Source organism: Verrucosispora sioxanthis, assembly GCF_010560025.1.
Lineage (GTDB): Bacteria > Actinomycetota > Actinomycetes > Mycobacteriales > Micromonosporaceae > Micromonospora > Micromonospora palythoicola.
Window position 1 is genome coordinate 399,305 of sequence record NZ_SAIY01000004.1, and the last position, 57,671, is coordinate 456,975.

Genomic DNA, 57,671 nt, shown 5'->3' on the forward strand with positions numbered 1-57,671 from the left:
GGCTCGTTCGGCGCCGGAAAGAACGTCTCCGGGTCGACACTCTGACAGGTGCCCCTGGTACGCCAGGCTTCGTCCTGTCGCCGCTCACGCAACGCCCGCAACAGTCGCGGATCACGTCGCGCGGCGGCCACCTCGTGCGGACGGGGCATACGCGCCCGTGTCATCCACCCACCTCCCCCGTGGGACCAGCAACATCGATGGAGATCGTTCACCCGACGTGAACGACACCCACCACCGGCGCTGTGTTGTATCGCATTTGCGCACACGGGGACAAGACTTCGCCGGGAAGTTGGCAGAAGGTTCGAGTCACCTTTCACCCACAATCGCAGCAAATCACTCGCGACAATGTGCCGGGGCGCGATCAGAAGAGCGTCGGTTCCGCCGGCTCACCCGGACGGGTCAGCGGCACCCGGGCGGTCAGTCCGGGACCGTCGTTGCGTACATCGCCCACGGCCCGCCCCACCGGCCGCACCTCCAACCGGGTCAGCCAGTCCAGTGGCGGCGGTGCGAGCAGCTCGGCCCGGTCCGCGCCGTCGTCCAGCCAGGTCGCCCAGCGCTCGGGCGGCAGCAGCAACGGCATCCGGTCGTGCACCTCGGCCAGTTCGCCGAGGGCCGTGGTGGTCAGCACGCTGAACGTCAGCAGCGTCGCGTCCGGGCGGTCCCAGACCGACCAGATGCCGGCGAAGGCGAGCACCGAGCCGTCGCGTGGGGTCATGTAGTACGGCTGCTTCGCACCGTCGGCCAGCCGCACCCACTCGTACCAGCCGTCGGCGGGTACCAGACACCGGCGGCGGGCGAAGGACGGCGCGTACGCCCGGCTGGTGGCGACGGTCTCGGCACGCGCGTTGATCATGCGGGCCGCGCCGGCGGGCGACCGGGACCACTGTGGTACCAGACCCCAGCGGCCCCGCGAGAGCGCCCGGTGCCCCGCGGCACCGATGCGGACCAGCGGCACCGGATCGGTCGGCGCGACGTTGTGATCGGCGACCAGCCCGCCCGCGGTCTCGTCGACCGCCTCGAACAGGCCGCTCAGGTCACCGGCGCCGCGGGTCGTGGCGTACCTACCGCACATGCCGCTCACGCTAGCGCGCGGTCCGCCGGGCGGCTGTCCCGCTCACCGGGAGTGGCGGTGACCCTAGCGCCACCGGGACCCCGGCACGGCAGAATGTAACCGTGGGGAATGTGACCGCGACCCGGCCGCTACAGCCGTGGACCGCACCGACCGCCAGTGACCCGGTGTCGGCGTCGCTGCGCCTGCCCGGTTCCAAGTCGATGACCAACCGCGCCCTGGTGCTCAGCGCGCTGGCCACCGGACCCTCGACCCTGTCCCGGCCGCTGCGGGCCCGGGACACCGAACTGATGGCCGCCGCGCTGCGGGCGATGGGAGCGCACGTCTCGATCGCCGACGACGAGCGCTGGCTGGTCCGGCCGCACCGGCTGTTCGGCCCGGCCCACGTCGACGTGGGGCTGGCCGGCACGATCATGCGCTTCGTGCCGCCGGTGGCGGGGCTGGCCGACGGGCAGGTCACCCTCGACGGTGACCCGCACGCCCGCACCCGCCCGCTCGGCCCGCTGATCGAGGCCCTGCGCTCGCTCGGCGTACGCGTCGACACTCCCCCCTCGGGGAGCCTGCCGCTCGTGGTGCTGGGCGCCGGCCGGGTGACCGGCGGCGAGGTCGTGATCGACGCCTCCGCCTCCAGCCAACTGGTCTCCGGGCTGCTGCTCGCCGCTCCCCGCTTCGACCGTGGGCTGGTGGTCCGGCACGTCGGCCCGCCGGTGCCCTCCGCACCGCACCTGCGGATGACCGTGCAGATGCTGCGCGCCGCCGGCGCCGCGGTCGACGACAGCACCCCCGACGTCTGGGCGGTCGAGCCCGGGCCGTTGACCGGGCGTAGCTGGGAGATCGAGCCGGACCTGTCCGGCGCGGTGCCGTTCTTCGCCGCCGCCATGGTCACCGGCGGCGAGGTGACCCTGCGCGGCTGGCCGGCGCGGGGCAGCGCCCAGCCGGTCGAGCGGCTGCGCGCACTGCTGCAGCAGATGGGGGCGACGGTCGCCCTGACCACCGAGGGGCTCGCGGTACGCGGCACCGGCCCGGTGAAGGGGTTGCGCGCCAACCTGTCCGACGTCAGCGAACTGACCCCGGCGCTCACCGCGCTGGCCATGCTCGCCGACTCGCCGTCGGTCTTCACCGGCGTCAGCCACATCCGTGGCCACGAGACGGACCGGTTGGCCGCCCTGGCGCGGGAGTTCACCGGGCTCGGCGCGGACATCACCGAGTCGGCGGACGGGCTGGAGATCCGACCCCGACCGCTGCACGGCGGCGTGTTCCGCACCTACCATGATCACCGGATGGCGCACGCGGCGGCGGTGACCGGGCTGGTCGTGCCGGGCGTCGAGCTGGACGACGTGTCGTGTACCTCCAAGACCATGCCCGAGTTCCCGGCACTATGGTCGGCACTGGTGACCGGTAAGAGCTGAGCGGAAGAAGGGTCGGCCCTGGCGACCAGGCGGCGCGAGTACGACGAGGACGACGTCCGGGTCCGGCCCGGCAGGTCCTCCCGCCCGCGTACCCGGACCCGGCCCCGGCACGCCGACGCCAAGGACGGTTTCGTCATCGCGGTGGACCGCGGGCGCTACACCTGCGTACTGCCCGGCGCCGGGCCGGACGACCCCACCGTCACCGCGATGCGCGCCCGCGAGCTGGGCCGCAAGTCGGTGGTGGTCGGTGACCGGGTCGGGCTGGTCGGTGACACCTCCGGTTCGTCCGGGGCGCTGGCCCGCATCGTCCGGATCGAACCACGGCGGTCCGTGCTCCGGCGCACCGCCGAGGACGACGCCAGCACCGCCGAGGGCCGGTTGGAGCGGGTGGTGGTCGCCAACGCCGACCAGCTAGTGATCGTCAGCGCGCTCGCCGATCCACCGCCGCGCACCGGATTCATCGACCGTTGCCTGGTCGCCGCGTACGACGCGGGCATCGAACCGCTGCTCTGCCTGACCAAGGCCGATCTCGCCGGGCCGGAGACGGTGCTCGACTACTACACCGAGCTGGAACTGCCGTATCTGCTCATCCGTCCGGACTCCTCGTTGGACGCGCTGCGCAGCCTGTTGACCGGCCGGGTCTCGGTGCTCGTCGGTCACTCCGGGGTGGGCAAGTCGACGCTCGTCAACCGCCTGGTGCCGGAGGCCGAACGGGCGGTCGGCACGGTGAGCGCGATCGGCCGGGGGCGGCACACGTCGACAAGCGCGGTGGCGTTGCGGCTACCCGCGCCACCCGACGCGGACCCGGATCCCGGCTGGATCGTGGACACTCCGGGCGTACGCAGTTTCGGGCTGGCCCACGTCTCGGCCGAGAGTCTGCTGCACGGCTTTTCGGACCTGGTCGAGGCCACCGCCGACTGCCCGGCGAACTGCCCGCACACCGCCGACGAGGCCGACTGCGCACTCGACGCCTGGGTGGCGACCGGGCGGGCCGACCCGCGCCGGCTGGCCTCGTACCGCCGGTTGCTGGCCTCCCGCGCCGGGGAGACCGACCAACGGACCGAGCCCGACCCACGCGGACGCCCGGAGTGACCCGGCGGGGCGCGGGTCCGCCGGCGCGGCGCGGTCGCGCCGCCGACGTGCCGTAGCCCGGCCCCCGGCGTCGACGCGGTACCGGCGTCGCTACCGTGTCCGGCATGACCGGTTACGCCGCTGACCTGACCCTCGCCCACCGGCTCGCCGACGCCGCCGACGCCCTGTCGACGGCCCGGTTCCGGGCCCTGGACCTGCGGGTCGAGTCGAAGCCCGACCTGACTCCGGTCTCCGACGCGGACACCGCCGTGGAGCGCGAGATCCGCGCCCTGCTCGCCGAGCACCGGCCCGACGACGGGCTGCTCGGCGAGGAGTACGGCGCGACGCCGACCGCCGGAGCGCGCCAGTGGGTGGTGGACCCCATCGACGGCACCAAGAACTTCGTCCGGGGTGTGCCGATCTGGGCCACGCTCATCGCCCTGCTGGAGGACGGCCGTCCGGTCGCCGGGCTGGTCTCCGCGCCGGCCCTGGGGCGCCGCTGGTGGGCAGCACGAGGCACCGGGGCGTACGCGGGACCGAACGCCTCCCGGGGCGTGCCCATCCGGGTCTCCGGGGTGACCCGGCTGGCCGACGCCAGCCTCTGCTACTCGTCGCTGGAGGGCTGGGAGAAGGCCGGCCGGCTCGACGCCGTGCTGCAACTGATGCGGGACACCTGGCGCAGCCGGGCCTACGGCGACTTCTACGGTTACATGCTGTTGGCCGAGGGCGCGCTGGACGTGATGATCGAGCCCGAGCTGTCCCTGTGGGACGTGGCCGCACTGGTACCCATCGTGACCGAAGCGGGCGGCACGATCACCGATCTGGCCGGCCACCCGGCCCCGGCAGGCGGCGACAACAGCACCCTGGCCAGCAACGGCGCACTGCATCCCGACATCCTCCAGCGCCTCGGTAGCCCGCCGCGCATTGACGCCCGGTAACCTCTATCCTCGCCAGGTGGCTACCTCCGGTTGGTGTTTCCTGGCGGCGATGATCGTCGCGTACGGCGTCGCCAACCTGTTGCAGTCGGTCGCCGCCGCCCGCACCACGGTGCACCGCACCTTCGATCCCGGGTTGCTGCTGCGCCTGGCCGGGCACCGCACCTACCTGGTCGGGCTGGCCTGTCAGGTGGCCGGTTTCGTCCTGGCCTTCCTGTCCCGGCGGGATCTGCCACTGTTCCTGGTGCAGGCGAGCGTGGCTGCCGGGCTCGGCGTCACCGCCCTGCTCGGCGTGATCCTGCTGAAGTGGCGGCTGCCGGTGGCCGAGGTCGCGTTGCTGGTGCTGCTCTTCGCCGGCATCACCGCGCTGGTGCTCGCCGCCCGCCCGGCACCGTCGAAGGGGCTCGGCACCGGGGGCACGGTCGCCCTGCTGGTGGCCCTGGCGGTGATCGCGGTGCTGGGGTTCTTCGCGGTCCGGTTGCACGGCGCGCCGGGGTCGGTGGCGCTCGGGTCGCTGGCCGGGCTGGCCTTCTCCGCCGCCGCGGTGGCGGCCCGCCCACTGGCCTCCGCGCCGGGTTGGGACGCCTTTCTCAGCGACCCGCTGCTCTACCTGCTCGTCGGCCACTCGGTGGTCGGCCAGTTGCTGCTCGGGCTGGCGATGCAGCGCGGTTCCACCACGGCGGCGGTGGCCGCCATGGACGCTGCCGGCGCGGTACCCGCCGCGATCGTCGGGCTGCTGCTGCTCAACGACAAGATCTGGCCGGGCCGGGAGTGGCTGGCCGGGATCGGTTTCCTGGTCACCCTCGCCGCTGTCGTCGGGCTCACCCGGTACGCGGAGCCGCAGCACCACCACGCCGTCGCCCGGGAGACCACCCGGGCGGTGGTGGGCCCCCGGCCGCCGCTCGTGCCGCATTCCGCCGTCGCGGGTTGCGAGGTCGCCGCGGCCGGTGGCGCGGGTGATCCGCTGACTCAGGCCGCCTCGACCGGCTTGCGCCGGCCCACCACCCGCTCGTAGAGGCGTTCCAGGGCACTGGCCGTGCGTTCCCAGGTGTAGCTGCACCGCACCCGGTCGACCGCGGCGTGCCCGTACGCGAAGCGGCTGGCGTTGTCGGCGAGCAGCCGACGCAGCGTCATCCCGAGGGTGCGTACGTCGCCCGGCGGCACCAGCTTGCCGGTCACCTCGTCGACCACGGCGTCGGCGATGCCGCCCATGGCGTAGCCCACCACCGGGACGCCGCAGGCCATCGCCTCCAGCGACACCCGCCCCGCCGAGGAGTAGTGCGGGGTGCAGGCCACCACGTCGGCCGAGCGGTACCAGGTGGCCATCTGCTCGTGCGGCACCGCGCCCACCAGGTGCACCTGGTCGCCGACCCCGGCCCGGTCGGCCAGCTCACGCAGCCGGCGGGCCTCGGCGTGGTTGGCCAACTGGTCCGTCGGCGGCCCGCCGGCGATGACCAACTCCGCGTCGCCGACCAGTCGCATCGCCCGGATCAGGTCCTCCTGGCCGTGACCTCGCCCCAGCCCGCCCACCGAGAGGATCCGGGGGCGCTGCTCGCGGGGGGCGGCCTCACCGTCGGGATGGAAGCGTTCCGTGTCCACCCCGGTCGGGACCATCGCGACCGAGGCACGTTGCAGGCCCATCCGGGTCAACTCGTCGACCTCGTCGTTGCACTGGGCGACCGCGATGTCCACCGCCCGGGTCAGCGCCCGTTCCAGCGGTATCCGGGTGCCCGGCCCGTCGTACTGGGCACCGAGGTGGCGCAGCTGTTCCATGCCGATCGAGTGGAACGTCTGCACCATCGGAATGTCGGTCTCCCGCACGGCGTGCGCGGCGGCCAGGCCCCCGATCCAGTAGTGACCGTGCACCACCTCGGGTGTCCAGTCGCCGGCCCACCGGTCGGCCAGCCACTCGCCGTACGCGGACACGTAGGGCACCAGTTCGGCCGTGGGGATCGGCGCGACCGGGCCCACCGGTGCGCGTTCCACCCGGTAGCCGTCCAGGATGTCGGTTTCGCTGGCCTCTGGGTCGTCCCGGCGGATGTACACCCGCACGTCGTGACCTCGCCCGGCCAGTTCGGCCGCGACCCGTGCGATGTGCTGGTAGGTGCCGACGACGGTTCCGTCGCCGAACGGCGGCGCAGCGGCGTGGGCACAGACAAGGCCGACGCGCATGGGTCACCTCCATGCGGATGGGGCGGTGCTCTCCGGTCAGAGCGTCCCATTAACCGGCCTCCGAAGAGCCGAAACCTCGCAGATCGGGAACACACTCGGCGGCATGACCCGCACCCGACGGGGTACCGATGAGGAATGCCCCTCGCCCGAAACCTCGCCGACGCCACCATCGTGATCACCGGCGCCTCCAGCGGCATCGGCACCGCGACCGCGTACGCCCTGGCGCGTCACGGCAGCACCGTGGTGCTGGCCGCGCGCTCCGAGCCGGCTCTGCGCGAGGTGGCCCGGCACTGTCGCGAGCTGGGCGGTCGCACCCTGGTGGTGCCCACCGACGTGACGGACGCGGACGCCATGCGCCGGCTCGCCGCGACCGCGGTGGCGGAGTTCGGCCGGATCGACGCCTGGATCAACAACGCCGCCGTCGGCACCATCGGGTTGTTCGACGAGATCCCGGTGGCGGAGTTCCGCCGGGTGCTGGAGGTCAACCTGCTCGGTACGGCGAACGGCATCCGGGCGGCGCTGCCGCACCTCAGCGCTGCCGGTGGCGGCGTCGTGGTCAACAACGCCTCGGTGCTGGCCGAGGTGGCGATGCCGTACCAGTCCCCGTACAACGCGGCCAAACACGCCATGCGGGGACTGTCCGACACGGTTCGCCAGGAACTGCGGGCCACCGGACGGGGATCGGTCTCGATCTGCACCGTGCTGCCGGCCACCATCGACACCCCGTTCTTCCGGCACGCCGCCAACCACAGCGGCCGGCAGGTCCTGCCGCCACCACCGGTCTATCCGCCGGAGGTGGTCGCGGAGACGATCGTCCGGTTGCTCAGGCGACCCCGTCGGGAGGCGTACGCCGGCGGTGCCGCCCGCCTGATCGGCATGCAGTGGCGGCTGGCACCGGCACTGGCCGAACGGGTCCTCGGCTGGTATGGCCGGTACACCCAGTTCGGGCCGCCGCCGACGGCCGACACCACCGGCAACGTCTTCCGTCCCGACGCCGCGGCGAGCACCGACGGCGGCTGGCACGGCCGGCGTCGCCAACTGGTCCGGATCTCCGCCGCGTTCGGGCTGGCCGCCGCCGGCACCGCCGCCGCGCTGGCCCGGCGGTTGACCCGCTGAGGACGGGACGTGGCGACCTCGCCCGGCCGGGCCGGTTACGGCGGGAGGGCAGCGGGTAGTGGTCAGTCATGCGCGACGACGAGTACCCGACCCCCGTGTCCGATCCCGAGGCCGACGGCCTGCCCGACACCGCCGACGACGATTCGACGGCCGGGGACGACGTGCTGACCGGTCGGGAAGCGGACGGCCCGGCACCGGCTCAGCTGCCCGGTGACCGGACGCCGGTGGCGGTCGACGAGTTCGGCACCACCGCCGAGGAGCAGCTCGACGGCGAGTCGTTGGACTACAAGCTGAGCCGGGAACGGTTCGAGCTGCCGGTCGACGACCCGCTGGCCGGTCCGGTCGATCCGGACATCGCGGCCGAGGCGGACAGCCGGGAGCAGGCGGCGCAGGCGCAGCTCGACGCCGATGTGATCGATCCGGGCCCCACCTCCGACCCGAACTCCCCGGTCTCCCTCTACGACCACGACCGGCTGGGCACCAGTGCGGACGCGACCGTGGGCCGGCTGGTCGAACCGGACGAGGGGGCGCACACCGATCAGGAGACCGATTCGATCGCGTACGACGCGGGGGCCGCCGGTGGCGGTGCCAGCGCCGAGGAACTGGCCGTGCACGAGACCCGGCCGCCGCACTCGGTCTGACCAGCCGGCGCCGACGCTCAGTCGTCCAGGCCGCGTTCGATCGCGTACCGGGTCAGCTCGACCCGGTTGTGCAGCTGAAGCTTGCCGAGCGTGTTCTGCACGTGGTTCTGCACCGTACGGTGCGACAGCCCGAGGCGCTCGGCGATCTGCCGGTACGACATCCCCTTGGCCACCAGGCGCAGCACCTCGGTCTCCCGGTCGGTGAGCCGGGGTGCCGCCGCCGCCCGGGCCCCGGTCGCCGCGTGGTCACCGCCGGCGGCCAGTCGGCGGTACTCGCCGAGGACCAACCCGGCCAGGCCCGGCGTGAAGACGGGCTCGCCCGCCGCGGTGCGCCGCACCGCCGCCAGAAACTCCGCCAGCCCGGCGGATTTCAGCAGGTAGCCGGTGGCACCGGCCTTCACCGCGTCGAGCACGCCCTGCTGCTCACCGCTGGCCGAGAGCATGAGCACCCGCACCCCGGCGTGCGCCGCTCGCAGGCCGTGGATCACCTCGACGCCGGAGATGTCCGGCAGTTGCAGGTCGAGCACCACCACGTCGGGGCGGGCCGCGGCGACCACCCGGATCGCCTGGCGGCCCTCGCCACAGCTGGCCACCACCTCGTGACCAGCCTCGGCCAGGTCGCGGGCCACCCCTTCCCGCCACATCGGGTGATCGTCCACCACCATCACGCGTACGCCGTTCACGGCTGCCTCCTCGACACGGTGAGTTCCACCTCGGTGCCGGCACCCGGCGTCGAGTTGATCCGGGCGGTACCGCCCAGGTCGGTCAGCCGGCCCCGGATGGCCTGCGCGACGCCCAGCCGCCCCTGTGCCGCCGCCTCGGCCAGGCGTTCGGGCGGGAAACCCGGCCCCTCGTCCCGGATCGACACGGTGACCGCCGACCCCTCGTCCTCGACCAGCACCCAGGCCCGACCGCCGCCGTGCCGGGTCACGTTGTCCAGCGCCGCGGCGACGGCCGCCGCCAACTCGCGGGCCACCGCCGCAGGCAGCGGCACCGGGCCCGCCGGTGCGGACAGCGAGACGGTGGCCGAGGCGTGCCGGCCGAGCAGGGTGCGCAGATCCACCGGTGCGTCGGCGGCAGCGGCCGGGACCGCTGCGGCACCGGAGATCAGCGACCGCAGCGCCACCTCCTGCTCGCCGGCCAGCCGGGCCAGCTCGCCCGCCTCCCCGTCAAGGTGGGCACCACGCCGCTGGACCAGGGCGAGCACCTGGAGCACCGAGTCGTGGATGTCCCGGGCCAACCGTTCGCGTTCCCGGGTGGCGGCCTCCAACTCGACCGCCCGGTGCAGCCGTTCCCCGGCGGTCACCGTGAGCCGGGCGACGTGCCCGACCACCACGCCGGCCAGCAGCATCAGGATCGCGCCGTTGAACGCGCTCGGGGTGACCATGCCCCGGGTGCTCAGGTCGGTCGCGCCGAGCACCAGCGCCGCGACCGCGCCGCGCCGCCGCCCACCGGCGACCGCCCAGGCCAGCACCGGCCCGCTCAGCCAGGCCACCGGCAGGGTCGGCAGCCCGGCGTCGAGCGCCGGTCGGCCCATCACCCACGGAGTGGCCAGCAGGATCGCCACCACCACGCCCAGATCGGTCAGGAGCAGTGGCCAGCCGCGCCGGGCCGGGACCGCGTACCCGATGGCGGCGACGCCGGTCCAGACCGCCATGACCAGCACCAACGCCCCGGCGGCGAGGGGATGGGCGTAGCGGTCCCCGTCGCGGATCAACACCACGCAGACGTACGCCAGGGACGCCACCCGGAAGACCGCGACGGCCCGCCAGAGCGGCACCGCGAAACCACCGGCAGCAGGCACGTGCGCCACGATGCCACAGGCCGCCGTGGCCCCCGACGGCCGATGCACCTCGAACAACCATGACGTACGGTGGTAAAAGCCGCGTAAAACTCTGCGATCTCTGTCGGGACGGGGCCATGACGAACGCAGGATCTCCCCCACCGCGTACGGTGGTGCCCATCGAACACGCCCTCCTGATCGCCGACGCCTTCGACCAGGCCCAGGTGACCGAGCTCCGACACTCGGTCGCCGCCTGCGCGCGCGCCGCCGGGCTGCGCGACGAGCGACTGGACGACTACGTGCTCGCCGTGAACGAGCTGATCACCAACGCGGTCCGGCACGGCGGCGGACGGGGCTGGCTGCGGCTGTGGAAAGAGCCCGGCCTGGTGTTGTGCGAGGTCGCCGATCACGGTCCCGGCATCAGCACGCAGGACCTCGGCAACCGCAGCCGACCCGCGCCCGACACGGCCGGTGGCTGGGGTCTCTGGCTGGCCCGCGAGCTGACCGACGCGATGGACGTGGAGACCGGATCGGCCGGCACCACGGTACGCATCACCAGCGCGACCGTCCCCGCCGAGCAGCACGTCGGCCGCCACCGCAGCGGCGAGTAACAGCCGCGGAACCTACCAGCGGTTGCCGGTCAGCTTCTCGTAGACATCCACGTAACGGGCCCGGGTGGCGTCGACCACGTCGGCGGGCACCTCCGGTGCCGGATGCCGCTTGTCCCACCCGCTGCGCGCCGCCCAGTCCCGCACGTACTGCTTGTCGTAGGAGAACTGGGCACGTCCGGGCTGGTACGACTCGGCCGGCCAGAACCGGGACGAGTCCGGGGTGAGCAGCTCGTCGCCGAGGACCAGGGTGCCGTCCGGCGCCCAGCCAAGCTCGATCTTGGTGTCGGCGACCAGGATGCCCCGATCGGCGGCCAGCTCGGCGCCTCGGCAGTACACGTCGATGGTCACCTGCCGCAACCGGTCGGCGGTCTGGGCGCCGACCTTGTCGGCCACCTCGGCGAAGGTCATCGGCTCGTCGTGCTCACCCACCGGCGCCTTGGTGGACGGCGTGAAGATCGGCTCGGGCAGGATGGACGCCTCCACCAGCCCGCGCGGCAGCTCGACACCGGAGACCTTCCCGGTGCTCTCGTACTCCTTCAGGCCGCCGCCGGTGAGAAAGCCGCGGGCGACGCACTCGACCGGGACCATCTCCAGCCGGCGGCACCGGATCGCCCGGCCGGCGAACTCCGGCGGCACGTCGGTGGCCGAGATCACGTGGTTGGGCACCAGGTCGGCCAGCTGCTCGAACCACCACAGCGACAGCGCGGTGAGCAGCTTGCCCTTGTCCGGAATCGGGGTCGGCAGGACCACGTCGTAGACGGAGATGCGGTCGGAGGCGACCAGGATCAGGTCATCGCCCTCGGCGTAGACGTCCCTCACCTTGCCCGAGTGCAGAAGTTCCACGCGGACAAGTAGACCACGCGCGGGGCGTACCGCCGCTGGCGGTACGCAGCGCGACCGCCAGCGGCGCGAGCGGTCCCGCCGGAACCGGCTGCCCGGGCCGGTCAGCGCCGGCGGCGGGTCATCCGGATCACCAGTAGGACGATCACAGCCACCACCGCCAGGCAGCAGAGCAGACTCAGGAAGCCGAAGACGCCGACGCCGCGCCCGCGCCGGCGAGCCGCCTCCACCACCAGTTCGCCGGTGCCGGTCGACGCCCACGCCGCGACCGGAACGAAGACCGTCAGCACGACCGTGCCCAGGAGCGTGCCGAGCCGCCCCCACCATTTACCGAAGGAAGACATGCGTTCATCCTTGCCGAGAGGTGCAACCCTGGCCGTCCGAACGACCGCGCGTGTCGACGTCGGGGACGGTGCCGGACAAACGACAGCGGCCCCGGACGGATCCGGGGCCGCTGTCGTAGCAGTAGCGGGGACAGGATTTGAACCTGCGACCTCTGGGTTATGAGCCCAGCGAGCTACCGAGCTGCTCCACCCCGCGTCGGTAGAACCAGCCTACCCCATCGGTAATCGTCCTCGTCGGCAGCCCCACCCGTACCGCCCCGACCGGTTGTCGGCTCCACCGCTCCACAGCCGATCCCCCGGTCAGCGGGTGTCGGTACCGAGCCGGACGGCCCTGGAAACACGCGGGCGCCCGGCCACGGCCCAGCAGGCCCGAGGACCCGGCCGACAAACGGAAACGGCCCCGGAGGACTCTCCGGGGCCGTTTCCGTGCAGTAGCGGGGACAGGATTTGAACCTGCGACCTCTGGGTTATGAGCCCAGCGAGCTACCGAGCTGCTCCACCCCGCGTCGGTAGATCCACCGTAGCGCACCACCCGCGTCGCCCGCAAAACGACCCACGGAACGCCTCGTGCCGGCGCACCGCCGCGCCGATCTCCGGTCGGCGTCCGGGCGGGTCGCCCCGCGGACACGGTGCGGCCCGCGGCCCCGGGCGAGGAACGCCGGAGTCGCGGGCCGCATCGTGGCTGTCGGTCAGCCGGTTGGTGAAGGGCTGCCGGACGGAGCCGGCGGGTTCGGCGTGCCGTTGCCGCCCGACGCCTGCTGAGCCTGCTGGAACGCGGTGAGCGCCTCGTCCAGTGCCGCCAGCGCACGACCGTACCGCTCGAAGTCGCCGGACGCCTGCGCGGCCCGCACCTCGGTGATCGCGGCCCGTACCCGCTCGGCGGCCGCACCGAGTTCGCCGGTGGGCGGCGGAGCGTCACCCGGCGACGGGGTGGCCGACGGCGACGGCGGCGGCGGCTCCTCGCCCTCGGGCGGTGGCTCCTCGCCCCCGGTCGGCGGCGGGTTACCGGCCGCGGCCTGCTTGCCCTGCTCGACGAGCTGCTTGATGCCGTCGGCGACGTTGTCGGCCAGCACGACGTAGGAACCACCGTCGCCGTACGACATCAGCACCTTCTGCAACAGCGGATACGCGTCCTGCTGGTTGCTCTTGACGTAGACCGGCTCGACGTAGAGCATCCCGTTGCCGAAGGGCAGCGACAGCAGGTTGCCGTACTGCACCTGGGCCTGGTTGGAGGAGAGCAGGTTCAGTTGCTGCCGGATGGTGGCGTTGGTGTTCGTCATCCGCTGGTGCACCTGCACCGGCCCGGAGATCGCCGTCTGGTCCGGCAGCTCCAGCACCTGCAACGTCGGCCTGCCGTCCTGGTACGAACCGGAGATCAGTGCGGCCAGGTTCTGCCGACCGTTGGGGGTCACCGCGCTGGTCAGCTGGAAGCGTGGCGCATCCTGGCCCGGGAACCGGGTGTAGAGGTAGTACGGCGGCTGCTTCTGCCCGCTGTCCGGCGCGTCCGGCACGTTCGGCACCTGCCAGAAGTCCTGGCCGGAGTAGAAGTCGCCGGGGTTGGTCACGTGGAACCGGGTCAGCAGGTTGCGCTGCACCTTGAACAGGTCGGCCGGGTACCGGAAGTGGTCGGCCAGCGCCGGCGGGATCTCGGCGCGTGGTTTGATCAGGTCTCCGCCGAACGCCTTGTTCCACGCCTTGAGCACCGGGTCGTTCTCGTCGAACTCGTAGAGAACCACGGTGCCGTCGTACGCGTCGACGGTCGCCTTCACGGAGTTCCGGATGTAGTTGACGTTCTCCCGGGCCAGCTGGATGGTGCCCCGGCCGGTCAGCTCGTCGGTGGTTTCCTGCTGGAGGTTGACCCGCTCCGCGTACGGATAGGTCGCGGCGGTGGTGTAACCGTCGACGATCCACTGCACCCGGCCGTCGACCAGGGCGGGGTACGGGTCACCGTCCAGCGTGAGGAACGGGGCGACCTTCTCCACCCGGTCCCGAGGGTTACGCACGTAGAGCAGCTTGGAGTTGTCGTTTACCGCCTCGGAGAGCAGGAAGTTCGCCTCCTGCTCCTTGATCGCGTAGAGCAGGCGACGGGTGAACGAGCCGATCTCGACGCCGCCGGAACCGGTGTAGGTGTAGTACGACTCGGGTCCCTCACCGTCCTCGCCGCTCTCCCCCGCCGGGCGGTCGAACTCGGCCGGGTTGGCGTCCGCGTTCGGCCTCCCGACGATGGCGTAGTCACCGGTGGCCATCCGCTCGCCGTAGTAGATCCGGGGCTGGCTCGCCGGGATCAGGTCGGTGGCCGACGCGCACGACTCCTGCGTCCGCTCGCCGAGCGAACCAGAGACGAAGAACGGCTGCCCACCGCAGACCACCCGGTTCGCGGGCGCGGCCACCACCCCGTAGCCGTGGGTGTAGACGGTGTGCCGGTTGATCCAGTTGCTCTGCTGCGCGGTCAACTCGCCATAGTTGATCTCACGTACGCCGACCACGTAGTCCTGGGTCGCGCCGTTTAGCGTGTACCTGTCGATGTCCAGCTTGGGACCGAAGTCGTAGAAGCCACGGACCTGCTGGAGCTGGGTGTAGGTCTCGCTGACCAGCTGCGGATCGAGCAGTCGGACGTTCGGCACCACCGACGTGTCGGTGGCCAGGCTCTCCGGCGGGTTCAGGTTGTTGGCCGAGTACGCCGAACTCTGGGTGATGTCCAGTCCGAACGACGCGCGGGTGGCGTCGATGCTGCGCTGGATGTACGGCGCCTCCTTGTCCCGGGCGCTGGGCTTGACCTCGAAGGTCTGCACCGCCCACGGGTAGATGCCGCCGATCGCCACCGCGGAGACGCCGAGCAGGGCCAACGAGATGCCCGGCCAGACCAGGTTGCGCATCCAGGCGTTGGAGAAGACGATGATCGCGATCGCCACCACCACGGAGATGTAGGCGAGGATCTCCTTCGCCGGCAGCAGCGCGTTGATGTCGGCGTAGCCGGCGCCGTAGACGTTCACGCCGTCGTTGTACTCCAACAGCATCGCTCGCCGGTCCAGCACGTACGCGACGGCCTTGAGCAGGACGAAGACCGCGACCAGCGTACTCAGGTGGGCCCGGGCGGCGTTGCTCATCCGGTCGCCGACGCCCTGCAGGCGCACCCCGCCGAACAGGTAGTGCACGGCCAGTGCGCCGATCAGCGCCAGCACCACCGAGGTGAAACCGAGCCCCAGCAGGAACCGCCAGAACGGCAGCTGGAAGACGTAGAAACCGACATCGACGCCGAACTCCGGGTCGTCCACACCGAAGTTGCCGCCGTGCAGGAAGAGCAGCCACTGGTTCCAGCGGCTCTGCGCCGACAGGCCGGCGAAGAGGCCGACGATGGCGGCGGCCGCAGTGATCCACAGGCCCAGTCGGGGGCCGAGCAGCATCCGGTACCGCTCCAGGGTGGCCTGTTCCGGTGAGTGGGGTCGCATCCGTGGGCGTAGCCGTTGCGCGAGCCAGAGATTGCCGCCGACGATCGCCGCCATCGCCAGGCCCGCGGCCAGGAAGAGCAGCAGCCGGGTGACCAGCACCCCCCGGAACACCTCGGTGTAGTCGACCTCGGAGAACCAGAGCCAGTCCGTCCAGGCCTGCACTCCCCAGCCGAGCAGGGTGAACAGCACGAACACCCCGATCAGGACCCCGATCGTGACGCGTCCGCGTCGGCTCATCCTCGGCAGGGGGCTGCTGCTACGCATGACCACTGTTGGCTCCGCACGCTCGTTATGATCGGCTCCGACCAGGCACCCAGAGTACGGGGTGTTCCTGAAAGCGTGAGCGCAAGGTCATGCCGCGCGGCTCAGCAGTACGCCGGCTCGCCCCCGGAACGCAGCGTCTCCAGCGCGTCCAACGCCTCGTCGAGCGAGCCCACCTTCACCAACGGCAGGTCCGGCTGCCGGTTACGCACCGCCTCGGCGCAGTTGGCCGCCGGTACCAGGAACGTGGTCGCGCCGGCCTGCTTCGCGCCGACCAGTTTCTGCGGGATCCCGCCGATCGGGCCGACCTGCCCGGCGTCGTCGATGGTGCCGGTGCCGGCGATGATCCGACCGCCGGTCAGGTCGTCCGCGGTCAGCTTGTCGATGATGCCCAGGGCGAACATCAGCCCCGCGCTCGGACCACCGATGTCCTTCAGGTCGAAGGAGAGGGTGAACGGGTGCGGCTGCTGCTGCTCGATCTCGATGCCGATCCGGGGCCGACCGTCCTGCTCCTGACTGGTGATGGTGTCGGTCCGCGCGGTGCCGTCCCGGGTGTACCCGATCCGCAGCGCCGTGCCCGCCGGCCTGGCCCGGACCAGGTCGGTCAGCCGGGAGGCGAACGGCACTGGTTCACCGTCGACCGAGGTGACCACGTCACCGGGGCGCAGCACGCCGGCCGACGGCCCGTCGGCGGCCACCGTCTTGACCACGACCTGCACCTCGTACCCGAGTTCCCGCAGCGCGGCGGTCTCCGCGCTGGTCTGCGAGACCTGGAAGTCCTCGGCGTTGCGCTGTTCCACCTCTTCCTGGGTCTCCCCCGGCGGGTAGACCAGTTCTCGCGGCACCACGGCCTGATCGTCGGAGAGCCAGCCCTGGATCGCCGAGCGGAGCTTGACGCCGGGCTGCACCCCCACCGTCGTCAGCCGCAGCTGGCCGGCGGAGGTCGAAGTCTCCCGGCCGGTGACCTGGATGACCTCCTTGCCGTCCGCCTGGCCCAGCGTGTCGACGGTCGGGCCGGGACCGAGCACCACGTACGGAACGGGCGCGCCGAGCACCCCGATGCTGAGCAGTGCGGTGAGCAGGGCACCGAGCAGGACGGTCAGGCCGCGACGTCTCATGCGGCAGAGCGTACCGATCCCGGTCGCGGCGCCCGGCCGGCACGAGGCACGACTTCGCCCTCAGCGCAACCGCGGTGACGGCGGCCCGGGGCCGAGCGCGCGTACCGTAGACGTCGTGCCTGATATTCCGTTCGGTTTCGCGCTACCGGGTGGGCAGCCGCCCGACCCCAACGACCCTGCGCAGATGCAGCAGTTCATGTCGCAGTTGCAGCACCTGCTCTCCGCGTCGGGCAGCGGGCCGGTCAACTGGGACCTGGCCCGTCAGGTGGCGGCCAGCCAGCTCGCCGCGGCGGGCGACCCGGCGGTCAGCCCCTACGAGCGCCACGCGGTCGAGGAGGCGCTGCGCATCGCCGACCTCTGGCTGGAGCCGGCCTCCGCGCTGCCCTCGGGCATCCGGAACACGGTGTCCTGGAACCGCAACGAGTGGATCTTCAGAACGCTCGACGTCTGGCGCAAGCTGTGCGACCCGGTGGCCAGCCGGATGGTCGGCGCGATGGGTGACCTGGTCCCGCCGGAGGCCCGGGCCCAGCTCGGCCCGATGCAGTCGATGGTCGCCACCCTCGGTGGCGCGCTCTTCGGCGGCCAGCTCGGTCAGGCCCTCGGGTCGCTCGCCGCGGAGGTGCTCTCCGCCGGCGACATCGGTCTGCCGCTCGGACCGGCCGGCACGGCCGCGCTCATCCCCGCCAACATCAAGGCGTACGGCGAGGGTCTGGAGCTGCCCGAGGACGAGGTCCGCCTCTACGTGGCCCTGCGGGAGGCGGCGCACCAGCGGCTTTTCGAGCATGTCCCGTGGCTGCGGGGGCACGTCCTCAACGCCGTCGAGACGTACGCCGCCGGCATCCGGGTGAATCGGGAGGCGATCGAGGAGGCGATGGGGCGGGTCGACCCGACCGACCCGGAGTCGATGCAGGCGATCGCCCTGGAAGGGATCTTCACACCGGAGGACAGCCCGACCCAGAAGGCCTCGCTGGCTCGGCTGGAGACGGCCCTCGCCCTGGTGGAGGGTTGGGTCTGCCACGTGGTCGACGGGGCGGCCGCCGGCCGGCTGCCGAACGTCGTGGCGCTGGGCGAGGCGTTCCGCCGCCGCCGGGCGGCCGGTGGACCGGCCGAGCAGACCTTCGCGGCCCTGGTCGGATTGGAGCTGCGGCCCCGTCGGCTGCGCGAGGCCGCGGCGCTCTGGGCGGCGCTCACCGAGCACCGGGGGATCGCCGGCCGGGACGCGCTGTGGGGGCACCCCGACCTGCTTCCCTCCGACGACGACTTCGCCGACCCGGTGGCCTTCGCCATGGCCGACGTGGATCTGATGACCGAGTTGGAGAGCTTCGACTTCTCCGCGCCGGGTGGCCCGGAGGAGAAGGCTCCGGGCGACACGGAGCGCCCCGACGACGCCGAGGGCGGCGAGGGCCGCAGCTGATCGGCGGTCGCGGGAACGGTGCGCCGGTGTCAGCCGCTGTGGCCGGCACCGGACAGCAGTGACCGGGTGTGCTCCCAGCCGCTCAGGGCCGGATCGAGCCGGGCCAGATCCGCCGGGCCGCGCAGCCGGTGCCAGGAAGGGGTCACCGCGAGGTCGCCCGGGCGGGGTGCCGCCGCCCGAACGGTCGCCGGCACCGTGGCGTCCATGTCCAGCGGCGGCAACCAGGACGGCACCGGTAGCCGGGCCGCCACTCCGAGCAAGCCGGGCAGACCACCCTCGGCCGGGGCGAGGGCGACCGGCCGGCTGGTCAGCGGTCGAAGCAGCTTGCCGACGGTGAGTCCGGGCAGGTCGGGTGCGTCCCCCGCGACGACCGCCACCTGCTCGTAGCCGTCGTTCGTCGCCGAGGTTGGTTCGCCCGCCGGCCCGGCGCCGGGCGACGGGTCCGTGCCGAACGGAGTCCGGGCGGCGGACAGAGCGGCGAACACCGCGTTCGGGCTCGGCTCGGGCACCTCGTACACCCTCGTGCCGGGCCAGATCACCTCGTCGGCCAGCCAGCGGTCGGCGCTCGTGACCGCCACCGCGGTGTCCACTTCGTTGAGCATGGCGAGCAGATCCACCACGTCCTCGGCGAGCGCGCTGCGCCACCGCACCGGGTCGACACCGGGTGGTGCCCAGGCGATCGGCGCGAGCAACGCCACGACCACACGTCGAGCCATTCACCGACCCTACCGCCGCGATACCTCGACGCTCAGGGGGTGCCGGCGACGGCCGCCACACCCTCCAGGTAACCACGCGCCCGTTCGGTCTTCGGGTACCTGCCGACCAGCGCCCAGAACTGTGTGTTGTGGCTGGGCACGATGAGGTGGACCAGCTCGTGCAGGAGCACGTAATCGATCACCCAGTCGGGCATCTCCTGGATGCGGTGGGACAACCGGATCGAGCGGTCCGCCGGCGTGCAGGAGCCCCACCGCCCGTTCTGGTTGTTCACCCACCGGACGCTGGCCGGCAGCGCCTGGTCGCCGTACTCGGTGAGATACAGCTTGATCAACCGACCGGCGCGGGCCAGCAGTTCGGCGTCGGAGCGGACCAGGCGCCCCTCGCGGGCCGCCAGCCGGGCGAGCATCCGGTCGACCCACTCGCTCTCCTCGGCCCGGGAGAACTGATCGGGTATGAGAACCACGACCCGCTCCCCGTCGCGGTAGGCGGACACCGTGCGTCGCCGGCGCTGGCTGCGCCGTACCTCGACGACCGGCTTCCGCGGCCCAGCCATCAGTGGACCGCGCAGCCTCGGTTTGCTGTCACGATGGCAAGCTAATGCGTTGTGACCAGGGGTCCGCAAGAGTCAACCCCCCGACACGCGTCCGGAAAATGGGGATTGGTCGCCAGGAGTCCAGAAAAATTTCTTGCCAAACCCGGGGTGGCCGTCACGGTCACCCTTCGTGGTGGCCGGGGAGGTGTCACACCCGGACCGACCAACACGGTAAGTGATCATCGTCGGGCGGCTCAAATCGGGGTCCCGCACCCGCCTCGGCGGCACCACCAGCGCAATTGCGAGGTACCGGTCGGCGTGTCCCCGGCAAACTGACCTATCTAACCCAATTCGACGTGCACACTCTCGACGTCGCCTTGCTCACAGTGGCAATGCGCAGCTGACATGGAACCGCCCACACCTGGGTAGGGTCCGCCAACCGGTGGTCACGTAGGTGGCCGCCGGACAGGACCGGCGCCGGGCGCCCTGAGCGACCGCCACCGGAGACCCACCGGGTCGTTATCGACCGGTGGACGACACGAGGAGGGCACACCGTGGCCGACCAGGCCCAGACCTACAACGGTTACTGCGTCAAGTGCAAGGAGAAGCGGGACTTCGAGGGCCGTGTCGAGGTCTCGAAGACCGGCATGAACATGGCCAAGGGCAAGTGTCCGGTATGTGGCACAACAGTGAACCGCATCCTGGGCAAGGCGAAGGTCTGACGAACACGTACCTGGACGGGGGGTGGCCTGCGGCCACCCCCCGTCCGTGCGCGCGGTGACTGTCAGCCCACCGACAGCACCACTCGTAGGCTGTGGATAACTCGCCGAATCCTGTGGACAACCCAGGATCTGGGTTCAACCACCTGTGGACAACGATCGACGGACAGCGCGGATGCGGTCACTATTCGTGTCCATGACGCGAACCGCCGAACTTCCGCCGTCTCCCCGTCCCTGTCTACTACCGGGGCTCGCCCGTCTCTGGCGCGACCGGCACACCCTTCAGCTCGGCCTCGGCCGAGAGCGGGCGGTCCTGGTCGAGGTGGCCGACCCCCGGGCGGTCCGGCTGCTCGACCTGCTCGACGGCACCCGCAGCGAGCGGCAGGTGCTGGCCGGAACGGACGTCCGCCCGGACCACGCTCGTGCCCTGCTCGACGCCCTGCGTACCGCCGGTCTGGTGGTGCCGGCGCACACCCTCCTGCCCCGGGATCTCACCGGACCACGACGGACGCGGCTCGCCGCCGAGGCCGGTGCGCTGGCGATGGCAACCGCCCGACTTCCGGGCACCCCTGCCCAGCTGCTCCGACGCCGCCTGGCGGCCCGAGTGACGATCACCGGCGGCGGTCCGCTCGGTCCCGCCATCGCGGTCGCGCTGGCCCAGGCGGGCGTCGGTCATGTCCACCCCGACCTGCCCGGAGCGGTCCGTCCGCTCGATCTCGTCGGCACCGGGATCGCCGCCACGGAGATCGGGCGTCCGCTCGACGCGGCGACCCGGGCAGCGGTCCAGCGGCCGCCCCGGGCACCGGCACCGGCCCACTGCGGCGACCCGTCCCGACCTGGTGGTGCAACTCGGCTCCGACCGGCCGGCCGCGCTGCTGGCCGCGGGGCATGCCCAACGGCGACAACCGCACCTGCTGGTGGACGTCCACGAGGGGATCCCGGCGGTCGGCCCGCTGGTCCGTCCGCCGGTCGGTCCCTGTCTGCGTTGTCTCGACCTGCACCGGGCCGACCGGGATCCCGGCTGGCCGGCGCTCGCGGCCCAACTCGCCAGCACCCCGCCCGCCACGGCCTGCGCCGTGAGTCTGCTGCTGACCGCGACCGGGTACGCCGTCGGCGAGGCACTGAGCCAGCTCGACGGCGGCACCCCCGAAACCCTCGGCGGGTCGGTCGAGGTGGTGGCCCCGGGCACCCTCCGGCGACGCTACTGGCCGCCGCACCCGCGCTGCCGGTGCGGCGGGTGAGTCGGTGCACAGGTAGCGCGGGTACGGCTGACGGCAGCAGCGGGCCGGCCGAGTCGGTAACAATGAGCAAGTGACCGACATCCCGCGCCGGGCCGTGTCCCGCACCGCCAAGCTCGCCGCTCTGCCGCTCGGCTTCGCCGGCCGGACCGTCCTCGGCATGGGAAAGCGCGTCACCGGGCTCGCCTCCGACGTGATCTCCGCCGAGATCCAGCAACGCACGGCCGAGCAGTTGTTCAGCGTCCTCGGCCAGCTCAAGGGTGGGGCGATGAAGTTCGGTCAGGCGCTGTCGGTGTTCGAGGCCGCCCTTCCGGAGGAGATAGCCGCGCCCTACCGGCAGGCGCTCACCAAACTCCAGGAGGCCGCGCCGCCGCTGCCTGCCGCCAGCGTGCACAAGGTGTTGGCCGAGCAGTTGGGGCCGGCGTGGCGGGACCGGTTCGTGAGCTTCGACGATTCCCCGGCCGCCGCGGCGAGCATCGGGCAGGTGCACCGGGCGGTGTGGCGGCTGCCGGACGGCACCGGCCGGAACGTCGCCGTGAAGATCCAGTATCCCGGCGCGGGCGACGCCCTCCTCGCCGACCTCAAGCAGCTCTCCCGGCTGGGGGGCATGTTCCGGGCCATCCAGCCCGGGCTGGACATCAAGCCCCTCCTGGCCGAGCTGCGGGAGCGGATCACCGAGGAGCTGGACTACGAGTTGGAGGCGGAGTCACAGCGAGCCTTCGCCGCCGGATACGCCGACGATCCGGAGATCTACGTGCCGGATGTCTTCCACGCCTCGCCTCGGGTCCTGGTCACCGAGTGGATAACGGGCACCCCATTGGCCGACATCATCCGGTCCGGCACCGAGGAGCAGCGCGACGAGGCGGGTCGGTTGATGGCCACCCTGCACCTCTCCGCGCCGGCGCGGACCGGGCTGCTGCACGCCGACCCGCATCCGGGAAACTTCCGCCTGCTGCCCGACGGCCGACTCGGCGTGATCGACTTCGGCGCGGTGGCCCGGATGCCGGACGGTACGCCGGAGCCGATCGGCCGCATCGCCGGACTGGCCCTGCGCGGTGACGCCGGCGAGGTGGAGGCCGGGCTGCGGGCCGAGGGCTTCGTCAGTGGCACGGAGCCGATCGACGCTCACGCGCTGCTGGAGTTCCTCCGTCCGATGCTGGAGCCGATCGCCGCCGACGAGTTCCGGTTCACCCGGGCCTGGCTGCGTGCCGAGGCCACCCGGCTGGCCAGCCCGCGCTCCCCGGCGTACCAGTTCAGCCGACAGCTCAACCTGCCGCCGTCCTACCTGCTCATCCATCGGGTGACGCTCGGGTCGATCGGGGTGCTGTGCCAGTTGGAGGCCAAGGCGCCCTACCGGGGCATCCTGGAGCGCTGGTTGCCGGGATTCGCCCCGGTCGGCTGACCCGGACATGACGACGGCGGGCGGGGACCACATCGGTCCCCGCCCACCGTCTGCGGTATTCGTCCTACAGAACGCCCAGCTCGCGGGCTGACCGGGCACGGCCGGTCATGGCGATGGTGCGGGCGGATCGGGTTGCCTCAGTGCTCGTGGTGGTGCGACCGGCCTGAGGCCGGAGCATTCGAGCCCTCGACAACGCTTCGTGGAGTAGGTACATCTCGGCTCCGTTCGGAAGGTGCAGCATGGTGGTCAGCTTTCGGTCGGCCGGTGCGACACCGGCGGGGTTGGTCCGGATCGGGAACATGTCAGGCAGCCAGCCGGACAGCGCTGCGCGACGGGGCGAGACCATTGGCCGCCAGTCGCGCCTCGGCCTCGACCCGCAGCTCGGCGTCACGGGCGAGGTCCTCCTTGCGCGGACGACCACGGGGCCGCTTGCGCGGAACGACCGCGCCACGCTCGAAGATCTCGCCGCCCCAGACGCCCCACGGCTCGGCCCGCTCGACCGCGCCGGCCAGGCACTCGACGCGCAGCGGGCAGTCCCCGCAGAGCGACTTGGCCAGTTCCAGCTCGGTGGGCGAGTCGGAGAACCACAGGTCGGGGTCGAACTTCCGGCAGGGCAGGTTCGCCTCCATCTCGACGCTCAGGTCGAGCGGGGCCAGCGCCAGACTCATCGCCCGGTCACCTCTCTCTCGCTGCGATCTCGTGGATCGCTGTTCCGACGTACTTCGGCGGTGCAAAAAAAACTGAGGCCGCGGATCCCGGTGTGCGGGTTCCGCGGCCTCGAGGTGAGCCGGTGGTCTGTGGTCAGACCGGTCTACCTCGAGGTGGAACACCGCGGACGTCCATCCGCTTGTTGGCGCCATCGACGCCCTTGCCCGTAAAGCCACTGCTCCCCTGGAGCCCGTTCGTGACCGGTGCGAGGATCAGCTCGGCCTGAATCTCGGCCCGGTGCACCTGCGGAGCCCACGGTCGCGCAGCGACGACGGTGGCCCGGACGTCCGCCAGCACGGCGACGGTCGTCGGGGCAGCCGACAGCGGAGCGACGGCAACGGGTAGCGCCGTCGGACGCTGGTAGATGTAGCTCTCCATTGGTGCCACCTCCTTGACGTTCACTCGTGGTCGACCCGGACACAGACCCCGTGAGCAGCCCGAACAGGGCCCCCTTCCGAGGTGTGCCCTGAGGCTATGCCGGCCGGTGGGGCGAGGGCAAACGAATTAACGGCCAGATTCAGAAACTTTTCTGTGGGCAGATCTCGTCGACGGTCGCGCCCCCCACCAACGCCAGCAGCGCCTCCCCGTACAGGCCCAGCTTGCGCGGTCCGATCCCGGCGATCGCGACCAGCTCCTCCGCCCGCCCCGGCCGCCGCTCGGCCAGGGCCACGAGCGTCGCGTCGGTGAAGACCACGTACGCGGGCACCTTCTGCGTGCCGGCCACCCGGGACCGCCACTCGCGCAGCCGCTCGTGCAGTTCGTCGTCGATGTCGGAGGGACAGGTGGCGCATCGGCCCAACTTGCGGTCCGGCCCGGCGAGCAGGGTGGTGCCGCAGATCCGGCAGGACACGATCCGAGTCGCGGCCCGCCGCTGCGGGGTTCGCACCGTCCGCCCCCCGGCGACCCGCTCGGTCGGCGAGGTGGGCGACAGTTGTGGCAGGAAACGGCACGGCCGCCGGGGCCGGCCGCCCGGCGAGCGTGCCGAGGCGTACGACAGCCAGAGCCAGTGCCGGGCCCGGGTGATACCGACGTAGAGCAGTCGGCGTTCCTCCTCGACCTGCTCGGTGGTGCGCGCGTACGTGGTGGGTAGCGTGCCCTCGGCCAGGCCGACCAGGAAGACGGCGTCCCACTCCAGTCCCTTGGCGGCGTGCAGGGAGGCCAGCGTCACCCCGTCCACGGTCGGCACGTGCTGCTGGGCCGCGCGCCGGGCCAGTTCCTCGGTGAAGTCGGTGAGGGTGACCGGACGCTCCACCGTGGCGGCCACGCCGAGCGGCAGGATCTCCGGCGTGGCCGCGTACTCCTCGGCCAGTTGCACCAGCGCGGCCAGCGCCTCCCACCGCTCGCGCGCGGCGCCGCCCGGCGGCGGAGCGTCGGGTGCCCATCCGACGCCGGCCAGTGCCTCGACCACCGCCACCCGCAGCGGGGTCTCACCCGGCAGAGACCGGGTCGCCGCACGCAGTGCGACCATCGCCTGGCGTACCTCGGCGCGTTCGAAGAACCGCTCCGCCCCCTGGACCTGGTACGGCACGCCGGCCTCGGCCAGCGCCTTCTCGTACGCCTCGGACTGCGCGTTGGTACGGAACAGCACGGCGACCTCGCGGGCCGGGGTGCCGGCGTCGATCAACGCCCGGCAGCGGGCGGCGACCGCGGCGGCCTCCGCCGGCTCGTCGGTGAAGATCCGCCGCTCCGGCTCCGGACCGGCCGGGCGCTGCCCGACCAGTTCCAGGCGCAACCTCGCCTCGGTGCCCCTGGCCTGCGAGATGACCGCGTTGGCGAGCCCGACCACCTGCGGCGTCGACCGGTAGTCGCGGACCAGCCGGACCACGGTGGCCGCGCGGTGCCGACGCGGGAAGTCGACCAGGTACGCCGAGGTCGCCCCGGTGAACGAGTAGATGGTCTGGGAGGCGTCGCCGACCACGGTCAGGTCGTCGCGTCCGCCGAGCCAGGCGTCCAGCAGCCGCTGCTGTAGCGGGTTGACGTCCTGGTACTCGTCGACGACCAGGTGCCGGTACTGGTTGCGGACCTGCTCGGCGACGTCCGGATGCTCCTCGATCCCCCAGACCGCGGCGCGCAGCACGTCCTCGAAGTCGATCACTCCGCCGGTCCGCTTGAGCCGCTCGTACGCCGCGAACACCTCCGCCACCTTCGCCGGTTCGTGCGAGGTCTCCCGCAACGCCTTGGCTGCGGCCACCACGTAGTCGCCCGGCTCGACGAGGGAGGACTTGGCCCACTCGATCTCACCGGCGAGGTCCCGGGCGGCCGTCCGGTCGGCCCGTAGCCCGGCTCGCGCCGCGGCGAGGGTGACCAGCCGGACCTTGCTGTCCAGCAGCTCGGGCATGGCTCGACCGTCGAGCAGTCGGGGCGCGAAGTAGCGCACCTGGCGCAGCGCCGCCGCGTGGAAGGTGCGTGCCTGCACGCCGGCCACGCCGGCCCTGGCGAGCCGCTGGCGCAGCTCCGCGGCGGCCCGGGCGGTGAAGGTGACCGCGAGCACGTGTCGGGCCGAGATCTCACCGGTCAACGCCCGGTACGCGATCCGGGACGTGACGGCCCGGGTCTTGCCGGTACCGGCGCCGGCGAGCACGCAGACCGGGCCGGCCGGGGCGGTCACCGCCGCGCGCTGCTCCGGATCGAGCCCGGCGAGCACGCGAACAGACGCGGAGTTAACCACCACAGCGGGGAATTGTCGCAGCTTCCCCGGACGTTGCAGCGGATAGCCTGTGCTTGATCGGCAAGCCACCGGGCGCGACGTTGGAGGATCTGACCATGCTGACGATGTATTCCACTCCCTGGTGCGGCTACTGCCATCGGCTGAAGTCGCAGCTCGACCGGGAGGGCATCGCCTACCAGGTGGTCGACATCGAGCAGGATCCGGCGGCCGCGACGTTCGTGATGCAGGTCAACGGCGGCAACCAGACGGTGCCCACGCTGCGTTTCGCCGACGGCAGCGCGCTGACCAACCCGTCGATCAACCAGGTCAAGCAGCACCTGGCGAGCATCGCCGCCTGACCACGCCCGCGTCGATCATGATGGTGTCGCCCAGGTAGCGCTTACCCGGGCGACACCCTTCATGGTCAACTGTGCCGGAGCGCGTCGGGGGTTCGGGTGCGGGCATCGACCTCGGTCTGCCGCTGCTCGGATGCGCGGCGTTGAGCGGGAACCCGGGGTCCGGTCGGCGGCCCCGGCGGTGGGCTCAGGTGGCGACCGCGCCAGAGGTAGTTGCCGGCGAGCAGGGTCGCCAGGCCGACCGACGCGAACACCAACCGGTAGTCGAGCAGGGCGACGACCAGCGCACCCAGGCCGATCGAGAACGCCTGCGGGCATCTGACCGCCGCCTCGGCGGCGGCGGCCACCCGCCCGAGCAGTTCCGGCGGGGTCCGCCGCTGGATCAGGGTGTGCAGCCCGACCAGGGCCAGCGGCAGCGACAGACCCGCCATCAGCACCGCGGCAAGACCGAGCCACAGGTTCGGGTACGCCAGCAGCAGCGCGGCGGGTCCGAACAGCGCCACACCAACGGCCAGCGCACCCAGCTCACCGACCCGTCGCAGGACGGTGGCGGAGAGCAGCCCGCCTACCAGGCCACCGATGCCCTGCACGGTGAAGAGCACGCCGACGAACGCCGGTTCCCGACCGAGCCCCCGGTCCACGTACGCGAAGATCAGCGACTCGGTGAAGCCCATCACCAGCGAGCCGAGACCGTATCCGAGCAGCGCACGCCGCAACGCCGGCTCGCCCACCAGGTGGCGCAGCCCGGCGAGAAGTTCCGACGCCCAACGCGGTCGGTGCCCGACGCCGTCCGCGGGCAGGACGGCCGACGGGCCCGGTGCGGGCGACGGGCCGGGCCCGGGTGCGGCGCGGACGACGTGCCCGGCCGGGTGGTCGCCCGAGGCGCGCCGACCACCACGGCGGCGACGAGGAACCCGGCCATTCCGACCACGGCCAACGGCCAGCCACCGAGTGCCACGTAGAGGCCGGCGCCGGCGAGCGGGCCGATCAACCGCAGTCCCTGCCGGGCCGTCTGCAACGCCCCGTTCGCCTCGCCGAGCAGGTCCGGTGGCACCAGTTCCCGTACCAGGCGGCTGAGCACCGCCCCGACGGTCAGGTTCGACAACCCGTACGCCGCGGCCACCGCGTAGATGAGCCACAGATCTGCCGCGTCGCGGACCGCGAGCAGGGGGGTGAGCAGCAGCGCCGTCGCGAGGTTCGTGACCACGAAGCAGGGGCGCCGCGGATACCTGTCGACGAACCACCCGACCAGCGGCGCCAGCATGCGTGGCGCGAGGACGACGAAGATCGTGGCACCGGCGAGGCCGTCCGATCCGGTCAGGTCCTTCACCCAGACGGCGAGCGCGAGGAGCAGGATCGACTCCGCGGTCATGCTGGCCAACAGTCCGCCGAAGAGCAGACGGAAGTCCGGGCGACTCAGGACGGTGCGCATTGATCCTCCGGTGGCGCGACTCGGGTGCGGCGGGCGGGTTCGGCGGAGCCGGCGACGCTTCATCGCGCCGACCGGAGTCGCTGTCGGGTCTGCGTATTTCTGGTGACACGCCCGCCGCCGGTACCTCCGGCGCCGGTCGCGACGTCCATACTGACCGTGGGGGGCGAATTTCATACAGTTACCGTCGCGTCCGCGGCGGTCGACGGAAAAGAGGACACTGTGCCTCCTGCCGTACCCAGCCCGATCCTGCGCCGCCGTCGGCTCGGCGGCGAACTGCGCCGCCTGCGGGAGGCCGCCGGGCTCACCGGCGACCAGGTCATCGAACGCATCGGCTGGGCTTCCGCGTCCAAACTGTCCCGGCTGGAGAACGGCCGCAGCCGACCCGATCCGGGTGACGTCCGGGATCTGCTCGACCTGTACCACGTCGACGACACCCTCCGGCTGGAGCTGCTCGGCATCACCCATGAGGCCGGCGACATGCGTGGTTGGCTGAAGCGGTACCCGGCGATGACCCAGCAGCAGCGCGGCTTCGCCGAACTGGAGGCGGGTTGCGCCGAGATCTCCGAGTACAACCCGGTGCTGGTGCCGGGGCTGTTGCAGACCACCGGGTACGCGCGGATGCGCATCTCCTCAGCCTGGCAGGTCGACCAGGCCGCCGGTGCGCCAGAGGCCGAGGACGAGATCGAGACCGAGATCAGGGCCCGGTTGGCGCGTCAGTCGGCGCTCACCCGGGAGACCGACCCGCCCCGCTACACGGCGGTGCTCGAGGAGTCCGCGCTCGGCCGCCGAGCCGGGCCGCCCGAGGTGCTGCGGGAGCAGCTGACGCAGCTCTGCGAGCTGGCCATGCTGCCGAATGTCACGCTGCACGTGCTGCCCCGGGACACTCCGATCGGCCAGTGGTACCTCCCGCCGACCGCGTTCTCGGTCTATCGGTTCGCCGATCCCCTCGATCCGGAGACGCTCGCCATCGAAGGTGGCTTCACCGACGTCATGTCGACCGAGGTAATCACCCTAAATCGCTATAAAGTGGTGTTCGAGTGGCTATGCACGGCGGCACTCTCCGCAACGGACACCCTCTCCTGGCTGATGGATGCGTCGGGACGGCTGTCCGGCGCGGCGATCCCGCCCACCGTGGCGGGTGGTCCGGCAACGGCGCCGACCCAACGCCGCAGATCCTCCGGGCGCCTGACGGAACGGTGACCAGCACCGGCCCGCCGTCGGGACGTGCGGTGCCACTCGGTCCATCGGTTCACCTCAGGAGCGCAACGATGAACGAGTTCCGCAACACGCCGTCCGTCCTCGCCCAACTCGCGGACGCACCCTGGCGCACGAGTACCCGCAGCCAGACCTCCAACTGCGTGGAGGTCGCGCCGCTTTCCCACGGTCCCGCCGCAGTGGCGCTACGCGACAGCAAGGACCGGAGCGGCCCGGTGCTGCTGTTCGGCCGGGCGGGATGGCAGGGCTTCATCTCCGGTGCGAGTAACGGGCAGTTCGAGAAGCCCTAGCACGCGGACATCCCGCGGGGCCGCCGGCAGCAGCCGGCGGCCCCGTCATCGTCTGTCCCACCGACGCTGAGCAGGGATCGGATGATCGGTCGGGTCTGCCGACCGATGGGCGCGTTTCACTTGCTGGGACGAGCACCGGGCGTACGATGGCGCATAGTGACGTGGAACTTCCACGCTTCCACCCGTCGCGACACATCCGGAGACCCACATGCGGTTCCTGATCGTTCGCACCGACATCCGCGCCGCCGCCGACGCCGACATCACCGCCGCCTGGGCGGACGGTCAGCGCCTGCGGGACGAGACCGCCCGGCCCGAACCACGCCGCCAGGTCGTCCACGCCGACGACCGCGACGCCGCACTGCTGCTGGCCCGCGCGCTCGCCACCGTGGGCTCCGTCCGCTCCGGCAAGCAACGGGTCAAGGTGCTGCCGCTGGACGACCCACGCCACCACCGGGCAGTCGCGGACTGGCCCGGCACCTGATCCACCGCACGTCCGTCGTGGTCGACCGGCTCCCCCGCCGAGTTCCTCACCCAGCCGACCACGACGGCCCGTGTCCCCGGTCCGTGACCGCCGCGGCAACGACGGTCACGGACCGGGCCGCACCGCGCCAGGCCGATCAGCAGCGTTCGTCGAGCCAGCGATGCACCAGGAACAGCGCGATCGACGAGGGCGGTGGCAGCAACAGGCGGGCGTCACCCACCTCGACCGGCCGGCCGACGAGCGCCGCCTCGATCTCCTGCCGGGAGAACCAGCGCGCCTCGGCGATCTCGGCCGGATCGAGCCGCAGCGGATGCGCCGGGTCCGCGATGGCCAGGAAGCCGAGCATCAGCGAGCCGGGGAACGGCCACGCCTGGCTGCCCGCGTACGTGATGTCGCGGACCTCGACGCCGACCTCCTCGCGGACCTCGCGCAGTACCGCGGCCTCGGCCGACTCCCCGGGCTCCAGGTAACCGGCCAGGCAGGAAAACCGCCGTCCGCCCGTCGTGGTGGGCCAGGTGGCGTTGTTGCCGAGCAGGCACCGGCCCTCGCCGCCACCGACCCCGTCGTGCACGAGCACGATCATCGCCGGGTCGGTACGCGGCCACACCCGCTCACCGGTACGGTCCACCCGGCTCCAGCCCGCCTCGTCGGCCCGGGTCGGCTCACCGGTCACCGGGTGGTAGAGATGCCGCAGGTGCCAGTTGGTCAACGCCAGCGCGGTGGTGAACAGTCCAGCGTCCCGGTCGCTGAGCAGGTGCCCGATGCTCCGCAGCTGAGCCGGCCGGGTCTCCGGCACCGTCGGCAGGGTGCCGTGGACACAGAAGACCGCCGTCCCGTCCGGCTCGACGCCGAGGAACATCGCCCCGGCGGCGAGGGCCGGCGGCAGGCCGTCGGCACCCACCAGCACCAACTCCGGCACGGCGGTGTCGGTGCGGACCAGCGCCCGCCCGCCCGCCTCGACGTCCAGCACCAACACCCGCGCACCGGCCCAGGCCTGAGCCAGCCACTGCGGATCGGTACGCCGGTGCGCCACCCGGTCCAGCGTGGACCGGGCCAACGGCGGGCTGCTGTCCCCACGCCCGCTCACCACGGCGCGTGATCCCGGCACCCGGCGACCACCGCGCGACGCACGTCCGTCACGGAACAGGAACGGTCTCGACCTGGGCCAGCGTGGCCAGTGCGGCGGCGATCCGTTCGGCGTCGCCGAGCACGACCGTCACCGCTCGTGACGGCGCGAGATAGCGAGCAGCCGCCTCGGTGACGTCGTCGACGCCCACCTTCGCCAGCCGGGCCGCGTGTTCGGCCAGGAAGTCCAGCCGCAGCCCGTTGCCGGCGTAGGCGCTGACCAGCGACGCCAGCCCGGCCTGAGTGGAGATGCCGAGCTGGAGCGTGCCGAGGGCGTACTGCCGGGCCTGTTCCAGCTCGTCCGGAGCGGGCGGCACGGTGGCCAGCCGACCCAGCTCGTAACTCGTCTCCAGCAACGCCGGCGCGGTCACCTCGGTGGCCACCTCGGCGGCGGCCACCAGTACCGAACCGGCCACCGCGTGCTCGATCAACGAATGCGGACCGTAGGTGTAGCCCTTGTCCTCCCGGATGTTCTCCACCCAGCGCGAGGAGAAGTAACCGCCGAAGATCAGATTGGCCAGTTGCAGGGCGGCGTGGTCGGGATGGGTACGCGGCACCGCCGGCAACGCCACCCGCATCGACGACTGCACCGATCCGGGCCGGTCGACGAGCAGCAGCGGACCCGGTTCCAGCGGTGGGGCGGGCGGCATGTCGGCCGCGTGCCCGGCACCGTTCCAGCCGCCGAGGGCCTTCTCGGCCGCGTCCAACGCCCGCTCCGGGCGCAGGTCGCCGACCAGCACGAGCACCGCGCCCGCCGGATGCACCCGCTGGGCGTGCAGCGACCGCAACGCCGCCGGGCGGACGGCTGCGACCTGCTCCGGCTCCGGTGTCTGCACGGCGTACGGATGGCCGTCGAAGATCCGCCGCAGCAGTGCCGTACGGGCCAGGTGCGCCGGCTGGCTCCGGGCGACCTGGATGCCGTCGACGAGCCGGTTCCGCTCGACGCCCACCCACCCGGCCGGATAGTTGGCCCCGGTGAGGACCTCGGCGAGGATCTCCAGCATCCGGTCCAGCCCGGTGGCCAGGCCGGTGCCGGAGATCATCAGCCGATCCGGGTCGAGCCCGGCGGAGAGCCCGCCGCCGATCTTCTGCAGCTCCGCGGCGATCTGCACGCTGCTCATCGTCTCGGTGCCGGAGAGCAGCGTCTGCGTGAGCAGGTGCCCCCGGGCCAGGTGGGCCCGCCCGAAGGGCATCCAGAGCCGCAGCTCCACCAACGGGACCGCTGGCCGGCGTACCACGATGACGGTGAGTCCGTTGCCGAGGGTGCGCTCGGCCTGCCGGGGCAGCTTGAGCCGGCGGGTCGGACCCAGCGGCGGCAACTGTCGCAACTGCGGGGCTCGCAAACCCGGCTCACTCCTCGCGCTCACCGGGACCCACCTCCGGGGAGGACCTCGACGGACGCGCGGCGCTCCGGGCGCAGGGTGGCCGCGGCGGCCCGGACCTGCTCGTCGGTGACCTCGCCGAGCAGACTGGGCAGTTCGCCGAGCAACCCCGGCTCGCCGCGCTGCTGCTCCAGCACCGCCATCCGCAGCGCCCGGCCGAGCACCGCGTCGGTGTCGCGGAGCAGGTGGGTGGCCATCCGCGCCTGGGTACGCGCCAACTCGCCGTCGCCGAGCCCGTCGTGGGCGAGCCGGTCCAGTTCCTCGTCCAGGGTCCGCAGCACCTTGTCGACGTCGCCACCGGGCGGCAGATGCGCCTGGAGCAGCAGCGCGGTCGGGTCGCGCACGTCGAACGGGTCGCCCATGAAGCCCAGGTAACCACCGACGCTCGTCACCGTGCGGTCCCGACGCACCAGCCGCTCCACCAGCCGCGACGCGTCACCGTCGGTGAGCACCTCGGCCAGCACCACGTACGGCAGGTAGGCGGCGAAGTCGTCGATCGGGTCAGGCACCCGCCACGCCGACGCCACCGCCGGCAGCGGAGCCAACTTGTCGGGGTACGTGGTGCGCCGCTCGACGGTCAGGTCCGGCTCGGCGAAGTCCGGCCGGTCGGGTGCCGGGCGGGCCGGTACGTCACCGAAGTGTCGCTCGATGAGCGTGACCGCCTCGGCGGTGTCGATGTCCCCGCTCACCGCGAGCACCGCGTTGCCGCTGGCGTAGTAGTGCCGGAAGAAGTCGGCGGCGTCGGCGACGGTGGCCGACTCCAGATCGTCGAAGGAGCCGTACCCGTCGTGTGCGTTGGGGAAGGTGTCGAAGAGCACCGGTGGCAGGGTCAGCCAGGGAAACCCGCCGTACGGCCGGTTGAGCACGTTGACCCGGATCTCCTCCTTGACCACGTCGACCTGGTTGCGCAGGTTCTCCTCGGTCAGTCGAGGACCGCGCATCCGATCGGCCTCCAGGAACAGCGCCCGTTCCAGGGCGTTGCTCGGCAGGGTCTCGAAGTAGTCGGTGTAGTCCAGATGGGTGGAGCCGTTGAAGGTGCCGCCGGCGCCCTGCACGTACCGGAAGTGGGCCAGCTTCTCCAGGTTCTCCGAGCCCTGGAACATCAGGTGCTCGAAGAGGTGCGCGAAGCCGGTACGTCCCTCCGGCTCGGAACGGATGCCGACGTCGTAGACGACCGCCACACCGATGACCGGGGCGCTGCGGTCGGGGGTCAGGACGACCCGTAGGCCGTTGTCGAGGGTGAACCGTTCGACCGGATACCTCGTCGCTGGGATTCTCGCTCTGCGGGTCGGCACGGATCCGACCCTAACGTCTCGACACGCCCGCCGGTGCCGGCGGGCGAGGAAGCGCACGCGGGTCGGTCGGCCCGCACCCGCCCGGCGCGCCCGCCCGTCAGCCGGACGCGCTGCCGGTGCGGTCGGTCGGTGCAGGGCCGTGCAGTTCCACCAGGCCGGACGGAGCGGACCCACCCGGGGTGACCGGCCACGGCGCGAACGTCACCGCCGTGGCCAGCAACAGCCCGACCGCCGCCACCGCGATCACCAGGAGCAGCTCACGAGTCGCCGAGCCCACCATGGTCGTCCTCCCCCGCGCGATCAGGGGCCCCCGGCCCTGCCCCGCAGCCAGGGTCGCGGAGCCGGGCGAGGAAGACAGTCACCCACCCGACGGACGACAGGCTGATTACCGACTCAGGGTCGTGGCGCTGGTCGGCGCGCGTCAGAGGAGACGGACCTGAACCATCCGGGCGCGCCGGAACCGGCCCCGCACGGAGAACACGGACGGCCGGGCCGCCACCGGTGCGCAGAGCACGGCGACGACCCGGCCGACACCGGGTGACCGAAGGTCAGAGCGGACGGATGTTCTCCGCCTGCGGGCCCTTCTGGCCCTGCACGACCTCGAACTCCACCCGCTGGTTCTCGTCGAGGCTGCGGTAGCCGGAGGACTGGATTGCCGAGAAGTGGGCGAAGACGTCCGCGCCGCCGCCGTCCGGGGTGATGAAGCCGAAGCCCTTGTCAGCGTTGAACCACTTGACGGTGCCAATAGCCATGCTTGTTTCGTCTCCTTGACGGAACGTCAACTCCGCACCTGTTGCGGAGTTGAAAGAGGAATGTCCCGGACGAACCTGCCCGGAACGCCTGTCGCTGCTGGTCGCCCCGCCCGGAGAAGTCCGGACATAACAAAGAGCGCCTGGGGCCACATTCCGCCAGGCGCAAACAGAGCTGGTAACCGAAACTGCAACGAGGGAACCCTACCACGGATCCGGCGACACGCCAGTGTTTCACGTCGACTCGGGAACCGATCTGATCAACGCGGTCAGTCCCTCGACGTCGAGCAGGTCCGCCGGCCGAACGGTCGCCCCGTCCCGCACGTAGTGGAACGCCGCGCCTACCCGGTCGACGGGCACACCGGCCAGCTCCGCCCAGGCCAACCGGTAGACCGCCAGCTGCACCGCCGCCACCTCGGCGGCGGTGCCCTCCGGCCGCGCGCCGGTCTTCCAGTCGACCACGTCGAAGCGGTCGCCGGGCCGGCGGAACACGGCGTCCATCCGGCCGCGTACCACCACCCCGCCGATCACCGTGGCGAAGGGCACCTCCACCTCGGCCGGGGTGCGGTCCGCCCACTCGCTGGCCAGGAAGCGCCGTTGCAGCTCGGCCAGTTCCTCGTCCGGCGCCGCGTCGGCGTCCGCCGCCCCCGGCAGTTCGTCCGTGTCGAGCAACCGGTCCGCACCGAACCGCTGCTCCAGCCAGGCGTGGAACGCGGTGCCCCGGCGGGCGTACGGGTTGGGCTCGGTCGGCATCGGGCGGCGCAGTGCCCGGGCCAGCCCGGCCGGATCCCGGCGCAACGCGACGAGTTGCGTCACCGACAGCTGCTCGGGCAGCGACACCTCGACCGGGCCGGCGAGCCGGCTCAACTCCGCCCGCTCGGCCAGCAGCAGATCGGCCTCCCGCCGCCACCGGAGCACCTCCGGATCCGCCTCGGCCGGGTCGTCCGGCCGGTCCTCGTCGTCGGCGTCGCCGTCGGTCAGGAAACGGCGGACCAGCGCGGCGGCCTCGGCCAACACCGGACGGCGGGGACCGAGCGGGTCGGCGGGCCACTCGGCCCGCAGTACCACCTCGGTGGTCGGGTTGGCCGCGTCCGGCGCGGGTTCCGGGGTCCACTCGTCGACCAGGTGACCGGGACCGCCGGTCAGGCAGGCGTCGTGCACCTCGCGCAGCAGCGGCGACGGGCCGCGCGGCCGTTTGGTGCCCTCACCCCACCAGTGGCCGGAGCAGAGCAGCAGGCGCCGAGGCCGGGTCACCGCCACGTACGCCAGCCGTCGCTCCTCCCGCTCGTCGTGGGCGCGCCAGGCGTCGGCGAAATCCTCCACCGCCCGGGCCACCCCACGCTGGTCGTCCACCTCGGCCAGGGCCAGCTCGGGCAGCCCGTCGGCGTCGCCACGCAGTGGGAACGGCAGCACGCCCAGGCCGCCGAGCCAGTGGTCCGAGTTGCGGACCGGTCCCGGCCACACGCCACGACTCAGCCCGGCCACCGCCACCACGTCCCACTCCAGTCCCTTGGCGGCGTGGGCGGTGAGGATCTGCACCGCCCCCTCGACCACCTCCACCTCGCCTGGCGCGAGACCGCGCTCCTCGTCCTCGGCGGCGGCGAGATAGGCCAGGAACCCGGCGAGCGTGGCGGCCGGTGACTCGCCGCTGAACCGGGCGGCCACGTCACCCAACGCGTCCAGATGGCCCCGGGCCAGTCCGGCGTCACCCGCACCGTCGCGGCCGGCCCGCACCGCCACCTCCACGTCCAGCCCGGTGGTCCGCTCCACGTCCGCGATGAGTTCCGGCAGGGTCTGGTCCAACCGGTAGCGGAGCAGGCCCAGTTCCCGCGCGTACGCGCGCAGTCGCGCGTAGCCCTCGGCCGAGTACGCCTGCGCCGGCCCCAGGTCGGCGAGCGCCTCCACCAGGGTCGCCTCGTCGAGGCGATCGGGGGTGATCTCCGGAGCGCCGTCGTCGGCGAGCCGGCGACGCGCCGCCGCGATGGCCCGGGCCCGGCGGTGCAGGGCCACCAGGTCCCGTGGCCCGATCCGCCACCGCGCACCGGTCAGCAACCGCAGCAACGCGGCACCGTCGGTCGGATCGGCCAGCACACGCAGGGTGCAGACCACGTCGCGTACCTCGGGAGTGTCCAGCAGGCCACCGAGCCCGACCACCTCGACCGGCAGGCCGCGTTCGCGCAGCGCCGCCGCGATCGCCGGGATCTGGCTGCGCAGCCGGACCAGCACCGCCGTGGTCGGCCGTCGGGTCACCGGGATCTGCTCGGGTAGCACGCCCGGGGTGCCGGCCGCGCCCCGCCAGGCGGCCAGCAGGCTGTCGGCGATCCACTCGGCCTCGTCGGCGTACGTCGGCAGCAGCGCGCAGTGCACCGTGCCGGCGGCGGCTCCACGCGGGCTGCGGTGCGGGATCGGGTCGTCGACGCCGAACGCGGCGTGCAGCTCGGGCACCTGGGCCCCGGCCGCGCGCAGCGGCGTGGCCAGCGCGTTGGCCACCGCCAGGATCTCCGGTCGGTTGCGCCAACTGGTGGTCAACCCGAGCACCCGGGCCGGTGCACCGTCGGCCCGGGCGAACTCGGTCGGGAAACGGTCGAGGGTGCCGGCGCTGGCTCCCCGCCAGCCGTAGATCGACTGGCAGGGATCACCCACCGCGGTCACCGGGTGTCCGCCGCCGAACAACGCCTTGAGCAGCACCACCTGGGCGTGGCTGGTGTCCTGGTACTCGTCGAGCAGCACCACTCGGTAACGGCTGCGCTCGATCTCACCGACGCCGGGATGGTCCCGGGCCACCCGGGCGGCCCGGGCGAGCTGGTCGGCGAAGTCCATCGCCTCGAAATCGTCCTTGCGGCGGGCGTACCCGCGCACCAGCGGCAGCAGCTTCAACCGGGTCTGCTGCAGGGCGAGGGCCTTGCGTACCCCGGCGTAGACCCGCCCCGGACGCGACTGCACGTCGGCGAAGAACCGGCCGGTCCAGGCGGCCAGCTCGTCCGGGTCGACCAGGTGCTCGTCCAACTCGCCGGCGAGCGCCAGGACCGCGTCGGTGACCGTGCTCGGCATCCGGTCCACCTCGGACATGTCCCCGTCGTAGTTACGCACGATCAGGTCGACCAGCTGCCAGCGGGAGGCCTCGGTCAGCAGCCGGGTGGAGGGCTCGTAGCCGGCGCGCAGACCGTGCTCGGTGACGATCCGCCCGGCGTACGAGTGGTAGGTGGCCACGGTCGGTTCGCCGGTGAGCGGGTCGTCGAGCGGGTTGCGCTCCCGGCGACCCAACCGGCGGACCAACTGGTCGAGTCGGACGCGTACCCGGTGCGCCAGCTCACCGGCGGCCTTGCGGGTGAAGGTGAGGCCGAGCACCTGCTCCGGCCGGACGTACGAGTTGGCCACCAACCACACCACCCGGGCGGCCATCGTCTCGGTCTTGCCGGAGCCCGCACCGGCGACCACCAGCAGCGGCTCCACCGGCGCGGCGATGATCGCCGCCTGTTCCCGGGTGGGAGCGGGCAGCCGGAGCAGCTTCGCCAGCTCCACCGGCGTGTACCGGGGGCCCGCGTCGGCGGCCCGGGGCGCCGGCGGGACCGGCTCGAACAGGGTGGGCTGGGTCACGGCTCGACCACCTGCCGACCCTGACCCGACACCGGACAGCTGCTGCGGACCGGACAGACCCGACACTTCGAGTTGGCGACCGCCGCGAAGGTCGCGGCGGCCATGGTTTCGGCGGTGCGACGCACCAGCGCGGTCGCCCAACCGGCCTCGGGCCCGTCGGTGGCGGGTGGCTGGGCCTGCTCGCGGGCGTCCTTCGCGCCGGTGCCGAGCTGCACGAGTGCCGCGCCGCCGGGCTCGTCGCCGAACTCGGCGAACGCGCCGGCCTCCACCGCCGCCTGGTACGCACCCAGTTGCGGGTGCTCGGCCACCTCTCCCTCGGTGACCGCGGTGGACTTGCCGGTCTTGAGGTCGACCACCACCAGCCGGCCGTCCGCGTCGACCTCCAACCGGTCGACCCGGCCGGTCAACTCGACCGGCCGGTGCGGGTCGTCGAGGCGTACCGCGAACTCCTGTTCGATGGCGAGCAACCGGCGCGGGTTGGCGGCCAGCCAGCGCAGCAACTTGTCGACCATCGCCTCGGCGCGGGCCTGCTCCGGACCGACCATCCACCGCGCGGCCAGTTCGATCGCGTCGAAGCGCGCGGCCACGTACTCCAGCAGCGTCTCCCGGTCGGCCTGGGCCTCCTCGGCGAGCATCGCCGCCGCGTGCACCAGGTTGCCGACACCCTGCGCGGTGCTGGCCGGTGCGCTGCCGCCGTGCCGTTCCAGCAGCCACCGCAGGCTGCACCGCAGCGCGCTCTCCATTCCCGACGGGGTCACCCGCACCGGCTCGCCGTCGTCGACAAGCGGTCGGTCGTCGGAGAGCGGGCGCAGCCCCCACCAGTCGTCGGGATGCGCACCGGACACTCCGGCGGCGGCCAGCCGCCGTTCGGCCGCCGCCGCGCGCCGCCGGGCGACCAGCGCCGCCGGATCGACGACCGCGGTACGCAGCTCCGCCACCAGCGCGGGCAGCGTGAGCGCCCGGGGCGGCCGGCGCTCAGCAGCAGCCGGCCCGACCCAGGCGGCCCGATCTCGTGAAGTCCACGGCGGGCCGTCGACGCCTCGTGATCCGGAGGTGGCGTCCGGTGGCCAGGAGTGGCGGCGGACCGGCGGACCCGTCTTTGCATCGCCGGGTCATCAGGCGCATTCGTAAGAAACGTAGGTTGCTCACTCGTGTGGTCGCCGTGAGGCGGAGAGGCGACCGCGCCCGATAACAGCCGCCGCCGGCATAGTCCACCGCGACGTGGAACAACCGCCACGCTCCTCGTCGAGCAACGCCGAGGTCTGCCCGACCACGGTGGCCACCGCCGCGCCGTCCCCTCGGCCGGCCAGCACGTCGACCAGGCGCTCCGAGCCGAGCAGGCTGCCACGCAGCCGCAGATCCGGCCAGACGCCTTCCTGCACCCCGGCCACCGCGACCAGATCCCATTCGAGTCCCTTGGCCGCGTGCGCGGTGAGCAGCCGCACGGCGTCGCCCCGGTCGGCGGTCGGTGCGAGCGTGTCGGCCGGCAGCTCCTGACCGAGCACGTGGTCGAGGAACACCTCGGTACGCGCGCCCGGCAACCGGTCGGTGAACCGGGCGGCGGCGTCGAAGAGAACCAGCGGCGTCCCGTCACCCAGTCGGCCGCCTCGGCCCGGCGACGCGGGCAGGAGATCGCCCTCGCCGGCCCGCTGCCCGCGGGCCCCGGAATCAACGGCCGACCTGTCGGCCAGGCCGCTGGCCCGCCACCTGGCTCAGAGGACCTCCTCCGCGGTGGCGGCGGCCAGTCGGCCGCCTCCCCGGGCCACAGCCCGGCCACTGTCTGTGCCGGTTCCGCCCAACGCGCCGCTCGACTCGGAAAGCTCGTCCCGGTCGCGGAGCGCCTCGATGATCAGCTCCGGAGAGACTCAGAGCGGTCACCCCGCCAGGGCAGGCGCGCACCAGGCCTACCGCCGCAGCCATCTTTCAGCCAGCGGGTGTCGGCACCACCGAGCGGCGGTGAGTGCAACCAACGCCACGACGGCATCACCGCTCCGGCTCCAGCGCGCAACGCAGCGGGCGCAGCGGCATGACCGCCGGTTGCAGGTGCAGCGGCAGATCCCTCGCCATGCACCTGCCACGGTCGCCGGCCTTCGTGCAGCGCCCGACGCAGCCCCGGCAGTTGCCGGGCGGTGGGCGGACCAGCACCTGCCGCCATCCGCGACCACGGCGCCGTCGAGAGGCGGGTGCGCCGCGTAGCGCCGTGCGCCAGCCACCTCTCGGCGCTGGTCGGAGAACGTGCCACCTCCACGGTCCCCGCCGGGCGTCGACGATCATAACCGCCGGTGCCACGCAGCCAGTCCGCGCCGCCGGGCCAGCGCGCGGTGGCGGCCAGCAGCCACCGCTCGCCCGCGCGGTAACTGGTGCTCAGCAACACCTGGGCAGCCAGCGCATGCCGGAAGGCGGGTGCAGGGCCGGCGGGAAATTGCGGAAAGGACGTCACGCCGCGGATCAGCGCCCCGGAAGCACGTCGAGGAGTCGGGGTCGGCGAAGGCGACCGAGCGAACCGCCGTACCGTGTCCAGCAGCTCCAGCTGCGCCGGACCGGTGTCCGGCCAGCGCTCGTCGACAGCAGACGTGCGCCAGCCGGCGTCGGCAGCCAGCAGCTCCGGATCGTCGGCCTGGCATTCCGGTGGCGGCCCAGGACCAATCTCCGCCGGGTCGTAGGCGACCAGCGCGGTTGGCCACGTCGCGCAGGGCCAGCACGGCGACGTACTGCCGGAGGAACCGGGCGGCAGGCCAAACCAGTCGGCGCGGCCGAAGCCGGCGCTCGCCGAGCCGGGCCAGCTCGACCAGGCCCACCCACTCGGCACGCATCGGCAGGTCGCGCGCGGCGCTGGGCGGCGATGCCCCGGGTGCCCAGCGCCGGCCGCGGGTCGTGACCAGCGGCCAGCGGGTCGTCGTCGGAGCTCCCCGTCGGGTTCCGCACCGACGACGTCAAGCAACTCGCGGATGATCAGATCCTGCTCCGGGCCGGTTAGCAGCCGGGGTGACAGCTCGCCGCGCTCGGCGGCAGCCCGCCGCAGCCCGAGGCGTACGCGGGAAAGGTGCGCACCAGCGGCTCGCGCAGCACCCAGCTGACCGGTCGCGGCGATCCGCGCCGATCCGGTGCCGCAGGTCGGCGGCGGCTGGTCAGCACCGCGGATCCGCTCCGGGTCGACTCCCTCGGCGACGCGGGCGGCGACCGCCTCGACGAGGTCAGGTCTTTGCCTGCCGGTGCTGGGCGCCCAGGACGAGCATCCGGACCGGCGGCGGTGTGCGCGACACCTCCGCCTGTCGCGGATCGACCAGCCCGGCGCCGAGGGTGCCTGCCCCGGTGCCGCCCTGACCCGGCGCGACCTGGCCCGACACAACGGCCAGGGCCGCCTGACCCGGCGGGGGCCCGGTGCGGCCTGCGGATGGGCGGCAGCCGGGCGACCCGGCGGACGGGCCGTTCCCCTCGGTCGGCCCGGCGGGCCGACGCACCAACCGGTACGCCTGCATCCCGCCATCCCATCACGGCCCTGCGACACCGCCCGACCCGCCACACCCGGGTCCGGTCAGCACCCGCGCTCGACATGCGGCAAGTCGGGGGCTTGCGCTCGGCGGGAAGGCCCGGTTCGCCGCATCCGGAGCCGATCATCCGCCCACGGACCGCGTCGACGGGGTGCCAGGGCCCGGCCGGGCGGTTCAGGTGAGCTGGGACTCGATGAGGTCGAGGGCAGCGGGGACGGTGTCGACCGACCGGAGCAGATCGAAGCCGGCGGGCTTGAGAAATGTCTGGTCGGTCAGGTCGCGCAGCCAGGCCAGCAGCGGGTCGTAGAAGCCGTCGGTGTCGACAAGCACCATCGGCTTGTGGTGCAGGGCGAGCGTCGCGGTGGTCCACACCTCGAAGAGTTCGTCGAGCGTGCCGAGCCCGCCGGGGAGGGTGAGGAACGCGTCCGACTTCTCGATCATCAGGATCTTCCGGCTGGCCATCGACTCGGTGACCAGCAGTTCATCCGAGGCGAGGTCGGCGACCTCCAGGTCGACAAGCGCCTGCGGGATCACGCCGACCGTGCGGCCTCCCGCAGCGCGTGCGCCGTTGACCAACGCGCCCATCATCCCGACGCAGCCGCCCCCACTGACCAGCGTGTGCCCGCGTCGAGCGATCTCCGCGCCGGTGTCGGCCGCCAGGTCGAGCCAACGCTTGTCGAGCGTGCGGGAGGACGCGCAGAACACGCAGATCGCGGCCACCGGTCAGCGCCCCGCAGGGTCGTCGGTCGCGGCCTGCGCGTCGGCTGCAACCTGCCGCCGGCAGCGGCCGTCCGTTGGCAGCGGCCTGCGCGTCTCCCGGCAGCCTGTCCCGCGGCAGCCCGTCCGTTGGCAGCGGCCTGCGCGTCTCCGGCAACCTGCCGCCCGCCGGCAGCGGCCGTCCGTTGAACGCCCGGTTCTCGACCGGCCCGGTGGTCGGCCCCGCGGCGGCCTGCTGGTCGGCGGCGACCCGGGCGACCGCTTCCTCGCGTACGGCCTCCTGCTCGGCGTTGAGGGCGGCCTCGGCCTCCACGATGTGCCGCACCGCCGCGGCGACGTCGTCGGTGACGCAGATCAGCTCCAGGTCGACCGGGCCGATCTTGCCTTCGGCCGCCATCGTGTCACGCAGCCAGTCGAGCAAGCCCTGCCAGTAGTCCACGCCCATCAGCACCACCGGGAACCGGGTGACCTTCCCGGTCTGTACCAGGGTGAGCGCCTCGAAGAGTTCGTCCATGGTGCCGAACCCGCCGGGCAGCACCACGAACGCCTGGGCGTACTTGACGAACATGGTCTTGCGGGCGAAGAAGTAACGGAAGTCGATGGCCAGGTCGACCCACTCGTTGATGCCCTGCTCGAAGGGCAGTTCGATGCCCAGGCCGACGGAGTGGCCGCCGGCCTCGCTGGCCCCCCGGTTGGCCGCCTCCATCACACCCGGCCCGCCCCCGGTGATCACCGCGTAGCCGGCGCGGGCCAGCGCCGCGCCCAACGCCTCGGCGAGCTGGCACTCGGGGCTGTCCGGCTTGCTACGCGCCGAGCCGAAGACGCTGACCGCGGGCGGGAGGTCGGCGAGGGTGTCGAAGCCCTCCACGAACTCGGAGAGGATGCGCAGCGCCCGCCAGGCGTCCTTCGTCTTCCAGTCGGCCCGCGCCCGGGAATCCAGCAACCGCTGGTCCGCAGTACTACTGGTGATCGATTGGCGACGTAGTGTGACGGCGCCGCGATGCCGCTCCTGTCCTCGTTCGCGCCCGTTGCTCTGGGTCATGGAAGCAACCGTAGTGGAGTCGGACCGGAGAACCCGGCAAACACTTCGTGATCTTGTGCAACCAAATCGCTTTCCCGTACGTCTTACTATTCACATACCGGGTATGCCCCGGCACGCGGACTTCGGGGGAGGAGACAGCGTGATCAGCAACGACGAACGGGTCCGGATCCGCCGGCAGATGCAGCGGCGCATCCGCGACGTGGTGGCCGAGCGCCGCCGCGCCCGGCTGCTCGACAAGCCACCCGAGCCGCCGGCCGATCCCGGTGCCGAGTCCCACCTGACCACCGTCTGACCCCGCACCGAACCGCCGGCCACGCCACCGCTGGTCGCGCCGCCGCCGGCCACGCCGTCGGTGGTCAGGCCGGGGCGAGCCAGCGGTGCAGCGTCGCCGCACCGTCGCGGATCTTGCTGATCTCGACGTGCTCGTCCGGGTGGTGGGCCAGGTTCGGATCACCCGGGCCGAAGTTGAGCGCCGGGATCCCCATCGCCGCGAACCGGGCCACGTCGGTCCAGCCCAGCTTGCCGATGGGTGCGGCACCCACCGCCGCCAGGAACTCCCGCGCCGGCGGGGCCTCCAGGCCCGGCAGCGCACCGGCCGCGCAGTCGGTCACCGTCAGCTCGTAGTCCGCGAAGACCTCGCGCAGGTGCGCCTCGGCCTCGGCCGGCGTACGGTCCGGCGCGAAGCGGTAGTTCACCCCGATCTCGCACCGGTCCGGCACCACGTTGCCGGCGACCCCGCCGTGGATGCGGGTCGCGTTCATGCCCTCCCGGTACTCGCACCCGTCGATGGTCACCCGCCGGGCCTGGTACGTCGACAGTCGGCGGAGCACCTCCCCCGCCCCGTGCACGGCGTTGACCCCGTGCCAGGAACGGGCCGAGTGGGCCCGGACCCCGGTGGTCACCACCACGGCTCGCATGGTGCCCTGGCAGCCGGCCTCGACGATGCCGTACGTCGGCTCCAACAGCAGCGCGAAGTCGGCCTCCAGCCAGTCCGGGTGCGCCTGCGCGACCAGGTGCAGGCCGTTGTACCTCGACTCGATCTCCTCGGCCTCGTAGAAGAAGTACGTCACGTCGTAGCGGGGCTCGGGCAGGGTGGTCGCGAGATGCAGCGCGTAGGCGACCCCGGACTTCATGTCCGAGGTGCCGCAGCCGTACATCAGGTCGCCGCGCAGCGTCGACGGGAAGTTGTTGTTCAGCGGCACGGTGTCCAGGTGGCCGGCGAGCACCACCCGCGAGGCCCGCCCCAGGTCGGTACGGGCCATCACGGTGTTGCCGTGCCGGTAGGTGGTCAGGTGCGGGACCACCCGCAGAACCTCCTCCACGCAGTCGGCGATGGCCTTCTCGTTGAGGGACACGGACTCGATGTCGACCAGCGCGCGGGTCAACGCCACCGGATCGGCGAGGACCTCGGGGGTAAGCGGGTTCTCCATGGTCCGCACGGTACCGTCACAACCGGCGACCGCGAGACGCGAGCCCTTCGGCGAAGCGCGAGGAGTGGGCCGGCGAGCCGCAGTCGCGAGCAGCAGCCAGCCCGCAGGGGAACGAGAGGTGAGTAAGTGACGTCCACACAATCCGCGTGGGGCATCGGCCTGGCCACCGTCACCGCCGAGGACCAGGTGCTCGACACCTGGTACCCGACCGGCAAGCTCGGCCTCGGCGAGCTGCCGCTGGTCGCCGGCGAGGACAAGGCCGACGTGCTGGACCTGCCGCCCGGCGCGATCGGCGACCGGGCCCTGCCGGGTTTGCGTACCGTCCAGGTGGTCACCGTCATCGGCTCGCTCGACGATCCGATCAAGGACGCGCCGGACGCGTACCTGCGGCTGCACCTGCTCTCCCACCGCCTGGTGCGGCCCAACGAGATCAACCTCGACGGCATCTTCGGCAAGCTGGCCAACGTGGCCTGGACCTCCGCCGGGCCGTGCCCACCGGAACGGGTGGACGAGCTGCGGGTCATCGAGCGGGCCGCCGGCCGCCACCTCGGGGTGTACGGGGTGGACAAGTTCCCCCGGATGACCGACTACGTGGTGCCCTCCGGGGTGCGGATCGCCGACGCCGACCGGGTCCGCCTCGGCGCACACCTCGCCTCCGGTACCACCGTCATGCACGAGGGCTTCGTCAACTTCAACGCCGGCACGCTCGGCGCCTCGATGGTCGAGGGGCGCATCGTGCAGGGCGTGGTGGTGGGTGACGGTTCGGACATCGGCGGCGGTGCCTCCATCATGGGCACCCTCTCCGGTGGCGGTACCGACAAGGTACGCATCGGTGAGCGCAGCCTGGTCGGCGCCAACGCCGGTGTCGGCATCTCACTCGGCGACGACTGCGTCGTCGAGGCGGGTTGCTACATCACCGCCGCCTCGAAGATCACTCTCCCGGACGGCCGGGTCGTCAAGGCACGCGAGCTGTCCGGCGTCGACGGGTTGCTGTTCTGGCGCAACTCGGTCTCCGGCGCCCTTGAGGCCCGTCCCCGTACCGGCCGGGGGATCGAGCTGAACGCCGCCCTGCACGCCAACGACTGAGACCCCCGGCGGAGCGGGCCCTGATCGGGCCCGCCCCGCCGGTGCGGGTCACCGCAGGCGGTACGCCTGGATGATCCGCTGGGTGACGGTGTTGCCGTCGGTGTCGCGGGCGGTGGCCCGCAGCGACACGTGGCCGGCACCACGCGGGTGCTGCACGGTGGCCGCCCAGCCCTTGCCGACCTTGCGCAGCTTGGCGCGCTGCCAGCGCTTGCCGCCGTCGTAGGAGACCTCGACGGTCAACGACGCCGTCTTCGCCGCCGGCGCACCGGGCTGGCGCTGCACCGCCACCGGTATCACGAAGGACCGGCCGGCCGGGGCCGCGTTCCGCTCGTCCAGTCGCGGCGCGAACCGGATCGCGGCGGCGGGCAGCCGGACCGGGTCGTCGCCCCGCACGTGCCGGGACCGGAAGGTCCAGGCGGTGGCGACCTCGGTGCTCAGGTCGGAGACGCTGCGCTTCGCCGACATCTCCAGCCGGTACCTGGCGGGCCCGGCAGGCACCTCGAACTGGCCCCAGCCGGGTTCCTCGGACTCACCCACCAGTTTGCCGTCGCGGTACAGGGCGGTACGTCCGGCGTCCGTGAGCGAACTACCCAGGTGTCCGGCCGCGTCGCTGTACAGCGGCACGGACAGAGTGATCAGGTCACCCTGCCGGGTCAGGCCGTCTTCCGGCCAGCGCGGCACCGGGAACGACGGTCCGTGGGGCGCACCGTTCCAGACCTCCCGGTAGGTCCGCCCGGCCCGGTACGCCGTCGGTTCCAAGAAGAGCACGGCCACCGGTTCCAGCCACGGCACGTCATCGCTGCGCGTGCCGAACCACAGCTCGGTGCTCCAGCGCACCGCCCTGGTGTTGTAGTACTCGACCCGCTGGCCCGGCACCGTGGTAGGCAGCCCGACCGCCCATCCACCCAGGTCGGGCTCGAACAGGGCGAAGGACATCCGCTCGGCGAGGGTGCCCGGGTAGCCGTCCCGGAACGTCTGCTTGACGGTGGCCAGGTCACTGCCGCGGTAGTGCCGGATGAACCCGGTGGGCATCCGGCCCGGCACCATCTCGGCGAGGGCGTAGAGATACCGGCTGCTGGCCGCCTCCAGGTCCGCGAACTGGCTGGAGACGATGGTGGAGAAGTGGTCCGCCGCGGTCCGCCCGCCGATCTGCCCGGTGAAGATGCCGTCGAAGTCGTCGGCGAGCGCGCCGAACCCGGCCGAACCCTCGTCGAGCAGGAAGTACGCGTCCACGGCGACCAGCGCCGGCGTCGCCGACCGGTCCGGCACGGTCATCCGCACCGGTCCCGCCGTACGCGCGTCGACGACCATCTCGGCGTCCGACTCCACCACCAGTTCCGGCTGGGCCATCAGCACCAGTTCCTCGCTCGCCTCGTCGAACAGGAAACTGGCCAGCCCGTAGCGCCCCTTGGGCACCCGCACGTCAGCGGTGCCGTCCGGGTCGGCCACGAAGATGTCGGTGAAGTCGTCCAACCCGAGCAGGAAGGTCGCGTAGTCGTCCGGCACGGCACCCTCGCGGCTCAGGTGTCGCACGGTCAACGTGTAGCTCTCCACCTCCTTGTGCACCGCCAGCGGGGTGACCGCCACCAGGTCGCCGGCGCGGGCGACCACCCGGCCGGTGTAGTGGCCGTCCGGGCTGTCGACGCTGGTGTCGACCGTGACCGTGGCAGACGCGGTGCCACCGGCCGGCACCTGGACCTGCCGGGTGCCGAGCGTGAACACCCCGGCCGGCGCGGGTTCCCCGTCCGGGCCGGTGGCCTCGATGCCGAGCTCCAGGGTGAGCGGTGCCGCTCCCGTGTTGCGCCAGGTCACCTGGCGCTGGATCGGCTCGTCGTCGTCGTGCGGCCACAGCGTCCGGCCGAACGAGACGCTGGCCGGCTCGCTGACCACCGACTGGGTGATGGCTCGCGCCAGATCCACCCGGCCGGCGCCCTGCTGGTACGCGGTCAGCTCGGGATGCGGCCGGGCCGAGGCCATCAGGGTGGCCTTGAGCCGCTGGGCCGTCGCGTCGGTGTGCTGCTGGGCGAGCAGCGCCGCCGCACCGGCGACGTGAGGTGCGGACATCGAGGTGCCCGAGAGCGAGACGTACTGCTCGCCGACCGGTTCACCGAGCTGCGTGCCCTGCCCCCGGGCAGCCACGATGTCCACTCCCGGCGCGGTGATGTCCGGCTTGAGAGCGTCGTCACCGACCCGGGGGCCCTGGCTGGAGAAATCGGCGAGCTGGTCGTCACGGTCGACCGCGCCGACGGCGAGCGCGGCGTCGGCGCTGGCCGGCGAGCCGACCGTGCCGGTCCCTCCGGCGTTGCCGGCGGAGATCACGAAGAGGGCGCCCGTCTGCTCGGTAAGCGTGTTCACCGCCTCTTCCAGCGGATCCACCTCCGGGGTGTCCGTCCCGCCCAGGCTGAGGTTGACCACGTCGGCCTCGGCCTCGGTGGCGGCCCACTGCATGCCGGCCAGGATCGCCGACTCGGTGCACCCGTACTCCTCGCAGACCTTGCCGGAGAGCAGGGTCGCATCGGGTGCCACACCCCGGTTCCGGCCCTCCGAGGCGGCACCGCTGCCCGCGATGATCGAGGCGACGTGGGTGCCGTGCCCGACGATGTCGCCCGGGTTCGCCTCCTCGGTGAAGTTCCTCGACTCGGCGACCCGGCCGGTGAGGTCGGGATGCGCGGCGTCGACCCCACTGTCGAGCACCGCGACGCGTACCCCCTGACCGGTGAAGCCGGCCTGGTGGGCGGCGGGCGCCCCGATCTGCGGCACGCTGTGTTCCAGCGTCAGCTGCCGTCGGCCGTCGAGCCAGATCCGCTCGACACCCCCCGCCGCGTCGAACCGGGCGCCACCGGCACCGGCGACCGTGGCCCAGAGCTGGCCCACCCGCTGCTTGTCCGCGGTGGCCGCGACGCCACCGATGGCCGTCAGGTCGCGGGTGACGGTCACCCCGTCGGGTGCGCCGGCCCGCCGGGCGGTCGCCCCGTAGGTCATGAGCAGGGGCAGGTCGTCGCGGTGCGCGTCGTCGTACCCGGCGGCGATCAACCCGGCCACGTCGAAGAGCCGGCGGTCGACCCGTCCGTCGCGGATCAACGGCAGGGCGTCCTGCGGCAGCACCCAAAGGTGGTTCCGCTGCCGCTGGGTGAGGAAACGGATGCCTTCGCGGCCCTCGGCCGGGCGTACGCTCGCCCCGGTCGCGGTGACCGTGACCTGGTCACCGGTGACCAGAGTGACGGTTGCCGAGGTGCGGCCGTTGTCCGGCCGGCCGGTCGGCGCGGGGGTCGGTGGGGCCGCTGTCGGCGCCGCCGGTGCGGCCGTGGCCGCCGCCGGTAGGCCAAGCACCAGACCCAGCACGAGTCCGGTGGCGGACAGTTTGCTCCTTTGTCGCAACTGAATCCTCCTCTGGAGCGTCTACATCGATGTAGGACACATCGACATCCATCAGGGTTGCATACCGAGTATGCAAAAGGGAGTCAAGAATTCGACGAAGTTGAGTCCTCGTCGCCGCGGCGCCCGGCATGATCGGACGGATGACGTCCATGAAGGAACGGATGCTCGCCGGCGAGCCGTACCTCGCCGACGACCCGGAACTGATCGCCGATCACCTCCGCGCCCTGCGCCTGATGGAGCGGATCAACGGCGGAGGCGTCGACGACCACGAGACACGGCGGACGGCCCTGCACGAGCTGCTCGGCGAGATCGGCGCGGAGGCTGGTATCCGGCCACCCTTCTACTGCGACTACGGCTACCACATCCGGATCGGGCCGCGCAGTTTCGTCAACTATCACGCGGTCTTCCTCGACGTCGCGCCGATCACCATCGGCGCCGACGTGCAGATCGGCCCGAACGTGCAACTGCTCACCCCCACCCACCCGGTGGAGCCAGCACCGCGTCGGGCGAAGTGGGAGGCGGCCCGGCCCATCACCATCGGCGACAACGCCTGGCTCGGCGGTGGAGCGATAGTCCTCGCCGGAGTCACCGTCGGTGAGAACACCGTCGTCGGCGCGGGCGCCGTGGTGACCCGGGATCTGCCCGCCAACGTCGTCGCGGTCGGTAATCCGGCTCGACCGGTACGCCAGCTCGACTGACCACAATCAGCCTTTTAGCTGCGCAAACAACTCCATGACGAGTGGCACCCGCCGCACCACATCGGGCACTGTAGGTGACAGGTGCGTCACCGGGAGGCTCGCATGGGAGGTCGGATCCTCGAACTACGCGTACACGGAGTGTCCAACACCCCGCCCGCCGAGACCCTGGGCCTGACGGGCGAACCCGGGAGCGAGCCGCCCCAGCCACGGCTCGTCGCCGGCGGCCCGGTCACCGGCTTCTACCGCCTGCCGACCGCCACGCCGCTCGACCCGATCGTCGTCGAGGCGTACAGCTGGGGGCAGCTGACCTCCGGCGCGCGGACGGCCCGCGACGTGGAGCGCGCCCTGTGGACGCTGCTGCTGCCCTTCACCTTGGCCAACGTGGCGCTGCACGCCCGGCCGGGGATACCGGCGGACCCCGCCACCGAACGACTGGCCAGCCGATCCGGCGTGACGGCCTGGCTGATCAGGCTCTTCTGCCTGAGCCTGACCGCCACCCCGGTGCTCGCGATGACCGGTGTCGGCGTCGATCTCATCGGCTGGCAGTGCGTGGACGAGGTCTGCCTGAGCCGGATCCCCGGCCCGTGGGAGTTCCTCGCCGACGCCTGGTGGCAGCAGGGCGGCCGGACCCTGGCCGTCGGCCTGACCGTGCCACTCGCCATGATCGGAGTCCTCGGCCTGGTCACCTGGCGCACCTACCAGTACGAGGCGGTGATGCCGGCCGACCCCACCACGAATCCCGCGGGACGCCGTACCCCGCCGCCGGCCGACGCCGACGTGCCGGTCGGTCAGCCGGCACCGGAGCCACCGCCCCTGCCCGACCCACCCCCCGGGACCCCGACCAACCCCCTCCAGGATCCGACGTTCTGGTGCGGCGAGGGACAACTACGCCGAACCGCCGTGCTGCACCTGTGCACCGGCACCGTGGTGGCGGCGGCGGTCCCGCTCGGCACGATCACGGTGCTCGACCCGCCGCAGGGTGCTCGGGCGGTGGTCACCTGGGCAGCCGTGGCCGCCTTCACCACCGTCCTGACGGTCACGCTGGTGGCCATCGGCCGGTCCTTCCTGACCCAGCGTGAGGGTGCCAGCCCGCTCGGCCGATGGAGCATCGCGGTCATCATCCTCACCGGACTCGGCGTGGCCGGCACCTTCGCGGTGCTGCTGCTACCCGACGCCGCCACGGGCAGCGCACTTGCCGGACTACGTCCACCCGCCGGCTGCGACCAGGACCCCACCCAGCCCGGATGCCGGACCGATCGATCGCTACCCGGCTTCGACCGGATCATCGCCTGGCTGGGCACCGGTCAGCTGCTGCTGCTCATCGCGATCGGCGCGACCGCCCGCTCCGGCCGACGCGGCGGCGCCGCTCCGGCCGCCGCCGCGCTCCTGATCGCCCTCGCCGCCGCCTGGTGCCACGGTTGGCTACCCACCGCACCGCCGAGCCCGGTGATGATGTGGCAGTTCGCCCTGCCACTGCTCGCCCTCGCCGGGATCGGTCTGCTGCTACCCCGGACCCGCCCCACCACTGTCAAACAACCGCTCGAACCGCACACCGACCTGGCCTGGCGTGGTCAGGCACCCGCCGTCATCGCCGGCTCCGGCTGGCTGCTCTGCCTCGCGTACAGCAACGGGGTGCTCTACTGGTTCACCAACCGACTCAACGACGGGGACACGCCCGATGGCCGGTCCCTGGTGTTCCTGCCAACCCCGGTGACCTGGGCCGGCCTGACCTTCGCCGCCGCGCTGCTGATGCTCGCCCTGGTCGCCATCCGCGCCGCGGTGCTCTTTCACCAGCTACGCCGCCGGGAGTACGCCCAACTGAGCGCCCGTGGCGGCCGACTGTCCGCGCACGACCTGCGTCGCGCCCGGGACGTCAGCACCCACCAGGCGCTGCACCGACTGGTCGGCGAACACGCACTGCGGCTGACCGGGTGGTACGCCGCTGCGATGGCCGTCCTAGCCGTGCTGGGTTGCGCGGCAGTTCTCGCCCGCCCTCTCCCCCTCGACGGGACGGACGGACCGGCCGTCGTGACCAAAGCGGTCGCGAACGTCGGCGACGCGCTGCTCGGCTGGCTGCCGGTCGCGGTGGCCGCCGTCGGCCTGCTCGTCTATCGCAAGAACACCATCCGCCGGTCCGTCGGCGTGATCTGGGACGTGGGAACCTTCTGGCCGCGCGCCGCACATCCCCTGGCGCCACCGAGCTACGCCGAACGGGCAGTGCCCGAACTGCTCACCCGCACCGCCGGGCTGATCGCGCTGGCCGAGCCCGACCCGCGCCGGGTGGACGGCATCATCCTCTCGGGGCACAGCCAGGGCACGGTGATCTGCACCGCGGTCATCCTCCAGATGCCGAACCGTTGGCGGCACCGGATCTGGTTCTTCTCCTACGGCTGCCAACTGACCCGCCTCTACGGCCGGATCTTCCCCGCCTACTTCGGTCCGGACCGGCTACCGGTGCTGGCCGAGGCGCTGACCCGCCCCGGCGGCGGCACCCGGTGGACGAACTTCTGGCGGGACACCGACCCGCTCGGTTGGCCGGTCACCGCCGGGGAACGGGACATCGCGGTGACCGACCCGGAGGCCCTGCATCCGAGCGACGGCGAGGTCGCCGACCCACCGATCCGCAGCCACAGTGGCTATCCGGAGGCCGCCGAGTTCCAACGGGAGAGATCCCGGGTGGCGTGGCTGCTGCGGCGTGCGGTCCCGTCACCCCGGCGGGGGCTCGGCTAGGCGTACCACCAGGTCGGCGCGGTCGGCGGTGCCGGCCACCAGCGCCGCGTTGGCCTCGTCGCTGCCCAGCGCCCAGGCCCGGGCGTCCTGCTCCGACCGGCCGTAGGCCATGTGCCGGGCGACCAGCCGCCGACGCCGCAGGTCGGCGTCGAGGTCCAGGAACCACGCCTCGTGCAGCAGGGCGCGTACCTCGTCCCAGGGCCAGTTCGGAATCAACAGATAGTTGCCCTCGGTGACCACCAGCCGCACCTCCGGCGGCACCTCGATCGCACCGGCGATCGGCTCCTCCAGCTCCCGGCGGAACTGCGGCGCCCAGACCGACGTCGGCTCCTTGCGCCGCAGCCGACGCAGCAGCGAGACGTAACCGTTGGCGTCGAAGGTGTCGATCGAACCCTTCCGCAGTTCCCGGCCGAGCCGACGCAACTCGTCCTGAGCGAGGTGGAAGCCGTCCATCGGCACCAGACGGGCGGCCGGGCCGACCGCCTCGACCACCTGTGCGGCCAGCGTGGACTTGCCGGCACCGGGTGCGCCGGTGATGCCGAGCAGCTGCCGCGGCCCGGCATCGGCCAGCCCTCGGGCCCGCTCCAGCAGCGCCTCGACCGACAACACCTCCGCGACGGTCATCAGGACAGGACCGGCCGGCTGATCGTGAACCGGGCCCGGACGGCCGCGTGCACGCCCTGCGGCTGCGGGTCAAGCTCCAGCTCCGGTGGGCCACCGGACTCCACTGCGCCGGCGTCGAACGCCATCCGGGCCATCATCGGCTGGGCGGTGCCGCCCTCGTCGGACAACTCGACCAGGTCGGTGACCTGGGCACCGAGCGCCTCGGCGTACTCGCGGGCCCGTTGCAACGCATCGCTGATCGCGGTGTGCCGGGCCTGTCGGTAGGCCGGACTGTCCGGGCGCAGCGACCACCACGGGCCGGCCACCTCGACCTGGTCCTGGTCGGCCAGGCGCAGCATCAACTCGCCGAGGCTGGTGAAGTCGCTCACCGTCACCGTGGTCACCACCGAGCCGTGCCAGGCCACCACCCGCTCCCCGGAGCGGCGGGTCTCGGGTCGCACCCGCAGCTCGCCGGTCTCGCGTCGGTCGATGGTCGGGCCGTACGAGTCGAGCAGCACCCGGATCGCCGCCGCCCGCTCGGCCAACCGGGTCAACGTCGGCTCCCGCTCCCGGTCCCGGGCCAGCGCGGTCACGGTGAACCGGGCGAGTTCCGGCGCGACCTCACGGTACGCCTCGCCACGCACGGTCACGACTGGTCCGTCCACCATGCCCTCACCCTACTGGCGGGCCCGTCGCCGCGCCCCTCGATGAGCCGGGCTTCAGACCCGCGGACGTCGAGCGACATAGGAGACGGTGTCGGCCCCGGCCCGGCATCCGCTCAGGTGGCCACCGGCCGCCCCCACGTCGTACAGCCAGGCCACCTCGGCCGCCGCCGCGCCCACCGGGAACGACATGACCTGCTCGTCGTACGGGCGACCGGCCAACTCGGCGCGGGCGGCAGCGGCCTCGGCGTACCGGGCGGTGAGGGCGTCGACGTCGTCGCAGCGCAGGGCGGCGGCCAACTCGTCGAGGAACCCGGTGACCTGGGTCAACGCGGCCAGCACCTGGTCGCGGTTGCCGCGCAGCATGTTGCCGGTGCGGTGCGCCGGGGTGCCGGCGACCCGGGTGCCGTCCCGGAAGCTCCCGGCGGCCAGCGCCAGGACCGCGTCGCGCGACGGCGACCGGTGCGCCGCACCGGCCAGCGCCCCGGCGAGCAGGTGCGGCACGTGCGAGGCGAGCGCCACCACGGCGTCGTGCCGGTCCGCCGCCATCGGCACCACCCGGGCGGCGAAGACGTCGGTGACCAGGGTGACGAGGCGGCGGAACGCGGCCAGCCCGTCCGGTGCCGGGCAGAGCACCCAGGCGGCGCCGGTGAACAGGTCCGGCAGCGCCGCCGTTAGACCAGCCCGGTCGGTGCCCGCCATCGGGTGCCCGGGTACGAACCGGCTGGTCAACCCCTGTTCCGCGGCGAACGCCGCCAACTCGGCCTTGGTGCTGCCCACGTCGGTGAGCAGGCAGTCCTCGGCGGTGGCGGCGGCAACCTCGACCAGGGTCGCGGGCAGCGTGGGCAGCGGTCCGCCGAGAAACACCACGTCCCGGCCGGCCACCGCGTCGACCAGCCGCTCCGCGGTCGGTACGCCGGCCAACCGGGCCTGCCGGCGGGTCTGCTCGTCCGGATCCCAGCCGGTCACGTCGACGCCGACGGCGTGCAGTCGGAGGAGCACCGAACCACCGATCAGGCCGGTGCCGACCACCGCCACCCGCAGCCGTGCGTCAGCCCTGAGCACCATCCGCGTACCTCGGCGTTCCGTGTCGTCACGGAGCCGGCCGGCCCCGCGGCGTGCCTGCCGGATCCGCGCGGAACCGCCACGACGTCCGCAGACACGCCCTACGTCCGCGCCGAGGATATCGCCGGCCGGGTCGACGGTCGGACCGGTACGCCCGCCCGGCGGTCAGGCACGTGCGGCGTACGCCTTGTCCCGGGAGCGGCTGAACGCCCCGGCCGGATCCGCGCCGTCGAAGTACTGCCACGGCCAGGCGGTGACCTGGTCTCCGATCACGTCGAACTGCCCGGCGGCCGAGATCAGGTCACCGGAGAAGGCGAACCCCATGGCGAACAGGTTGTGCACCGTCGCCCAGCCGGGCCGCCGCACGTACGACGGGTGTCGCACGGACTGGTCGGCGGCCGCGTTCATCTCGTCGATCACCTCGTCGGCGCCGATGTAATCGGCGTCCTCGCCGGGTGGAAGATCCAGCCACATCTCCAGGTGCGCGGCCGGGACGAGCTGGCCGAGCGGACTGCCGGCGGGTGCCTTGGCGAGCGCTTCCCGGGCGAACCCGAACATCTGCTCGTGGCTGCCGGACCACTTGCGGCACAGGTACTGGAGCATGTGCTCGTGGGCGAGCCGGTGCCCGGGGTGCCGGGTGACCACCTCGTCGAACCGCCGCTGCGCCTCGGCCGGGTCGACCTCACGGCCGCGCGCCGAGACGACCAGGAAGGTCCGCGCCGTGGTGTCGTCCGGTTCCCGCTCGACCACCTCGTCGAGGCAGTTCTCGGCGAACTTGAGCCGGCGCCAGAACTCCCGGAACTGATCCTGACCCGTCTGTGCGGCACGCGCCCCGCCCCGCGCCTCCCAGGCCCAGAACACCGCGTGCGCGCCGCGCACCAGCAACGGCAGGCTGGACCGGGGTTCCGCGTCGACCCATTCGCCGATCCAGTCCTGCACACCGGTCACGCCGGCCAGCACCGAGACGTGGAAGGCGTGGTCATCCGGGTCGGTCACCGATCCCAGCAGATCCCGGACGGTGCCCCAGTCGCCGCGCTGCGCGGCTTCGTGCAACGCCCGCGCGGTCGGATCACCCTGCGCCGGATCCACCACCAACGTCGGTGTCTCTGGCTGCGTGCCCCTGCGCCGGAATGGCCACATGTGGTTTCCCTCCCCGATCCGGACCGGCAAGATCGTAAAGCCGACCGAACCGGACCGGAAGGGGGTTGTCCGGCAAAGATCCACGTCGTACGGTCCCTGCGCCGCCCGCAGCCAGGCGGGCACGGAACGGGGAGGAACGGCCATGGCCGCGACGTACCGGGCACTCGCCTCGGTGGTCATGTTGATCGGGTTCTACGTGGTCGCGCTGCTTCAGTTGGCGGCCGTCGCCGCTCTCGGCGTCTGGCTGTACGGCCACACGAACGGACTGGTCACCGGGAAGCTGCTGCTGCCGCTGGTCGTCGCGCTGGGTGCGGTGGCGGTCGGGCTCTGGCGGGCGATCCGGACGAAGAACGAACCGGCACCCGGCCTGGTGCTCGACGAGCGGGAGGCGCCGCAGCTGTGGGCCACCGTCCGGGAGCTCGCCGACGCGGTCGGTACCCGGGCGCCGGACGAGATCCGGCTGGTGCCCGAGGTGAACGCGGCGGTCGGCGAGCAGAGCCGGCTGCTCGGGCTGATCGGCGGGCGACGCACCCTCTACGTGGGTCTGCCGCTGCTCCAGGCGATGCGGGTCGACCAACTTCGCTCGGTGCTGGCGCACGAGCTGGGTCACTACTCCGGCAAGCACACCCGGCTCGGCGGCGTCGCCTACCGGGGACGGCTGGCGATCGAGGGCACCATCGAGCGGATCAAGCCCCGCAACCCCATCGGCCTGGTCTTCAAGGGGTACGCGAAGCTGTACCTGATGGTCGACAACGCCGCGTCGCGGCGGCAGGAACTGGAGGCCGACCGGGCTTCCGTCCAACTCGCCGGTCACGAGGCGGCCACGTCCGCGCTGCGGAGCCTGCCAGCGCTCGACGCGGCCTGGAACTTCTTCACCGACCGCTACGTGGACTCGGGCTGGCAGGCCGGCCTCGCCCCGGACGACCTGTTCGGCGGCTTCGGACAACTGCTGGAGGCCCGCCGGGAGCAGATCGGCAAGCTTCAGCAGGACGTACCGGACCGCGAGCCGTCCCGGTGGGACACCCACCCGCCCATCGGCATCCGGATCGAGGCGATGGCACAGCTGCCGGCCGGTGCCGCCTTCGCCGACGACCGTCCCGCACACGTGCTGGTCACCGACGTCCTGGACGCCGGCCGCCGGCTGCAGAGCCTGGTCGTGGATCTCGGCAACCGTCAGGTGCTGCCCTGGCCCGAGTTCACCCACGCGGCGATCGCCGCCGGGATGCAACGTCAGGCGGACGGCATCTACCGGGCGGCCGGCCGGTTCACCGGCAGTGCGGAGCCGGGCCTGACGACCGTGCTCGACCTGGTCCGGGCGGGCCGCCTCGGCGAGTTCGCCGAGCAGTTCTTCGGCGACGCCACCCGGCGGGAGGCAGCGGCCCGCTTCGCCGGACCGATGGAGATGCTGCTCGACAACGCGGCCGTCCGCGCCCAGCGGGCCCGCTGGCAGCTGTCCTGGGGTGGTCCGGCCCAGTTCGTCGGCACCGACGGTGAGCCGTTGGACCTCGCCG

Annotated in this window: 46 protein-coding genes, 2 tRNA genes and 4 pseudogenes (2 of these 52 running past the window's edge); 20 read left to right on the forward strand and 32 right to left on the reverse strand. The window is 72.5% G+C overall.

What is annotated here, in order from left to right:
- A protein-coding gene (locus ENC19_RS14605; RefSeq protein WP_093405204.1) for a WhiB family transcriptional regulator crosses the window boundary here: on the reverse strand, positions 1-164 show its 5' portion. Its footprint begins 229 nt before the window's first position; 164 of the gene's 393 nt are visible here — the first part of the coding sequence; it begins with the start codon at positions 162-164; its stop codon lies off the left edge, out of view.
- 197 nt (positions 165-361) lie between these two features.
- Positions 362-1,072 carry an SOS response-associated peptidase gene (locus ENC19_RS14610; RefSeq protein ID WP_164447729.1) on the reverse strand — a complete coding sequence of 237 codons (711 nt, stop codon included), beginning with the start codon at positions 1,070-1,072 and terminating at the stop codon, positions 362-364.
- Positions 1,073-1,173: 101 nt separating this feature from the next.
- Between ENC19_RS14610 and aroA the strand changes: the two genes are divergently transcribed.
- The 4 genes from aroA (at position 1,174) to ENC19_RS14630 (ending at position 5,499) form a co-directional block, all read left to right on the forward strand.
- The gene (gene aroA, locus ENC19_RS14615; RefSeq protein WP_164447730.1) at positions 1,174-2,478 is read left to right on the forward strand and encodes a 3-phosphoshikimate 1-carboxyvinyltransferase; all 1,305 of its coding nucleotides are present in this window, start codon (positions 1,174-1,176) and stop codon (positions 2,476-2,478) included.
- An 18-nt stretch (positions 2,479-2,496) separates the two neighbouring features.
- Positions 2,497-3,570, forward strand: a complete 1,074-nt coding sequence (rsgA, locus tag ENC19_RS14620) for a ribosome small subunit-dependent GTPase A (RefSeq protein ID WP_208020908.1) — start codon at positions 2,497-2,499, stop codon at positions 3,568-3,570.
- Positions 3,571-3,674: 104 nt separating this feature from the next.
- Entirely contained in the window at positions 3,675-4,487 is an 813-nt protein-coding gene (gene hisN, locus ENC19_RS14625; RefSeq protein ID WP_164447731.1) for a histidinol-phosphatase, read from the forward strand.
- A 49-nt stretch (positions 4,488-4,536) separates the two neighbouring features.
- Entirely contained in the window at positions 4,537-5,499 is a 963-nt protein-coding gene (locus ENC19_RS14630) for a hypothetical protein (protein WP_166458653.1), read from the forward strand.
- Here the strand turns inward: ENC19_RS14630 and ENC19_RS14635 are convergent.
- Positions 5,454-6,656 carry a glycosyltransferase gene (locus ENC19_RS14635; RefSeq protein WP_164447733.1) on the reverse strand — a complete coding sequence of 401 codons (1,203 nt, stop codon included), beginning with the start codon at positions 6,654-6,656 and terminating at the stop codon, positions 5,454-5,456. The two genes, ENC19_RS14630 and ENC19_RS14635, sit on opposite strands and share 46 nt — an antisense overlap.
- A gap of 135 nt (positions 6,657-6,791) precedes the next feature.
- Here ENC19_RS14635 and ENC19_RS14640 point away from each other — a divergent pair, with 135 nt between their 5' ends.
- Both ENC19_RS14640 and ENC19_RS14645 read left to right on the forward strand, forming a co-directional pair.
- Entirely contained in the window at positions 6,792-7,772 is a 981-nt protein-coding gene (locus ENC19_RS14640; protein WP_164447734.1) for an SDR family oxidoreductase, read from the forward strand.
- A 68-nt stretch (positions 7,773-7,840) separates the two neighbouring features.
- Positions 7,841-8,413 (forward strand): DUF5709 domain-containing protein, encoded by a 573-nt coding sequence (locus ENC19_RS14645; protein WP_164447735.1) that lies wholly within the window; start codon positions 7,841-7,843, stop codon positions 8,411-8,413.
- Between the two features lie 17 nt (positions 8,414-8,430).
- Here the strand turns inward: ENC19_RS14645 and ENC19_RS14650 are convergent, their stop codons facing one another.
- Both ENC19_RS14650 and macS read right to left on the reverse strand, forming a co-directional pair.
- A complete protein-coding gene (locus ENC19_RS14650; RefSeq protein ID WP_164447924.1) occupies positions 8,431-9,078 on the reverse strand; it encodes a response regulator in 648 nt (215 codons plus the stop codon).
- A 14-nt stretch (positions 9,079-9,092) separates the two neighbouring features.
- Positions 9,093-10,217 (reverse strand): MacS family sensor histidine kinase, encoded by a 1,125-nt coding sequence (gene macS, locus ENC19_RS14655; RefSeq protein ID WP_328824247.1) that lies wholly within the window; start codon positions 10,215-10,217, stop codon positions 9,093-9,095.
- Between the two features lie 116 nt (positions 10,218-10,333).
- On the opposite strand from macS, the gene ENC19_RS14660 reads away from it, so the two are divergent.
- The gene (locus ENC19_RS14660; protein ID WP_164447736.1) at positions 10,334-10,807 is read left to right on the forward strand and encodes an ATP-binding protein; all 474 of its coding nucleotides are present in this window, start codon (positions 10,334-10,336) and stop codon (positions 10,805-10,807) included.
- Between the two features lie 12 nt (positions 10,808-10,819).
- Here the strand turns inward: ENC19_RS14660 and ENC19_RS14665 are convergent, their stop codons facing one another.
- The 6 genes from ENC19_RS14665 to ENC19_RS14690 form a co-directional block, all read right to left on the reverse strand.
- Positions 10,820-11,650: a phosphoribosylaminoimidazolesuccinocarboxamide synthase gene (locus tag ENC19_RS14665; protein WP_164447737.1), complete on the reverse strand. Its 831-nt coding sequence runs from the start codon at positions 11,648-11,650 to the stop codon at positions 10,820-10,822.
- A 101-nt stretch (positions 11,651-11,751) separates the two neighbouring features.
- Positions 11,752-11,991, reverse strand: coding sequence for a hypothetical protein (locus ENC19_RS14670; RefSeq protein ID WP_164447738.1), 240 nt, complete (start codon positions 11,989-11,991; stop codon positions 11,752-11,754).
- Between the two features lie 122 nt (positions 11,992-12,113).
- Positions 12,114-12,187 (reverse strand) — tRNA-Met (locus tag ENC19_RS14675).
- A gap of 236 nt (positions 12,188-12,423) precedes the next feature.
- Positions 12,424-12,497: transfer RNA gene (locus tag ENC19_RS14680), tRNA-Met, on the reverse strand.
- A 183-nt stretch (positions 12,498-12,680) separates the two neighbouring features.
- A complete protein-coding gene (locus ENC19_RS14685; protein ID WP_166458569.1) occupies positions 12,681-15,704 on the reverse strand; it encodes a UPF0182 family membrane protein in 3,024 nt (1,007 codons plus the stop codon).
- 101 nt (positions 15,705-15,805) lie between these two features.
- Positions 15,806-16,819 (reverse strand): YlbL family protein, encoded by a 1,014-nt coding sequence (locus ENC19_RS14690; RefSeq protein WP_164447740.1) that lies wholly within the window; start codon positions 16,817-16,819, stop codon positions 15,806-15,808.
- A gap of 115 nt (positions 16,820-16,934) precedes the next feature.
- Between ENC19_RS14690 and ENC19_RS14695 the strand changes: the two genes are divergently transcribed.
- On the forward strand, positions 16,935-18,233 hold the full coding sequence (locus tag ENC19_RS14695; RefSeq protein ID WP_328824248.1) for a zinc-dependent metalloprotease: 1,299 nt from the start codon (positions 16,935-16,937) through the stop codon (positions 18,231-18,233).
- Positions 18,234-18,262: 29 nt separating this feature from the next.
- On the opposite strand, the gene ENC19_RS14700 is transcribed toward ENC19_RS14695, so the two are convergent.
- Positions 18,263-18,949 (reverse strand): hypothetical protein, encoded by a 687-nt coding sequence (locus tag ENC19_RS14700; RefSeq protein ID WP_164447741.1) that lies wholly within the window; start codon positions 18,947-18,949, stop codon positions 18,263-18,265.
- A gap of 32 nt (positions 18,950-18,981) precedes the next feature.
- Complete coding sequence (locus tag ENC19_RS14705) at positions 18,982-19,503, reverse strand: M48 metallopeptidase family protein (protein WP_164447742.1); 522 nt, start codon at positions 19,501-19,503, stop codon at positions 18,982-18,984.
- A 533-nt stretch (positions 19,504-20,036) separates the two neighbouring features.
- Between ENC19_RS14705 and ENC19_RS29325 the strand changes: the two genes are divergently transcribed.
- The 3 genes and pseudogenes from ENC19_RS29325 to ENC19_RS14715 all read left to right on the forward strand — a co-directional run bounded on the left by ENC19_RS29325 (position 20,037) and on the right by ENC19_RS14715 (position 22,841).
- The gene (locus tag ENC19_RS29325) at positions 20,037-20,204 is read left to right on the forward strand and encodes a DUF5679 domain-containing protein (RefSeq protein ID WP_012014940.1); all 168 of its coding nucleotides are present in this window, start codon (positions 20,037-20,039) and stop codon (positions 20,202-20,204) included.
- A 193-nt stretch (positions 20,205-20,397) separates the two neighbouring features.
- Positions 20,398-21,442, forward strand: a pseudogene (locus ENC19_RS14710) (hypothetical protein).
- A 70-nt stretch (positions 21,443-21,512) separates the two neighbouring features.
- Positions 21,513-22,841, forward strand: a complete 1,329-nt coding sequence (locus tag ENC19_RS14715) for an ABC1 kinase family protein (protein WP_164447743.1) — start codon at positions 21,513-21,515, stop codon at positions 22,839-22,841.
- A 302-nt stretch (positions 22,842-23,143) separates the two neighbouring features.
- Here the strand turns inward: ENC19_RS14715 and ENC19_RS14720 are convergent, their stop codons facing one another.
- The 3 genes from ENC19_RS14720 to ENC19_RS14730 form a co-directional block, all read right to left on the reverse strand.
- The gene (locus ENC19_RS14720) at positions 23,144-23,509 is read right to left on the reverse strand and encodes a WhiB family transcriptional regulator (RefSeq protein WP_164447744.1); all 366 of its coding nucleotides are present in this window, start codon (positions 23,507-23,509) and stop codon (positions 23,144-23,146) included.
- 133 nt (positions 23,510-23,642) lie between these two features.
- A complete protein-coding gene (locus tag ENC19_RS14725; protein WP_164447745.1) occupies positions 23,643-23,927 on the reverse strand; it encodes a hypothetical protein in 285 nt (94 codons plus the stop codon).
- Positions 23,928-24,066: 139 nt separating this feature from the next.
- Positions 24,067-26,220 carry an ATP-dependent DNA helicase UvrD2 gene (locus ENC19_RS14730; protein ID WP_164447746.1) on the reverse strand — a complete coding sequence of 718 codons (2,154 nt, stop codon included), beginning with the start codon at positions 26,218-26,220 and terminating at the stop codon, positions 24,067-24,069.
- A gap of 92 nt (positions 26,221-26,312) precedes the next feature.
- Between ENC19_RS14730 and ENC19_RS14735 the strand changes: the two genes are divergently transcribed.
- Positions 26,313-26,555, forward strand: coding sequence for a mycoredoxin (locus ENC19_RS14735; RefSeq protein ID WP_164447927.1), 243 nt, complete (start codon positions 26,313-26,315; stop codon positions 26,553-26,555).
- Positions 26,556-26,620: 65 nt separating this feature from the next.
- On the opposite strand, the pseudogene ENC19_RS14740 reads toward ENC19_RS14735, so the two are convergent.
- Positions 26,621-27,984, reverse strand: a pseudogene (locus ENC19_RS14740) (MFS transporter).
- A gap of 219 nt (positions 27,985-28,203) precedes the next feature.
- Here ENC19_RS14740 and ENC19_RS14745 point away from each other — a divergent pair.
- The 3 genes from ENC19_RS14745 to ENC19_RS14755 all read left to right on the forward strand — a co-directional run bounded on the left by ENC19_RS14745 (position 28,204) and on the right by ENC19_RS14755 (position 29,970).
- Complete coding sequence (locus ENC19_RS14745; protein WP_164447747.1) at positions 28,204-29,184, forward strand: helix-turn-helix domain-containing protein; 981 nt, start codon at positions 28,204-28,206, stop codon at positions 29,182-29,184.
- A 68-nt stretch (positions 29,185-29,252) separates the two neighbouring features.
- Complete coding sequence (locus tag ENC19_RS14750; RefSeq protein ID WP_164447748.1) at positions 29,253-29,489, forward strand: DUF397 domain-containing protein; 237 nt, start codon at positions 29,253-29,255, stop codon at positions 29,487-29,489.
- Between the two features lie 208 nt (positions 29,490-29,697).
- Positions 29,698-29,970 (forward strand): hypothetical protein, encoded by a 273-nt coding sequence (locus ENC19_RS14755; RefSeq protein WP_164447749.1) that lies wholly within the window; start codon positions 29,698-29,700, stop codon positions 29,968-29,970.
- 136 nt (positions 29,971-30,106) lie between these two features.
- Here ENC19_RS14755 and nudC read toward each other — a convergent pair whose 3' ends face one another.
- From nudC to ENC19_RS14800, 9 genes and pseudogenes are all read right to left on the reverse strand, one after another.
- Entirely contained in the window at positions 30,107-31,060 is a 954-nt protein-coding gene (gene nudC, locus ENC19_RS14760; protein WP_164447928.1) for an NAD(+) diphosphatase, read from the reverse strand.
- Between the two features lie 46 nt (positions 31,061-31,106).
- Complete coding sequence (locus ENC19_RS14765) at positions 31,107-32,438, reverse strand: M16 family metallopeptidase (RefSeq protein WP_164447929.1); 1,332 nt, start codon at positions 32,436-32,438, stop codon at positions 31,107-31,109.
- A gap of 20 nt (positions 32,439-32,458) precedes the next feature.
- A complete protein-coding gene (locus tag ENC19_RS14770) occupies positions 32,459-33,772 on the reverse strand; it encodes a M16 family metallopeptidase (protein WP_164447750.1) in 1,314 nt (437 codons plus the stop codon).
- A gap of 97 nt (positions 33,773-33,869) precedes the next feature.
- A complete protein-coding gene (locus ENC19_RS14775) occupies positions 33,870-34,052 on the reverse strand; it encodes a hypothetical protein (RefSeq protein WP_164447751.1) in 183 nt (60 codons plus the stop codon).
- Positions 34,053-34,320: 268 nt separating this feature from the next.
- A complete protein-coding gene (locus ENC19_RS14780; RefSeq protein WP_013735772.1) occupies positions 34,321-34,524 on the reverse strand; it encodes a cold-shock protein in 204 nt (67 codons plus the stop codon).
- 231 nt (positions 34,525-34,755) lie between these two features.
- A complete protein-coding gene (locus tag ENC19_RS14785) occupies positions 34,756-38,118 on the reverse strand; it encodes an ATP-dependent helicase (RefSeq protein WP_164447752.1) in 3,363 nt (1,120 codons plus the stop codon).
- A pseudogene (locus ENC19_RS14790) lies at positions 38,115-41,354 on the reverse strand (PD-(D/E)XK nuclease family protein). The gene ENC19_RS14785 and the pseudogene ENC19_RS14790 overlap by 4 nt, the downstream one beginning before the upstream one ends.
- 429 nt (positions 41,355-41,783) lie before the next feature.
- Positions 41,784-42,329 (reverse strand): LOG family protein, encoded by a 546-nt coding sequence (locus ENC19_RS14795; protein ID WP_164447753.1) that lies wholly within the window; start codon positions 42,327-42,329, stop codon positions 41,784-41,786.
- A 220-nt stretch (positions 42,330-42,549) separates the two neighbouring features.
- A pseudogene (locus ENC19_RS14800) lies at positions 42,550-43,368 on the reverse strand (LOG family protein); the annotation flags it as partial.
- Between the two features lie 139 nt (positions 43,369-43,507).
- Here ENC19_RS14800 and ENC19_RS29330 point away from each other — a divergent pair.
- Positions 43,508-43,660: a hypothetical protein gene (locus tag ENC19_RS29330; RefSeq protein ID WP_216592876.1), complete on the forward strand. Its 153-nt coding sequence runs from the start codon at positions 43,508-43,510 to the stop codon at positions 43,658-43,660.
- A 64-nt stretch (positions 43,661-43,724) separates the two neighbouring features.
- Here the strand turns inward: ENC19_RS29330 and dapE are convergent, their stop codons facing one another.
- Positions 43,725-44,798 (reverse strand): succinyl-diaminopimelate desuccinylase, encoded by a 1,074-nt coding sequence (dapE, locus tag ENC19_RS14805; protein WP_164447754.1) that lies wholly within the window; start codon positions 44,796-44,798, stop codon positions 43,725-43,727.
- Positions 44,799-44,924: 126 nt separating this feature from the next.
- Here dapE and dapD point away from each other — a divergent pair, with 126 nt between their 5' ends.
- Entirely contained in the window at positions 44,925-45,884 is a 960-nt protein-coding gene (dapD, locus tag ENC19_RS14810; RefSeq protein ID WP_164447755.1) for a 2,3,4,5-tetrahydropyridine-2,6-dicarboxylate N-succinyltransferase, read from the forward strand.
- A gap of 48 nt (positions 45,885-45,932) precedes the next feature.
- On the opposite strand, the gene ENC19_RS14815 is transcribed toward dapD, so the two are convergent.
- Positions 45,933-49,262, reverse strand: coding sequence for a S8 family serine peptidase (locus ENC19_RS14815; protein WP_164447756.1), 3,330 nt, complete (start codon positions 49,260-49,262; stop codon positions 45,933-45,935).
- A gap of 140 nt (positions 49,263-49,402) precedes the next feature.
- Here ENC19_RS14815 and ENC19_RS14820 point away from each other — a divergent pair, with 140 nt between their 5' ends.
- Both ENC19_RS14820 and ENC19_RS14825 read left to right on the forward strand, forming a co-directional pair.
- The gene (locus ENC19_RS14820) at positions 49,403-49,960 is read left to right on the forward strand and encodes a sugar O-acetyltransferase (protein ID WP_164447757.1); all 558 of its coding nucleotides are present in this window, start codon (positions 49,403-49,405) and stop codon (positions 49,958-49,960) included.
- 102 nt (positions 49,961-50,062) lie between these two features.
- Positions 50,063-52,690: a hypothetical protein gene (locus ENC19_RS14825; protein WP_164447758.1), complete on the forward strand. Its 2,628-nt coding sequence runs from the start codon at positions 50,063-50,065 to the stop codon at positions 52,688-52,690.
- Here the strand turns inward: ENC19_RS14825 and ENC19_RS14830 are convergent.
- The 4 genes from ENC19_RS14830 to ENC19_RS14845 all read right to left on the reverse strand — a co-directional run bounded on the left by ENC19_RS14830 (position 52,667) and on the right by ENC19_RS14845 (position 56,112).
- Entirely contained in the window at positions 52,667-53,314 is a 648-nt protein-coding gene (locus tag ENC19_RS14830) for a nucleoside/nucleotide kinase family protein (RefSeq protein WP_164447759.1), read from the reverse strand. The genes ENC19_RS14825 and ENC19_RS14830 overlap by 24 nt on opposite strands.
- Positions 53,314-53,961, reverse strand: a complete 648-nt coding sequence (locus ENC19_RS14835) for an SIMPL domain-containing protein (protein ID WP_164447760.1) — start codon at positions 53,959-53,961, stop codon at positions 53,314-53,316. The genes ENC19_RS14830 and ENC19_RS14835 overlap by 1 nt, the downstream gene beginning before the upstream one ends.
- 51 nt (positions 53,962-54,012) lie before the next feature.
- The gene (locus ENC19_RS14840; RefSeq protein WP_164447930.1) at positions 54,013-55,086 is read right to left on the reverse strand and encodes a prephenate dehydrogenase; all 1,074 of its coding nucleotides are present in this window, start codon (positions 55,084-55,086) and stop codon (positions 54,013-54,015) included.
- Between the two features lie 99 nt (positions 55,087-55,185).
- On the reverse strand, positions 55,186-56,112 hold the full coding sequence (locus tag ENC19_RS14845) for a hypothetical protein (RefSeq protein WP_164447761.1): 927 nt from the start codon (positions 56,110-56,112) through the stop codon (positions 55,186-55,188).
- A 190-nt stretch (positions 56,113-56,302) separates the two neighbouring features.
- Between ENC19_RS14845 and ENC19_RS14850 the strand changes: the two genes are divergently transcribed.
- Positions 56,303-57,671: the 5' portion of a M48 family metallopeptidase gene (locus tag ENC19_RS14850; RefSeq protein WP_164447762.1), read on the forward strand. 476 nt of this gene lie beyond the right edge of the window; 1,369 of the gene's 1,845 nt are visible here — the first part of the coding sequence; the start codon lies at positions 56,303-56,305; its stop codon lies beyond the right edge, outside the window.

Coding starts and splice junctions, on each gene's coding strand:
- ENC19_RS14610 (WP_164447729.1), bottom strand. CDS start 1,072: ATGTGCGGTAGGTACGCCACGACCCGCGGCGCCGGTGACCTGAGCGGC.
- hisN (WP_164447731.1), top strand. CDS start 3,675: ATGACCGGTTACGCCGCTGACCTGACCCTCGCCCACCGGCTCGCCGAC.
- ENC19_RS14630 (WP_166458653.1), top strand. CDS start 4,537: ATGATCGTCGCGTACGGCGTCGCCAACCTGTTGCAGTCGGTCGCCGCC.
- ENC19_RS14635 (WP_164447733.1), bottom strand. CDS start 6,656: ATGCGCGTCGGCCTTGTCTGTGCCCACGCCGCTGCGCCGCCGTTCGGC.
- ENC19_RS14640 (WP_164447734.1), top strand. CDS start 6,792: ATGCCCCTCGCCCGAAACCTCGCCGACGCCACCATCGTGATCACCGGC.
- ENC19_RS14645 (WP_164447735.1), top strand. CDS start 7,841: ATGCGCGACGACGAGTACCCGACCCCCGTGTCCGATCCCGAGGCCGAC.
- ENC19_RS14650 (WP_164447924.1), bottom strand. CDS start 9,078: ATGGTGGTGGACGATCACCCGATGTGGCGGGAAGGGGTGGCCCGCGAC.
- ENC19_RS14660 (WP_164447736.1), top strand. CDS start 10,334: ATGACGAACGCAGGATCTCCCCCACCGCGTACGGTGGTGCCCATCGAA.
- ENC19_RS14670 (WP_164447738.1), bottom strand. CDS start 11,991: ATGTCTTCCTTCGGTAAATGGTGGGGGCGGCTCGGCACGCTCCTGGGC.
- ENC19_RS14685 (WP_166458569.1), bottom strand. CDS start 15,704: ATGCGTAGCAGCAGCCCCCTGCCGAGGATGAGCCGACGCGGACGCGTC.
- ENC19_RS14690 (WP_164447740.1), bottom strand. CDS start 16,819: ATGAGACGTCGCGGCCTGACCGTCCTGCTCGGTGCCCTGCTCACCGCA.
- ENC19_RS14700 (WP_164447741.1), bottom strand. CDS start 18,949: ATGGCTCGACGTGTGGTCGTGGCGTTGCTCGCGCCGATCGCCTGGGCA.
- ENC19_RS14705 (WP_164447742.1), bottom strand. CDS start 19,503: ATGGCTGGGCCGCGGAAGCCGGTCGTCGAGGTACGGCGCAGCCAGCGC.
- ENC19_RS14720 (WP_164447744.1), bottom strand. CDS start 23,509: ATGAGTCTGGCGCTGGCCCCGCTCGACCTGAGCGTCGAGATGGAGGCG.
- ENC19_RS14725 (WP_164447745.1), bottom strand. CDS start 23,927: ATGGAGAGCTACATCTACCAGCGTCCGACGGCGCTACCCGTTGCCGTC.
- ENC19_RS14735 (WP_164447927.1), top strand. CDS start 26,313: ATGCTGACGATGTATTCCACTCCCTGGTGCGGCTACTGCCATCGGCTG.
- ENC19_RS14750 (WP_164447748.1), top strand. CDS start 29,253: ATGAACGAGTTCCGCAACACGCCGTCCGTCCTCGCCCAACTCGCGGAC.
- ENC19_RS14755 (WP_164447749.1), top strand. CDS start 29,698: ATGCGGTTCCTGATCGTTCGCACCGACATCCGCGCCGCCGCCGACGCC.
- ENC19_RS14775 (WP_164447751.1), bottom strand. CDS start 34,052: ATGGTGGGCTCGGCGACTCGTGAGCTGCTCCTGGTGATCGCGGTGGCG.
- ENC19_RS14780 (WP_013735772.1), bottom strand. CDS start 34,524: ATGGCTATTGGCACCGTCAAGTGGTTCAACGCTGACAAGGGCTTCGGC.
- dapE (WP_164447754.1), bottom strand. CDS start 44,798: ATGGAGAACCCGCTTACCCCCGAGGTCCTCGCCGATCCGGTGGCGTTG.
- ENC19_RS14820 (WP_164447757.1), top strand. CDS start 49,403: ATGACGTCCATGAAGGAACGGATGCTCGCCGGCGAGCCGTACCTCGCC.
- ENC19_RS14825 (WP_164447758.1), top strand. CDS start 50,063: ATGGGAGGTCGGATCCTCGAACTACGCGTACACGGAGTGTCCAACACC.
- ENC19_RS14830 (WP_164447759.1), bottom strand. CDS start 53,314: ATGACCGTCGCGGAGGTGTTGTCGGTCGAGGCGCTGCTGGAGCGGGCC.
- ENC19_RS14835 (WP_164447760.1), bottom strand. CDS start 53,961: ATGGTGGACGGACCAGTCGTGACCGTGCGTGGCGAGGCGTACCGTGAG.